This window comes from Nafulsella turpanensis ZLM-10, from assembly GCF_000346615.1.
Classification (GTDB): domain Bacteria; phylum Bacteroidota; class Bacteroidia; order Cytophagales; family Cyclobacteriaceae; genus Nafulsella; species Nafulsella turpanensis.
The window spans coordinates 1-57,671 of the sequence record NZ_ANNU01000037.1; the positions used below are offsets into that span (position 1 = coordinate 1).

At 45.1% G+C, this 57,671-nt stretch carries 55 protein-coding genes, 1 tRNA gene and 2 pseudogenes (1 of these 58 running past the window's edge); 30 read left to right on the plus strand and 28 right to left on the minus strand.

Annotated elements, in window-relative coordinates; translation table 11 throughout:
• The first annotated feature begins 275 nt into the window (after window positions 1–275).
• Both F752_RS0114770 and F752_RS0114775 read left to right on the plus strand, forming a co-directional pair.
• Window positions 276–542, plus strand: a complete 267-nt coding sequence (locus tag F752_RS0114770) for a hypothetical protein (RefSeq protein WP_152425153.1) — start codon at window positions 276–278, stop codon at window positions 540–542.
• Window positions 493–786, plus strand: a complete 294-nt coding sequence (locus F752_RS0114775) for a hypothetical protein (protein ID WP_236614014.1) — start codon at window positions 493–495, stop codon at window positions 784–786. The genes F752_RS0114770 and F752_RS0114775 overlap by 50 nt, the downstream gene beginning before the upstream one ends.
• Window positions 787–894: 108 nt before the next feature.
• Here F752_RS0114775 and F752_RS0114780 read toward each other — a convergent pair whose 3' ends face one another.
• Window positions 895–1,302, minus strand: a complete 408-nt coding sequence (locus F752_RS0114780; protein ID WP_017732520.1) for a response regulator — start codon at window positions 1,300–1,302, stop codon at window positions 895–897.
• 485 nt (window positions 1,303–1,787) lie between these two features.
• Between F752_RS0114780 and F752_RS0114790 the strand changes: the two genes are divergently transcribed.
• Together F752_RS0114790 and F752_RS0114800 are read left to right on the plus strand one after the other, a co-directional pair.
• Complete coding sequence (locus tag F752_RS0114790; protein WP_017732522.1) at window positions 1,788–2,222, plus strand: response regulator; 435 nt, start codon at window positions 1,788–1,790, stop codon at window positions 2,220–2,222.
• A gap of 288 nt (window positions 2,223–2,510) precedes the next feature.
• Window positions 2,511–2,708 (plus strand): response regulator, encoded by a 198-nt coding sequence (locus F752_RS0114800; RefSeq protein ID WP_017732523.1) that lies wholly within the window; start codon window positions 2,511–2,513, stop codon window positions 2,706–2,708.
• Here F752_RS0114800 and F752_RS25965 read toward each other — a convergent pair.
• Window positions 2,697–3,881: pseudogene (locus F752_RS25965) on the minus strand (IS3 family transposase); the annotation flags it as partial. The gene F752_RS0114800 and the pseudogene F752_RS25965 overlap by 12 nt on opposite strands.
• Window positions 3,882–4,173: 292 nt before the next feature.
• On the opposite strand from F752_RS25965, the gene F752_RS0114815 reads away from it, so the two are divergent.
• Complete coding sequence (locus F752_RS0114815; protein WP_017732525.1) at window positions 4,174–5,259, plus strand: sensor histidine kinase; 1,086 nt, start codon at window positions 4,174–4,176, stop codon at window positions 5,257–5,259.
• Between the two features lie 96 nt (window positions 5,260–5,355).
• On the opposite strand, the gene F752_RS0114820 is transcribed toward F752_RS0114815, so the two are convergent.
• On the minus strand, window positions 5,356–5,655 hold the full coding sequence (locus tag F752_RS0114820) for a type I restriction enzyme endonuclease domain-containing protein (RefSeq protein ID WP_407635422.1): 300 nt from the start codon (window positions 5,653–5,655) through the stop codon (window positions 5,356–5,358).
• Between the two features lie 282 nt (window positions 5,656–5,937).
• Here F752_RS0114820 and F752_RS0114825 point away from each other — a divergent pair, with 282 nt between their 5' ends.
• From F752_RS0114825 to F752_RS0114900, 16 genes and pseudogenes are all read left to right on the plus strand, one after another.
• Window positions 5,938–7,164, plus strand: a complete 1,227-nt coding sequence (locus F752_RS0114825) for a site-specific integrase (protein WP_026135762.1) — start codon at window positions 5,938–5,940, stop codon at window positions 7,162–7,164.
• Window positions 7,165–7,202: 38 nt separating this feature from the next.
• Complete coding sequence (locus F752_RS0114830; RefSeq protein ID WP_017732528.1) at window positions 7,203–7,943, plus strand: hypothetical protein; 741 nt, start codon at window positions 7,203–7,205, stop codon at window positions 7,941–7,943.
• Between the two features lie 37 nt (window positions 7,944–7,980).
• The gene (locus tag F752_RS24295; RefSeq protein ID WP_017732529.1) at window positions 7,981–8,337 is read left to right on the plus strand and encodes a helix-turn-helix domain-containing protein; all 357 of its coding nucleotides are present in this window, start codon (window positions 7,981–7,983) and stop codon (window positions 8,335–8,337) included.
• Entirely contained in the window at window positions 8,330–8,566 is a 237-nt protein-coding gene (locus F752_RS0114840; protein ID WP_017732530.1) for a hypothetical protein, read from the plus strand. Before F752_RS24295 ends, F752_RS0114840 begins: the two co-directional genes overlap by 8 nt.
• Entirely contained in the window at window positions 8,547–8,999 is a 453-nt protein-coding gene (locus tag F752_RS0114845; protein WP_017732531.1) for an ArsR/SmtB family transcription factor, read from the plus strand. The genes F752_RS0114840 and F752_RS0114845 overlap by 20 nt, the downstream gene beginning before the upstream one ends.
• A gap of 8 nt (window positions 9,000–9,007) precedes the next feature.
• On the plus strand, window positions 9,008–10,090 hold the full coding sequence (locus tag F752_RS0114850; RefSeq protein ID WP_017732532.1) for an AAA family ATPase: 1,083 nt from the start codon (window positions 9,008–9,010) through the stop codon (window positions 10,088–10,090).
• 73 nt (window positions 10,091–10,163) lie between these two features.
• Window positions 10,164–10,352: pseudogene (locus F752_RS27005) on the plus strand (PG0870-related protein); the annotation flags it as partial.
• Between the two features lie 93 nt (window positions 10,353–10,445).
• On the plus strand, window positions 10,446–11,282 hold the full coding sequence (locus F752_RS24300; protein WP_152425154.1) for a DUF6371 domain-containing protein: 837 nt from the start codon (window positions 10,446–10,448) through the stop codon (window positions 11,280–11,282).
• Between the two features lie 73 nt (window positions 11,283–11,355).
• Window positions 11,356–11,622, plus strand: coding sequence for a hypothetical protein (locus F752_RS24305; RefSeq protein WP_017732534.1), 267 nt, complete (start codon window positions 11,356–11,358; stop codon window positions 11,620–11,622).
• Between the two features lie 204 nt (window positions 11,623–11,826).
• Entirely contained in the window at window positions 11,827–12,456 is a 630-nt protein-coding gene (locus F752_RS0114865) for a hypothetical protein (RefSeq protein WP_017732535.1), read from the plus strand.
• A 109-nt stretch (window positions 12,457–12,565) separates the two neighbouring features.
• Window positions 12,566–13,558, plus strand: coding sequence for an FRG domain-containing protein (locus F752_RS0114870; protein WP_017732536.1), 993 nt, complete (start codon window positions 12,566–12,568; stop codon window positions 13,556–13,558).
• A gap of 192 nt (window positions 13,559–13,750) precedes the next feature.
• Window positions 13,751–15,307, plus strand: coding sequence for a type I restriction-modification system subunit M (locus F752_RS0114875; protein ID WP_017732537.1), 1,557 nt, complete (start codon window positions 13,751–13,753; stop codon window positions 15,305–15,307).
• On the plus strand, window positions 15,304–16,551 hold the full coding sequence (locus tag F752_RS25445; RefSeq protein ID WP_017732538.1) for a restriction endonuclease subunit S: 1,248 nt from the start codon (window positions 15,304–15,306) through the stop codon (window positions 16,549–16,551). Before F752_RS0114875 ends, F752_RS25445 begins: the two co-directional genes overlap by 4 nt.
• Window positions 16,548–18,368: a DUF262 domain-containing protein gene (locus F752_RS0114890; RefSeq protein ID WP_017732539.1), complete on the plus strand. Its 1,821-nt coding sequence runs from the start codon at window positions 16,548–16,550 to the stop codon at window positions 18,366–18,368. The genes F752_RS25445 and F752_RS0114890 overlap by 4 nt, the downstream gene beginning before the upstream one ends.
• 5 nt (window positions 18,369–18,373) lie before the next feature.
• Window positions 18,374–21,556: a type I restriction endonuclease subunit R gene (locus F752_RS0114895; protein ID WP_017732540.1), complete on the plus strand. Its 3,183-nt coding sequence runs from the start codon at window positions 18,374–18,376 to the stop codon at window positions 21,554–21,556.
• Complete coding sequence (locus F752_RS0114900) at window positions 21,549–22,241, plus strand: M48 family metallopeptidase (protein WP_017732541.1); 693 nt, start codon at window positions 21,549–21,551, stop codon at window positions 22,239–22,241. The genes F752_RS0114895 and F752_RS0114900 overlap by 8 nt, the downstream gene beginning before the upstream one ends.
• 55 nt (window positions 22,242–22,296) lie before the next feature.
• Here F752_RS0114900 and F752_RS24320 read toward each other — a convergent pair whose 3' ends face one another.
• Both F752_RS24320 and F752_RS0114910 read right to left on the minus strand, forming a co-directional pair.
• On the minus strand, window positions 22,297–22,776 hold the full coding sequence (locus F752_RS24320; RefSeq protein WP_017732542.1) for an MAG6450 family protein: 480 nt from the start codon (window positions 22,774–22,776) through the stop codon (window positions 22,297–22,299).
• Window positions 22,776–23,267, minus strand: a complete 492-nt coding sequence (locus tag F752_RS0114910) for a Panacea domain-containing protein (RefSeq protein WP_017732543.1) — start codon at window positions 23,265–23,267, stop codon at window positions 22,776–22,778. Before F752_RS0114910 ends, F752_RS24320 begins: the two co-directional genes overlap by 1 nt.
• A 425-nt stretch (window positions 23,268–23,692) precedes the next feature.
• Here F752_RS0114910 and F752_RS0114915 point away from each other — a divergent pair, with 425 nt between their 5' ends.
• The gene (locus F752_RS0114915) at window positions 23,693–23,974 is read left to right on the plus strand and encodes a hypothetical protein (RefSeq protein ID WP_152425155.1); all 282 of its coding nucleotides are present in this window, start codon (window positions 23,693–23,695) and stop codon (window positions 23,972–23,974) included.
• Between the two features lie 42 nt (window positions 23,975–24,016).
• Here the strand turns inward: F752_RS0114915 and F752_RS0114920 are convergent, their stop codons facing one another.
• Together F752_RS0114920 and F752_RS0114925 are read right to left on the minus strand one after the other, a co-directional pair.
• Window positions 24,017–24,316, minus strand: a complete 300-nt coding sequence (locus F752_RS0114920; protein ID WP_017732545.1) for a hypothetical protein — start codon at window positions 24,314–24,316, stop codon at window positions 24,017–24,019.
• Window positions 24,317–24,578: 262 nt separating this feature from the next.
• Window positions 24,579–24,652, minus strand: a tRNA-Ile gene (locus tag F752_RS0114925).
• Between the two features lie 198 nt (window positions 24,653–24,850).
• Here F752_RS0114925 and F752_RS0114930 point away from each other — a divergent pair.
• Window positions 24,851–25,492: an HAD family hydrolase gene (locus F752_RS0114930; protein WP_017732546.1), complete on the plus strand. Its 642-nt coding sequence runs from the start codon at window positions 24,851–24,853 to the stop codon at window positions 25,490–25,492.
• Complete coding sequence (locus F752_RS0114935; RefSeq protein ID WP_017732547.1) at window positions 25,470–26,588, plus strand: site-2 protease family protein; 1,119 nt, start codon at window positions 25,470–25,472, stop codon at window positions 26,586–26,588. Before F752_RS0114930 ends, F752_RS0114935 begins: the two co-directional genes overlap by 23 nt.
• 258 nt (window positions 26,589–26,846) lie before the next feature.
• Here F752_RS0114935 and F752_RS0114940 read toward each other — a convergent pair whose 3' ends face one another.
• The 7 genes from F752_RS0114940 to F752_RS0114970 form a co-directional block, all read right to left on the minus strand.
• Entirely contained in the window at window positions 26,847–27,140 is a 294-nt protein-coding gene (locus tag F752_RS0114940) for a rhodanese-like domain-containing protein (protein ID WP_017732548.1), read from the minus strand.
• 9 nt (window positions 27,141–27,149) lie between these two features.
• Entirely contained in the window at window positions 27,150–29,066 is a 1,917-nt protein-coding gene (locus tag F752_RS0114945; RefSeq protein WP_017732549.1) for a T9SS type A sorting domain-containing protein, read from the minus strand.
• Window positions 29,044–29,859 carry a PASTA domain-containing protein gene (locus tag F752_RS0114950; RefSeq protein WP_017732550.1) on the minus strand — a complete coding sequence of 272 codons (816 nt, stop codon included), beginning with the start codon at window positions 29,857–29,859 and terminating at the stop codon, window positions 29,044–29,046. Before F752_RS0114950 ends, F752_RS0114945 begins: the two co-directional genes overlap by 23 nt.
• Window positions 29,856–32,564 carry a D-alanine--D-alanine ligase family protein gene (locus tag F752_RS0114955; RefSeq protein WP_017732551.1) on the minus strand — a complete coding sequence of 903 codons (2,709 nt, stop codon included), beginning with the start codon at window positions 32,562–32,564 and terminating at the stop codon, window positions 29,856–29,858. Before F752_RS0114955 ends, F752_RS0114950 begins: the two co-directional genes overlap by 4 nt.
• 154 nt (window positions 32,565–32,718) lie before the next feature.
• The gene (locus F752_RS0114960; RefSeq protein WP_152425156.1) at window positions 32,719–35,751 is read right to left on the minus strand and encodes a T9SS-dependent choice-of-anchor J family protein; all 3,033 of its coding nucleotides are present in this window, start codon (window positions 35,749–35,751) and stop codon (window positions 32,719–32,721) included.
• Between the two features lie 84 nt (window positions 35,752–35,835).
• Complete coding sequence (locus F752_RS0114965) at window positions 35,836–36,135, minus strand: NifU family protein (protein ID WP_017732553.1); 300 nt, start codon at window positions 36,133–36,135, stop codon at window positions 35,836–35,838.
• A gap of 6 nt (window positions 36,136–36,141) precedes the next feature.
• A complete protein-coding gene (locus F752_RS0114970; RefSeq protein WP_017732554.1) occupies window positions 36,142–37,233 on the minus strand; it encodes an Mrp/NBP35 family ATP-binding protein in 1,092 nt (363 codons plus the stop codon).
• Between the two features lie 310 nt (window positions 37,234–37,543).
• Between F752_RS0114970 and dnaG the strand changes: the two genes are divergently transcribed.
• The 4 genes from dnaG to surE all read left to right on the plus strand — a co-directional run bounded on the left by dnaG (window position 37,544) and on the right by surE (window position 42,554).
• The gene (gene dnaG / locus F752_RS0114975; protein WP_017732555.1) at window positions 37,544–39,505 is read left to right on the plus strand and encodes a DNA primase; all 1,962 of its coding nucleotides are present in this window, start codon (window positions 37,544–37,546) and stop codon (window positions 39,503–39,505) included.
• 259 nt (window positions 39,506–39,764) lie between these two features.
• Entirely contained in the window at window positions 39,765–40,991 is a 1,227-nt protein-coding gene (locus F752_RS0114985; protein WP_026135764.1) for a bifunctional 3,4-dihydroxy-2-butanone-4-phosphate synthase/GTP cyclohydrolase II, read from the plus strand.
• Between the two features lie 23 nt (window positions 40,992–41,014).
• Window positions 41,015–41,632, plus strand: coding sequence for a hypothetical protein (locus F752_RS0114990; protein ID WP_017732558.1), 618 nt, complete (start codon window positions 41,015–41,017; stop codon window positions 41,630–41,632).
• Window positions 41,633–41,783: 151 nt separating this feature from the next.
• Entirely contained in the window at window positions 41,784–42,554 is a 771-nt protein-coding gene (gene surE, locus F752_RS0114995; protein ID WP_017732559.1) for a 5'/3'-nucleotidase SurE, read from the plus strand.
• A gap of 125 nt (window positions 42,555–42,679) precedes the next feature.
• Here surE and priA read toward each other — a convergent pair whose 3' ends face one another.
• The 7 genes from priA to F752_RS0115030 all read right to left on the minus strand — a co-directional run bounded on the left by priA (window position 42,680) and on the right by F752_RS0115030 (window position 50,723).
• Window positions 42,680–45,196, minus strand: coding sequence for a replication restart helicase PriA (gene priA, locus F752_RS0115000; RefSeq protein WP_017732560.1), 2,517 nt, complete (start codon window positions 45,194–45,196; stop codon window positions 42,680–42,682).
• A gap of 206 nt (window positions 45,197–45,402) precedes the next feature.
• Window positions 45,403–47,436, minus strand: a complete 2,034-nt coding sequence (locus tag F752_RS0115005; protein ID WP_017732561.1) for a thioredoxin domain-containing protein — start codon at window positions 47,434–47,436, stop codon at window positions 45,403–45,405.
• Entirely contained in the window at window positions 47,433–48,404 is a 972-nt protein-coding gene (locus tag F752_RS0115010; RefSeq protein WP_017732562.1) for a GSCFA domain-containing protein, read from the minus strand. The genes F752_RS0115005 and F752_RS0115010 overlap by 4 nt, the downstream gene beginning before the upstream one ends.
• 103 nt (window positions 48,405–48,507) lie before the next feature.
• The gene (gene rplI, locus F752_RS0115015; protein WP_017732563.1) at window positions 48,508–48,951 is read right to left on the minus strand and encodes a 50S ribosomal protein L9; all 444 of its coding nucleotides are present in this window, start codon (window positions 48,949–48,951) and stop codon (window positions 48,508–48,510) included.
• Between the two features lie 91 nt (window positions 48,952–49,042).
• Entirely contained in the window at window positions 49,043–49,294 is a 252-nt protein-coding gene (gene rpsR, locus F752_RS0115020; RefSeq protein WP_017732564.1) for a 30S ribosomal protein S18, read from the minus strand.
• The gene (gene rpsF / locus F752_RS0115025; protein ID WP_017732565.1) at window positions 49,294–49,671 is read right to left on the minus strand and encodes a 30S ribosomal protein S6; all 378 of its coding nucleotides are present in this window, start codon (window positions 49,669–49,671) and stop codon (window positions 49,294–49,296) included. The genes rpsR and rpsF overlap by 1 nt, the downstream gene beginning before the upstream one ends.
• Window positions 49,672–49,793: 122 nt before the next feature.
• The gene (locus F752_RS0115030; protein ID WP_017732566.1) at window positions 49,794–50,723 is read right to left on the minus strand and encodes a hypothetical protein; all 930 of its coding nucleotides are present in this window, start codon (window positions 50,721–50,723) and stop codon (window positions 49,794–49,796) included.
• Window positions 50,724–50,831: 108 nt separating this feature from the next.
• On the opposite strand from F752_RS0115030, the gene F752_RS0115035 reads away from it, so the two are divergent.
• Window positions 50,832–51,416: a methyltransferase domain-containing protein gene (locus F752_RS0115035; RefSeq protein ID WP_026135767.1), complete on the plus strand. Its 585-nt coding sequence runs from the start codon at window positions 50,832–50,834 to the stop codon at window positions 51,414–51,416.
• Between the two features lie 32 nt (window positions 51,417–51,448).
• On the opposite strand, the gene F752_RS25845 is transcribed toward F752_RS0115035, so the two are convergent.
• Window positions 51,449–52,243, minus strand: a complete 795-nt coding sequence (locus F752_RS25845) for an O-methyltransferase (protein WP_160164119.1) — start codon at window positions 52,241–52,243, stop codon at window positions 51,449–51,451.
• 2 nt (window positions 52,244–52,245) lie between these two features.
• Window positions 52,246–52,632, minus strand: a complete 387-nt coding sequence (gene apaG / locus F752_RS0115045; RefSeq protein WP_017732570.1) for a Co2+/Mg2+ efflux protein ApaG — start codon at window positions 52,630–52,632, stop codon at window positions 52,246–52,248.
• 273 nt (window positions 52,633–52,905) lie between these two features.
• Here apaG and ung point away from each other — a divergent pair, with 273 nt between their 5' ends.
• A complete protein-coding gene (ung, locus tag F752_RS0115055; protein ID WP_017732572.1) occupies window positions 52,906–53,568 on the plus strand; it encodes a uracil-DNA glycosylase in 663 nt (220 codons plus the stop codon).
• 128 nt (window positions 53,569–53,696) lie between these two features.
• Here the strand turns inward: ung and lepB are convergent, their stop codons facing one another.
• The 5 genes in view from lepB to F752_RS0115080 are tightly spaced (at most 36 nt apart) and all read right to left on the minus strand, a layout consistent with a single transcriptional unit that may run on beyond the window.
• Window positions 53,697–54,797 (minus strand): signal peptidase I, encoded by a 1,101-nt coding sequence (gene lepB / locus F752_RS0115060; RefSeq protein ID WP_017732573.1) that lies wholly within the window; start codon window positions 54,795–54,797, stop codon window positions 53,697–53,699.
• A gap of 35 nt (window positions 54,798–54,832) precedes the next feature.
• Window positions 54,833–55,549: a 4-hydroxy-tetrahydrodipicolinate reductase gene (gene dapB, locus F752_RS0115065; protein ID WP_017732574.1), complete on the minus strand. Its 717-nt coding sequence runs from the start codon at window positions 55,547–55,549 to the stop codon at window positions 54,833–54,835.
• Window positions 55,546–56,166 (minus strand): DUF5683 domain-containing protein, encoded by a 621-nt coding sequence (locus F752_RS24325; protein WP_017732575.1) that lies wholly within the window; start codon window positions 56,164–56,166, stop codon window positions 55,546–55,548. Before F752_RS24325 ends, dapB begins: the two co-directional genes overlap by 4 nt.
• An 8-nt stretch (window positions 56,167–56,174) precedes the next feature.
• Window positions 56,175–57,101, minus strand: coding sequence for a ParB/RepB/Spo0J family partition protein (locus F752_RS0115075; RefSeq protein ID WP_017732576.1), 927 nt, complete (start codon window positions 57,099–57,101; stop codon window positions 56,175–56,177).
• Between the two features lie 36 nt (window positions 57,102–57,137).
• On the minus strand, window positions 57,138–57,671 hold the 3' portion of the coding sequence (locus F752_RS0115080) for a ParA family protein (protein ID WP_017732577.1). 240 nt of this gene lie beyond the right edge of the window; only the last 534 of its 774 coding nucleotides appear in the window; the start codon falls outside the window, past its right edge; the stop codon is at window positions 57,138–57,140.

The following is a 57,671-nucleotide window of genomic DNA, read 5'->3' on the forward strand; positions in this document are numbered from 1 at the left end:
CATCCATAAAGTGGCTGCTTAATTCAATTAAAATTCAAAGAAAGCTGTCCTAAGCTTGGGGTCCACTAAATTCCCCGCCTGTTACCTTTGTGACTTCCTGCAGGCCAGCCTTTGTTGGTTTGTTACCCTTGAGCTAATGCCATGCAGGTAGATTGGGTGGAGGTAGTGCTGTTAGCATAATAAAAGCGAAAGCTCTCCTGAGCTCCAGAGAAAAATGTTTGTACTTCGGCTCGTCTACATCCTATCTGGCCCTGCCTACCTTTACCACTGTCATTATGCGCAAAAGGGCTTCCATTGAAATGGCTTCCGGCCTGCTGGGCCACCAGAGCGTTGCCACCACCAAAAGCTACCGGGCAGACTTTGAAGATGAGTCGGTTAAGAAGGTCACTGGCAATCTGCTGGATGCGATTAATGTTAACATTAAGGTTAACTTTAGCAATGGTGCAGCCCTAGTTCGAAGGCCAACATTTGCAAAGGACAAAAAAAAAGCAAATGATGTACACAAACGAAAATTTACCCAACCCCTTTCAGCAGCTCTATGACAAGATGTGTAGCCTGGAGCGCAAAGTTGATGTAGGTGAAGCAGCTATAGGCACTGCTAGGGTAATGCTATTGAAGGACCAACTGTTTGACAAGGACCACCGAAAACAACTTCAACAACAAATGAGCCAACTTCTCAAACAGCAAATTCTGATTGCCCAGCAATTGAAAGAAATAAAACGAGAAATGGAAGAGCAGAGGAAATGGAAAGTAGGATCTTTTTGGCCTGAGAAACCACTGATGTAAAACAGCTTCACCAAAGACTAAAAGCTATCTCATAAATGGATTTAGCAAAACTAGGATGCAAGTCAGCAAGATCAGGGATTTATCGTTACTTTATACTCGTAACTGGAGCTACGCATACATAAACTTTCTTAGCTTTTCTGCCTGTAAAGGCTTTGTTATATAGCCAGATACCAGTTCATTGTATTGAGCAACTTCTTCTGCGTCTTTTTTATTGGCTGATGATGTAAGAATAATAATTTTCAACCTGTTTCTGTCAATATCGCCCCACTTACTTAGCTCTTCCAGAAATTCAAATCCATTCATGACAGGCATATTTAAATCAAGGAAAAGTAAATCTGTGTCATAATTAGGATTAGTAGTGCCAATAAATTTTCCTTTAACATATTGAAGAGCCTGCCTTCCGTCATGAACAGCTTCTATCTGGGTAGCAACCTCCATGTTCTCTAACATATTTCTGTTTATAAAACAGGTAATTTCATCATCATCTACTAATAAAATCTTCCCTATCTTCCCCATCTTTATCCATTAATGTAAAAAATGAATTAAATCCTTAAAAGGTACGGTAGTTTCATAAAGATGTTTAAAAAGAAAAATTAGAACAATTTTTTCTGCTAATAATTTTGTTCCTTTTCTTTTATAAAAAGAAAGCTTAGTGGGGAGAAAAAGACAATAAGCATCCTCTCCAGGTGTTAAAAAGCCCAGCAAAACTTTTACATCCTGCTGGGCTTCGAGAGTTTAAAAAGTTCAGTCTAAAAAGTTTTATGGTAGCTTAAAAAATGCTTTTGTAGTCTTACGAAAAGGAGAATTAAGAGTTTCGAAAAATATGTAATAAACTTTCTATTGCTTCATCTGAAAATTTCGGCTCGTCGATTAGGATTAATGCGTTTAATTTTTATACTTAACCCATGACTAAGGCTTGTTTAGGTGACGTAGGATAAAGCTGTCACTTACGGTAGCCTTACATGATACGGTATTTGGTCAGCCATTAACTATTTTAAGCTATGGACAAGTTATCGCAAATACTAATCATAGATGATGACCCCCTGACAGGTTTCCTTCACAAAAAGTTTATCAAAAGGCATGGAGTGCCACATCAGGTGGAAACAGTAAGTAGTGGAGAGCAGGCTCTTCAACTTCTTAATAGTTGTATACAGACTAAAAATGAAGATAAAATTCCTCAGTTGATATTTCTGGAAGTTGATATGCCTTTTGATGATGGCTTTAACTTTTTAAGAGCTTATCAAAAACTGGAGTTTAAAGATAAAGACTCAGTAGTCATTGCAGCTCTCACCTGCTCTGTTTCCAGTAAACTCAAAAACAGGATAAAAGAGTATCCTATCCATGACTATGTAGAAAAACCACTAACAGAAGAGGGGTTGTTCGCCTTGATGAAAAGGCATTTTAGTGGCGATAAAAACAAAGAAATTAAGTCCTGATGGTAAGACTCCATTTTACGGCAGGATTACCATTAGGCACCAATTTTAGCTTATGGTGCATTGTGATAGGAGTGTTTTAAAATATTTCTAACAGCAGCCCTTGTGGTTCTTTATATGGAAAAGCTTGAAAGGAGGTTGCTTGGAAGGCGCCAGTATTACCTAAAGCAGGATTTAAATCTGGCTTTTTTTACTCATCGGTAATGAGTTCTTTTTTTTTATCTTGCTTGCTATTGAGCACCACCATCTGATAGAAAATAGCATTATTTAATAATAAAAGGCTGTGTTGTAATGGGAAAACCTGATTATATTCTCTTAATTGATGATGATGAAATGGCAAACTATCTGGATGTATTGATGCTTCAGAGGGGGAATGCTGCCGAAGAAATATTTGTGGTTGAAAATGCAAATGATGCCTTCTCAATTATCAATCAAATAGAGGAAAAATGGACTTGCAACAAAAAAGCGGACAATAAATTAAGCAACTAAAGCATATTGATTTAAATGTTGCTCCATCTGTGCTGGACTTCGATAGCCCAGGGAGGAATGCAGTCTTTTTCTATTGTACCAGATTTCTATATATTCAAAAACCGTAGCAGAAGCTTCCTGCTGATTTTCAAGTTTATAGTCATAAACACATTCTACTTTCAGGGTTTTAAAGAAGCTTTCAGCCACGGCATTATCCCAGCAATTAGCTTTCCTGCTCATGCTTTGACTTATAAGGAAAAATGCCTTTAATTCTTGCCTGAATTCATCACAGGCATACTGTACACCTCTGTCTGAGTGAAAGATAAGAGGCTGAATCACAGGTCTGTTTTTTACTGCCATCCTGAAAGCTGCTACTTTTGTGTCTTTGGCTTTCATCGTTCTGCTTAGAGCCCAGCCTATAATCTTCCTATCAGCTAAGTCCAGTACCACAGTAAGGTATAGCCAAGCTGTAACAGTTCTGATATACGTTACATCCGATACCCAGGCCTGACCTGTTGCTGTAGCGGTAAAGTTGCGGTTCAACAGGTTCTCACTCACAGGATAATTGTGTTTTGAATCCGTAGTAACTTTAAACCTTTTAATTCGCTTTGCTCTTAGGCCTGCCTGTTTCATTAGTCGGGCAACCCTGGGCATGGATACAGAAATGTTCTTCGCTTTCAAAGATTTACTGATTCCTGGGCTGCCATAGGTTTGTCCCAGCGAGGAACCGCCGCTTTCCTTATGGAGCAGGCTGATCTGCTGAAGTATTTGCTGGTTCTCTATAGCTTGCTTAGATGGCTTACTATTTAGCCATCCATAGTATTATCCACTTCGGCTTATTTTGAAAGCCTTACACATCTTCTCAATGGGGAACACAGAGGTATGATCCTTTATGAATTGGAATATCTCCCATCGTTCTTGGAGAAGATGCTCACCGCCTTTTTTAGAATGCGGGGCCGCCCCATCCCTTTCCATCTCTGCATCCTTTAAAGCCTTTTTTAAACGAGTTATCTCTGCTTCCTCAGGGGTTTGTTTTGGCTTTCCATTACCAGGAAAGCTACCTTCTCCCTTGTCTAAAAGTTCCCTGCGCCAGCGATAAATCAACCCAACTTTTATATCCAATTCTTTGGCCAGATCTACTAAATTCTCTCTGCTTTTGCTGAGTTCAACCGGGCCGCGGCGGCTATCATTAGTTTGAACTCCTTGTCAAATTTTCTTCTTTGTGACATGTGAGTTAAGTTAAGTGTTTTCTCTTAACTTACTGTCCACCCAAATGTAGCAAAGTCACTGGCAGAAATATCAAGTCAAAACTTCTCGTGAGCCAGCATTGTCTGGCTTATTTTCATTATCTGCTTGTCGTGATTAGTTACAGCTTAACAATGGTGGCACCTTACCCGTACCTATTTAGAAGTAAATGAATCTTTACGAATTCAAGACCACATTTTGTAAATAGAACCTATCTCATAACTGTTACAAAAAGTAAAAAATGGGGAAAGTATCAGAAGATAAGCATAAAAACATAAAGAATCTTGTAAAGCTGAATGACGAGTTAGAAAACTATTTTAGAAATACTGTCATTCCGCAGCTATTTGTCGATGCTGATTTAATTCTTCGGAAATTCACCCCACCAGCAATGAAGCACTTCAATCTTTCTTCGGCTGATGTGGGAAGGCACATTGAGGAAATATATAATAATATTCGTTATCCCACCATTATAGAAAACATCAAAGAGGTGATTGAAAGCAAACAGGATTTAGAGAAAGAAATACAGACCACTGACAAAATGTGGTATCAAATGAACATCCTGCCTTATCTTATCCAGAAGGAGAATAAAGCCAATGGAGTAATCATAACCTTTGTTGATATTACTGATCGCATTGAATCTTTAAAAAGATATGAGAAGCTAAACCTAAGATATGAAAATATTATTTATTCAGTTGCTCATGATTTTAAAGGTCCTCTTTCAAATTTAGAAGGGTTGATTAAAATGTTGAAAGATGTTCCTGACCATAAAAAAGAAGATTCTAAGATGATTATAAATATGGTTGGTTTATCTGTGCGGTACCTTAGAAAAGCAATTGAAGAACTCACAGATTTCAATATGGAAAGCAATGATTCTGCAGGAGCAGTAGAGAGAGTCAATTTTGAAGATATAGTAGAGGATGTTCAGCTTGCACTAAAAGACAAAATTTATGAAACTGATGCAAAGGTTATTACTGAATTTAAGGTATCAGACGTAGGGTTTTCCAGAAAGAATATCAGGAGTATTGTTTACAACCTTTTGAGCAATGCTATTAAATATAAAGTGCCAGACCGAGTACCTGAGATATTAATTAAGACCGAAAAGTTAAATGATTACATACTCATGTCCGTTCGGGATAATGGGCGTGGTATTGCTGAAGATAAGCAAGAGATAATCTTCTCTCGCCATACCAGAATAAGTCATGATGTTGAAGGAACAGGAGTAGGGCTGTTCATTGTAAAAAGAATGGTGGAAGATGGCGGTGGTAAAATTGAAGTAGAAAGCTCTTTAGGTGAAGGATCAACTTTTAAGGTTTACTTAAAGAAGTAGAATTTTCTGATTCTAGATAGAACAGGCAGATTTTTGATTGGGAGTGGCCAAGGCTTTGGAAAATAGTATTCAGGTAAAGCTTAGGGAGGAAAAAAACTACGCCAGCCGGTAATCCCATTCCTTATAGTGTGCCTGTTCCATAATTTCGTCCAGGATTTCCTTGAGCTCTGCTTTGGTGCCTTTGCGGCGGAGGGTGTTTTTTACGGACAAGCTTGTCTGCGCCTTTACGCCGTCTTTTTTGTACCAGTCGGACTGGACGGCATTTTTTCGGATAAGGGCCGTAATGTCTTTGACTACTTCTTTGATGAGCTCGAGGTTCTGCACGGCTTTGGGGTGGCGGGCCAGAATCTCCCTTCTCTTCGGTAAGGCCAGCTGCTGGCGGCGAAACTGAAAAATTAGTTACATTTAGCGTTACATAAAATAAAAGAGCCCCTAATCTTATCAATTAGGGGCTTTTATGGGAGTGGGCCCAACAGGGCTCGAACCTGTGACCCTCTGATTATGAGGCACACCTTTTACCTGCCCGTTTATTAATAAATAGTGCTTTATTTTATCTTAAACCCATTTTTTAGGCTTTTGGCTTAATATTTATTTATAGGTAATATAAGTATTTTAAGTGTATTTGTATGTCAAATTGTATGCAAATCCGTAAATTGTACATACACCCATACAAAGAGTATGAATACGACCACATCGATAATTCTGGACACACGCAGGGCGAAGCAGGACGGGACTTTTCCAGTGAAGTTGCGGGTGACCCACCAGCGCAAACAGAAGTATTTTGCTATCGGTATTTCGCTGAGTCAGACTGATTTTGATAAAGCTCAGGGTGAAAAGCCCAGGGGAGAGTACAAAGACCTAAAAATCAAGTTTGGTTCCCTGGAGGCTCGGGCAATAAAGGTTATTGAAAAGCTGCCGGAATTTTCATTCGAAGCCTTTGAAAAGCGCTTTCTCGAAAAGAAGCAGAGCGGGCAGGATGTATACTCCTATTATGACAGATACATAGATAGCTTGAAGCAGGAGGGTCGGGTAGGTACTGCCAGCAGCTACCAAACCAGCCTGAATTCCTTAAAATCTTTTCACCCAAAGAAATTATCCTTTGCCAAGGTAAATGCGGAATTTCTGTTAGCCTACGAGCGCTGGATGCTGAGTAGGGGGAACAGCCAAACCTCAGTAGGAATCTACCTCCGAACTTTACGAGCCCTTTTTAATCTGGCGATAGAAGAAGGGGTACTTGATAAGAAAGACTACCCCTTTGGTAAAAGAAAATACCAGATACCTGCAGGTCGCAACATAAAGAAAGCCCTCACCCTGGAGGATATTCAAAAAATATTTGACTACCAGCCAGTTTCTGAGTCCGAGGCCTGGAGCCGGGATTTATGGCTTTTCAGCTACCTGTGCAACGGGATTAATGTAAAGGACATTGCCCGGTTGAAATATCGAAACATCGAGGGCGATAAAATCACCTTCATACGAGCCAAAACTGAAAGAACCGCTAAGAAGAACCTGAAGCCGGTAGTGGCTATTCTTACTCCTGAAGCAAAAGAAATCTTGGAACGTTGGGGGCTTAAGCCACGGCACGCTGAAACTTATGTTTTTGGTATTCTAACAAATAGCGTTACCCCAGAACGGGAAATGAAGTTAGTGCAGCAGGCAGTAAAAAACATTAATAAGTATATCAAAAGAATAGCAGTTGCGCTTGGTATTGAAAAGGAGGTAACCACCTACACAGCCCGGCACAGCTTTTCAACCATTTTAAAGCGCTCTGGCGCACCTATAGAGTTTATTAGTGAATCCTTAGGGCACCAGGATTTGAAGACAACAGAATACTATTTAGATAGCTTTGAAGATGATGTAAAGAAACAGTATGCTGGACTACTAACGAACTTTAAAAAGTCACACTAGAGTTTAGCTCAATAAAATATAAAACTACATAGAGACAAATGGAAAAACATCCTTATTGTACCTCGGAAGTGTTTAAAAAAGATATTTCGGAACTTTGTGAGTTTTGTCCCTTGGTGGATATCATAGAGAACGCAATACAAAACCAGATTATAGCACAGGCTGATATTCAGAAGGAAATTTTATCAAAACCTGCATTTGAGGGCTATTTGAACCGAGAAATAGAAAGCGCACAGAAAAGAATGGAAAAAGAGTATCTGGAAGAGCTGCGGAATAAAGATTATAAAAAAGACCCTGGCAGACAAAATAGAATTATTCATTTCATTTGGAATAAGGAAAGAATCAAAGCATTGAATAAGTTCTTTGATGAGCATGATTCTTCCGCTAAAAGAGTCAAGAAAAGTAACGTTGATTTAGAAGAGGCTACTCCTAAATCATTAAAGGAACTATTTATTAAGCCTGAATTTGTAGGCAAGTGCATAGATATACTTAAGGAGGTAGTACCAAATCTAATTGATGGAAACAATAATTATTTAAAAGCTCCAAAGGCTGCATTTGTTTTATGGGTTGAGGAGTTGAGACGGAGACCTTTCATAAAGCCCATTAAAGATGAGTTCATAATAGCAAAGCTTTTGAATAGTTATTTTTTGGGCTTAAATATTGACCCTACCTACTTTAGGAAGGCCGATTTAGGAAAAAGAACTGAGAGTAAACGATTAGAAATGCAAATTAAACTCTCACAATTTGCACAGGAAGAGAGAGGAGAAAGTAGAGAGAGTTAAAAGCTGAAATTTTGCCCATATCATAAACTATGCTGATATGGACAAAAAAATTTTAATTTCTTTAGAACCTGAGGAGTTTCGCACAATCCTAATTGATAGTGTAAATTCCTGCTTGAAGTATCACCAACACAATTTTTTACCTTCAGAAAACGAAGAGGGAGATATTGTTCCAGTTCAAGGAGCAGCAGATTTTTTAGATATAAGTATTCCCACCATCTATGGGTATGTTCAGCGAAGAGAAATACCTTTTCACAAGCGTGGTAAACGTCTATATTTTTCAAAAAAAGAGCTTACAGAGTGGATAAAGGCTGGCCGTATAAAGACCGTTTCAGAAATTGAAGAAGAAGCGGTAACCTCTCTAGTATCTAGCCGGAAAGGGGGCAAAAATGCCTAATTACAAACTCATCAAATCCGAGGTTCTTTTGGCACCAGTAGATTTGAACAAACTGGAGGCTTTGCTTCGAGCTTATGAAAAGCCAAACAACTTTTCTTTTGAATTAACCATTGAACCTTTCGGAAGTATGCTTCTGGTGACCTTAAAGGTCCCTTCCTTCGCAATTACTGGCCTGCGCGCCGCATTATATAATCTTAACAAAAGTAGAAATGAAAAATTTATCAAATAAACCAGCAAACCAAAACAAAAAAAATAACCAAGGAGCCGAAATTTTCTGTCCTATGTGCTCCTGTATCAAACCAAAAGAATATAAAGGTTGGGCGGAAGAATCTAAGCTTTGCCTGGATGGGGGAATTAGCAAATCTTATAGGCGGATGGACGGAAAGGAGAATGAAATTAAAAATGGTAAAATAGTTCGACCCGATTGGTTGGAAGTTCATCTCGCCATACAGCAACTTCAGCCAATTTCGCCCCTGAAATTATCAGAGGTAGTGAAAATGAGTATCCGCCAGGTCGTTCGGCATTTGAATGAACTTCAAAAAGCAGGATGGATAAAGGAGGCATTTACAGAAAGGAGTGAAGTGTCTGGTGAAATGGTAAAGTATTACAGTGATGTTAATGGAGTGCCTGAGAAAAAGCCAGAGTGCTGTATTCAATTCTAGTCCCTGGTATGAATAAACCTATTTCTGAACAGGAAAGCAACCCTTTGCATGACCCTAGAAAGCTGAACGCTTATTTCCAGGAGCTACTGCAAAATAACAGCAAAGCAAATGAATGCAAGGGGTTGTTTACTGTTAAACCCGCAAACGCATGGATTGATAGTGCCAGAAAGCGGCCAATTCCGCGCATGTTATTTGGAGAGTTTTGGTTTGAAGGAGAACTATGTATTCTGTTTGCAGACACTAATCTAGGGAAGTCCATTCTGGCAGTACAGATAGCAAACAGCATAAGTCGTGGTCTGGGGATTGGTGGCTTCAAACTGGAGGCACAGAAACAAGCGGTACTTTACTTTGATTTTGAGCTCTCAGATAAGCAGTTTGAAAACCGGTACTCAGTTAACTTCGAGGTGCACTATGTGTGGGACGATAAATTTTTCAGGGTAGAAATAAATCCGGACGCTGAAATTCCGGATAAGCAAAGTTTTGAAGACTACCTGAACAGTTCATTAGAGAGAGCAATAGTAGAAACGGGTGCCAAGGTTCTGGTGATAGACAACCTTACTTACCTGAAGAATGAAACCGAGAGGGCTAAAGATGCACTGCCTTTGATGAAGCACCTGAAGGCTCTAAAAAGCAAGTATGGTTTATCTATTATGGCTTTGGCTCATACCCCCAAGCGAGACTCTTCCAAGCCGTTAACTGGCAACGACTTACAAGGGAGCCGGATGTTACTAAATTTTTGCGATAGTTGTTTTGCTATAGGTGCTAGCCGTCAGGATAGCCACCTAAGGTATATTAAACAGATTAAACAGCGGAATACTGAGCAAATTTATGGTGACGATAATGTCTGTCTCTGTCAAATTGAAAAGCCACATAATTTTCTGCAGTTTTCCTTTATAGGCTGTGTAGCTGAATGGGACCATCTAAAGCAATCAAGCGAAGGAGATAAAGAAAAGCGTAATGCTGAAGTATTGGAGCTGCATAGGCAGGGAATTTCAAACGTTGATATTGCAAAAAGATATGGCGTCTCGGAGGGGGCTGTTCGGAAATGGCTTAAAAAAGCAGAAGCAGTAGAAGACGAGAAAACAAAATAGACTGGTTCGTACCAATCGTACTGGTCGTACCAGATACGATTGGTACGATTGGTACGAGAAAGGAGAAGGTGAGATGACTGAATACCAATATAGGCTTGAGCTATATTCGGGAATGAGCAGCAGGTATCGATGTCCTGAGTGCGGTAAAAACAGAGCCTTTAGCCGGTATGTTGCTGTTGAAACCGGCCAGCATATTTCTGAGGAGGTGGGGAGGTGTAACCGGGAAATAAACTGTGGCTACCATTACACGCCAAACCAATATTTTCAAAAAAAAGGGAAACCAACCTGTAGCAAAAAAATAGTTTTAGATGCTCCAACCTTAAGCAGCAAAGGGTTAACTCAAACAGCTTCTTTTATGTCAACTGATGTTTTTCATAGGAGCCACAAGGGGTACGAGGAAAACCTCTTTGTTCGCTACCTCAGAAGCATTTTTCCTGAGCTAGTAGTTACTGAACTTGTAAGCAGGTATCATATCGGAACGTCCAAGCACTGGCCAGGAGCTACTGTTTTCTGGCAGGTAGATACTAATGGGAGAGTTAGGGCCGGCAAAATAATGCTTTACGACCCTTATTCAGGTACAAGGGTAAAGAAGCCGTTTAACCATGTTTACTGGGCTCATACAGCACTAAATCTATCAGGTTTCAAGCTGGAGCAATGTTTCTTTGGGGAGCATTTATTAGAAGATAATACCAAACCTGTTGCTGTTGTAGAAAGTGAGAAAACGGCCATTATAGCAAGTGCATACATTCCGGATTTCGTGTGGCTTGCATCGGGTGGTGCTTCAAACCTGAATGCCAGGATGTGCAAGGTACTAAAAGGCCGGATGGTCTATTTTTTCCCAGACCTCAATGCTTATGATAAATGGCAGGAAAAGGCTGCAGAGTTCTCCAGGCTAATGCCTGAAACAAGCTTCCAGGTTGATACTCTGCTTGAGATATTTGCTGCTGAAAAAGAGCGGAAGAAAGGGTGCGATTTAGCGGATTACCTTATTAGTTTTAACCACCGTAAATTTCATAGCCAGGAGGAGGTTCAGATTTGCGATAAACCTTCAGTCCAAAAAATAGCTGAGGACAAACTGGTCGCTTTGAAAATAAACCAAGATGCCGCATTTGAACGACTAAAAGAAAAATACCCTAACCTCTGCATTCTTACTGACCGATTGAAACTCGATATTGTTGGTCGAAGAAATTGAATTGTAAATGGGAGTTTAGTAAATTATAGACTGAACGTTAGTTTTTTATCTAAGTAGACGAAAATAGATAACCATGGCCAGAGGAAAGAAAACCGGCGGAAGAAAGAGAGGCACTCCGAATAAAGCTACAGCTGAGGTAAAAGATAAAATAGCCGCTGTGTTCAGCGAATATGGACAGGAGCAGATGCTGGCTGATTTCATGGATTTAAAGCCCCTGGAGCGGCTGCGGCTATTTGCCTCTCTGGCCGAGTACCTGACTCCTAAACAAACACGAGCAAGTGACGAGCAAAAGAATGAGGTTCCTGGTGTAGTGCTATACCTACCGGATAATAGTAGATGAGCTTTGTTCCTTTTAAGGTTCTGGGCAAGGGGAATTACCGTAGGCTCCATATTTATCCAAGGCTAATCCAAAATAAGCTCGACTAATAGGATTTAAAAACCAAAACGATTAGGTTGCGGTGGTAAGGCTTGTGGGTAGGTTTCCAATAAAACCGAGCTTTATAACCTGGTTGCTCTTTAAATCAAGTAGCCCCCTTTTTGATATATGAGCAAAGTAAATTTAACTGAAGAAATAATTGAAACGGCTTATCGTTTGCTTATCCATAAACTAGCTTATGGAGGGTTGACAGCAAAAAACGAGGCAGCATTTCAGCTGGAGTTTGGTCACATTCTGAAGACGTTGGGGCAGTTGTACGAATTTGACCTTGAGGATAAATTTCACCTTGAATTTGAAACTTATATTAACCTGGCAACACAGAGCATAAAGAGTAAATCAGACCGTGCTAGAGTAGATATCTTGATTACTTACCAGGATAAAAAAACAAAAGCTAAAGCGGCAATTGAACTGAAGTTTTATAAAAAAGCTAATCACAGAGAGCCGAATAATAGATATGATGTGTTTAAGGATATTTCGAACCTTGAGCTATACAAAGAACACGGGATAGGCCTCTGCTATTTTATCCTGGCGACCGACCATAGGCATTATGTAAATCAAGAAAGGTATTCTGTAGACACTGAAGATTTTGATTTTAGAAACAACAGTGTATATAAAGCAGGGACCATTTTACAGTACAAAACCACAAACCCCTATGGTCCTGATTTAATGCTAAAACAAAATTATAAGTTTTGCTGGGATAACGTCAAGGACTTGTATTTTCTTAAAATTAAGATATAAACTTCTGGTTGGTAACTATAAGTTTTATTTAATCACGATAACTAGAGTGCCTGCTGGAGGACATGGGATATTTTCTCATCAAGTTTGGCCATGCACAATCCTTTAACTAATGGGACAGCTACCAATTTACAGTTCATTTCTGGAGAAAAATGATAAATTCGTTGTTGATGACCACTTTTTCCGTATTGACACGGTTGAGCAATTTGATAAGTGGTATTCATTTATGACGAGAAGAGTAGATGAGAAGATAGAAAAGTCTAAGACCGAACGAACAAATATAAATAATATGTTCAGAGGAATGGGGGAGGCTAAATATAAGCTTATGACTTCCTCACAAAGGTTTTGGATTACAAACGAACTTGAACAATGGTGGAGGCCAAGAAGATATCTAGAGTTTATTCAGGTATTCGTTCAAAATGCCAGAAAGAAACTGTTGTTCAAAAAAGTTTTTGAATATTATAAGCTTGCTCCGAACCAAAGAGATTTCCCGATACTCAGTATTCTTCAGCATTATGGTGCTCCCACTCCTTTAATGGACTGGACATATAACCTTGATGTTGCGTTATTTTTTGCGTCGGAAAATGCCCGACCGAGTTACTCCACAAATGAAATTGACCATTATTTTTCAATCTACCACATTGAAAAAAACAAGCAGCACTATAAGGAATTTTATAACCTTTTAGATTATAGTGGTGGTAGTTTTCCTCAAATAACCACTTTTTATGGTTGGGAAGATTACCAAAATTCAATCTTCTACATATCTGATTTTGAGGACAAAAGAATTCCAAGTAGGAGCTTTGTGGATGAAAGGCCGATAACAACGTTTTACAACCAAAATATAATTCCACAAGAAGGACTTTTTATATTTAACCCTTTCCCAGATAAGCCCCTAGAAGATTGCTTTAACACCAACCATAGTCAAAGAGGGAACAACTTAGAGCTCTTGCCATTTAGCTGCTTTAATATTCGTAAAGATTTGGGTGAATATGTGAGGAGAAGGATTAAGCGAAATGGAATTGATAGTAAATTTATTTATCCAGAGTTAAAAAAATATTGTAATGATTTAGTGGAAGAATTCCTCGACCAAGCAGTTGAAAGGTAACTAATCATATAAACTTGTTACATGAGAGTTGTTTCGCTTTTATCCTTGGCTAGAAAATAGGTGCTATATAAATGCAGATTATATTTAAAATTAAAGACAACTAATTTCAACAAATCATAAATTCCCCTACAAACTTTTTCTCATTGTATCCGAAGATTCCCTATCTTGATACCCTTTTCAACCAATGTGCAGATGGATAAATTACGATTGGATACCCTGGAGTCCTGGCTTTGGGATTCTGCGAATATATTGCGGGGCAGCATCGACAGCTCCGATTTTAAAAATTATATCTTCGGACTGCTGTTCCTGAAGCGGGCGAATGACGTGTTCGAGGAAGAAGTGGAAGCCATCATGGAACAGGAAGGGATTTCCCGGGAAGACGCCGAGGATGAAACCTATTTTTACATCCCCCAGGAAGCCCGCTGGGATGAAATTAAGAAACATACCGAGAATATAGGCATAGCGCTTGACAAAGCCTTTGCCGCTATTGAACGGGAGAATACCAGCCTTGAGGGCGTACTGACTGCCACCAAGTTCGGAGATACCGAGAAGCTGAGCGACGAGGTGTTACAGCGTCTGCTCCGGCACTTCAACCAGTACTCGCTCCGTAGTGCCGACCTTTACAAGCCCGACATCCTCGGCGATGCCTACGAATACCTTATTCAGCAGTTTGCCGATGATGCCGGTAAAAAAGGCGGGGAATTCTATACCCCACGAGGCGTAGTAAAGCTGATTGTAGAGCTGATAAAACCGCAACCGAAGAACCGGGTGTATGACCCTACCTGCGGCTCTGGTGGTATGCTGATTGAATCTGCCCGCTATGTGGCGGAGCAGCCGGATGGCAAGGTGGGTAAGAACATCAATATATCGCTGTACGGACAGGAAAAGAACCTGGGCACCTGGGCCATCGGGAAGCTGAACATGATTCTGCACAACTTCATGGATGCCGACCTGCGCAAAGGCGATACACTTACCGACCCTAAGCACAAGGACGAGAACGGGGAGCTGCTGCTTTTTGACCGGGTAATAGCCAACCCTCCTTTCTCCCAGGGTGAATGGTGGGGACCAGCGGAATCCAGTATTGAGGTGAAGCTGGACAAGAACGGTAAAGAGAAAAAGCTTACGCCCAAGTACGATAAAGAGGTAGTAGATAAGTGGGGCCGCTTCCAGTTTGGGATTCCGCCCCGGGGCTATGCCGACCTGGCTTTCCTCCAGCACATGATTGCCGTACTCAGGCAGGATGGCCGGGCAGGCGTAGTGCTGCCGCATGGCACGCTCTTCCGCAGCGGGGCCGAAGGCAAGATACGGGAGAAGTTGCTGAAGGCTGACTTGGTGGAAGGCATTGTAGGCTTGCCGGCTGCCCTCTTTTACAATACTGGCATTCCTGCCTCTGTCTGGATTATCAATAAAAATAAGCCTGCGCATTTGAAGAACAAGGTACTGATTGTGGATGCCAGCGGAGAATACAAAGAAGGCAAAAACCAGAACGAGCTGCTGGAAGCCCATATCGAAAAGATAGTAAGCGCCTACGATGCGCAGGGAGATGCCGATAAATTCATGCGGGTAGTGCAGCTAGAGGAGATAAAGGAAAACGACTACAACCTGAATATCTCCCGCTACATCGACACCAGCGAGCCGGAACCGGAAGTGGACCTGGCCCTGGTGCAGGAGAACATCCGGGAACTGGAGGAGCGGGAACAGGAAATTGATGAAAAGTTAGCCACCTTTTTAAATGAGCTGGGGATATGAATGAAGGTTTTAAGAAAACGGTCATAGGTGAGGTTCCCCAAGACTGGAAGGTAATAAGTATTGGTGAAACCGGCAAAATCATTAACGGAGGGACACCTAGCACAACTGAGCCAGCTTATTGGAATGGAGAAACGCCGTGGTGTACCCCGACAGACATTACTGCATTGAAAGGTAAGAAATATATTTCCAAAACAGCAAGAAGCATATCAGATGAAGGAGTTAAGGAATCATCTGCCACAATAATTGGCCCAAATTCTCTGATTGTTTGTACTAGGGCCACCTTAGGTTACTCTGCTATAAACGTGGTGCCATTTACCACTAACCAAGGTTTTAAGAGCATAGTCCCGTATCAAAATATCGAGGTTGAATTTTTATTCTATACTATCAGTAGTATTCGAAGCACAATAGAACGTTTGGCCAGCGGGAGCACCTTTCTTGAAATCTCGAAAAAGGCATTTGAGGCAATAAAAATAGCTGTGCCTCCACTCCAAGAGCAGCAAAAAATAGCTAAAATCCTTTCTACGGTAGATGAGAAGATAGAGGTGATTGGCGAGCAGATTAGCCAGACCCGGGAACTGAAGCGTGGCCTGATGCAGCGCCTGCTCACCAAAGGCATTGGTCATACCCGCTTCAAAGATTCTCCGCTGGGTAAGATTCCGGAAAGCTGGGAGGTAAAAGAATTAAGGAAGGTTGCTTCTTTTAGAAATGGGAAAGCCCATGAGAAAAATGTTGCCGAAGATGGAAACTATATTCTAGTAAACTCTAAGTTCATTTCATCCAATGGGCAGGTACAAAAAACTACTGACAGTAATCTTTGTCCCCTCTTCGCTGGTGAAATTACCATGGTAATGAGCGATGTTCCAAATGGAAAGGCTATTGCCAAATGTTTTCTTGTTGATGAAGATGAAAAATACACTCTGAATCAGAGGATTTGCGCTCTAAAATCTTTGAAGGCAAATACGAAATATCTTTTTTACATTATCAACAGAAATAGGTTTTATTTAGGATTTGATAATGGGGTAGGTCAAACTAATTTAAAAAAAGATGAAGTATTACAATGTCCAATTCCTTATCCTCCTCTAGCCGAACAGCAAAAAATAGGCAGAATTCTCTCCACAGTCGATGAAAAGCTGGAAGTACTGCAAGACAAAAAGCAGCAGTACCAGGAGTTAAAAAAAGGACTGATGCAGCAGTTGCTGACCGGAAAAATTAGAGTAGGCATTGATGAACCACTAACAGCATGATAGCCACAGAAACCTCTATTCCCTCAACAGATACCCCTTTTGAAATAAATGCTCGCTCCTGCACCTTGCTCGGCCCAGACGGTTTGCTTTCACAGGAATACCTGGTGCCTATTTATCAGCGTCCCTACAGCTGGGGAGAGGAGCAAATTAAGCGCTTACTCAACAGCCTATTAAGGGCATATCGGGAGGAGGAGCCTTATTTTTTAGGAACTATGCAGCTGATGCCTGCAAAAAAGAGTGCTGAGGCTGGTAGAATGGAGGTTGTCGATGGGCAGCAAAGGCTTACTACCCTTTTGTTACTGTTTAAGGTTATTCAGCTTAAATATGGTATTGGAACCCTGCCTGAGCCTCTGCAATCCTTCAATTGGCTATCAACAAAAGTAAGCTTAAATGAACAGCAGGAGCGGCTTGATGAAGCCCTTAGCCAGGTCACCATTCCTGCTCCGGAAGAATTGCCTGAAGGTCAAAATACCTACCTTCGAAGTATAGTACACATATCTCAACTGCTCGATGAATTTGTGGTAAATGAAGAACAGGATATAGGGTTTGAAGCAGAAGAGCTTTTTTTTCAATTTTTAGAAAAGAAGGTTTATGTAGTAATAATTGAAACCCGCGCTGGCCTGTCCAAAACACTCGATATCTTCAATACAATTAATACCGCAGGTATGGATTTGAATGGAGGGGATGTTTTCAAAATCCGCCTCTTTGAATATCTTAGAGATTTTCAGGGAAAGCCGGAAGAAGTATTTGAGGATATTTCAGCTCTGTACGCAAAAATTGACTCCTACAAGCGAGGAGATATTAGTATTAACTCGACCCTGTCTATCTATAAGCATACCTTAATTGAAAGGGCTAACATCAGCAGGGTAACGCATGGCTGGGGTACCCACACCTTTTTTGAACGCATGTTTGCCTGCTTGCTACTAAATGAGAACCCTGGCAACTACTTTAATAAGGAAAGAATACATGCAGCCCTGGGAGAAAATCCCTTAAAGGAGCTGAATGAGTTGGTAGATGTGCAATACTGCTGGAAACAAGAAGCTACCATTGAAGATAATACCTGGCATAAGTTGATTTCCTGGTTCAGTCGTTATAAACGATACCATAAACTGCTGTTCATCTATATGCACCGCTTTGCAGAAGAGGGTATTGACAAAGTAAAGTTTAAAGAATGGCGAGAATTGCTTTTTCGCTATTATATGATTAAAACGCTTCAGTATCGCCGGGTAGTAAATCATGCCCACACTTTTACCTATCACGTAATTAAAAAATTGCTTGATACGGAGACAACGCAAGATGAGGCTATTGCCCAAATAAGGCAGGAAATCGGTGCCATAGACTCAAACAGTTTTAAAAAGGACTGTCTGTTAGGCAATGCATATGAAAATGCAAAACAGCGCTATTTAATGGCTTGGCTTTTAGCACTACTGGAAGAGGAAAACTGGGATGATTCGGCAGTACATAAAACTTTCTTTCATCGAGATTACGATGTAGAACATATTCGCCCCAGAAATCCTGAAAATAGAACGGCTGAGGATGATGTTCTTTGGAAGAACCATTTACACAGCTTAGGTAATTTGGTTTTACTTGAAAGGGACCTAAATAGGTCGAAAAAAGTAAAACATTACGACTTTAAGCACAAGTGGAAAGGGTATGGACAAAGTAAACTCAAAAAAGTTATGCGCTTACGCCAGGAAAATTCAGACTTAAATTGGAACGTTGATAAATGTAAAATCCGGACTAAAATTGAAGCGGATAAGCTGAAGGATTTTTTGTTTAAAGAAAATCTTACTCAAACCTATTCTACGGCAAATTAAAACTCATGAGCCAGACCCCCGAATACATCTACTCCGAAGCCCCGGCAATTGAGTTATTCCAAAGCCTGGGCTATCAATATTACAATGCAGCGCAGCAGGATGAGCGGGAGGATATTACAGAAGTCATTTTAAAAGACAGGCTGCTGGATGCAATTAGACGCATCAATCCTTGGATCAACGAATCTAACCTCAACAAAGCATTTGAGAAGCTTACCAATATACAGGGTGCTTCTCTCATGGAAATCAACCAGAAGGTATGGGAGCTACTGCGTGGCCCTGTATACAATGTAAAGCAGGTCATAGAAGGACAGGAAGAGCACCGGCCGGTTTCATTTATTGATTATCAACAGCCCGCCAACAATGATTTTCTGGTCGTGAACCAGATGAAATATAAAGGCCGGTACCAGAACTCCACACCCGATCTGGTGGTATATGTCAATGGCCTGCCCATAGGAGTGATTGAATGCAAATCACCCCAGGCTCAAAGCGCATGGGATAAAGCTTATAACGACCTCGCCTACTATCAGGAGAATTCTGAAAAGCTATTTCACTATAATCAGATATGCGCAGGCATATGGGAAATAGGTGGGCGATACGGTGCCATTGAAGCTTCCCAGGCTTATTATTCAGTGTTTAAGACTAAGGAGAATGATGAGCTGAATAAACTGCTTGGGCGGGAACGTAAAGAGCAGGACAAGCTTATTTACCATCTCTTCCAGCCTGATCGTCTGCTGGATATTATACGCCATTTTATTATTTTCGAGCTGGATGAAGGGAGGATCATTAAGAAGCTACCACGCTACCAGCAAATCCGGGCCACCAACCGCACTATTCAGAAACTCCAGCAGGGCGAAGGCGGTGTAGTCTGGCACACCCAGGGCAGCGGCAAGTCCATTACTATGGCTTATGTGACCCGCAAGCTCCAGGCACCGGAATTCGGCTTCGATAATCCCACTGTTATAGTCATGACTGACCGGAAGGACCTGGACCGGCAAATTACCAACACCTTCCGCAATACCGGCTTTAGGAATGTCAACCAAGCAAGCTCCGTAGCTCACCTCGATAAGCTGCTGCGCAACGACTATGGCGGCATCATTACCACCACCCTCCAGAAGTTCCAGGAAACGGATAAAGAAGCCAGCAACCAGGCCGACCAAACCGAGCAGGAAGAGAACGAGCACCAGCTTATCGAAAAGCATATTCAGGACGGAGTGCTTATAAAAGTGGTAAAGGTACTGGAAGTAGGAAAGTGGGTAGAAAAGGAACGGGAAGAGATTGCCCTGGAAGAGCTCTCCGGTAAAGAAAATCTTTATGTTTTGGTAGATGAAGCCCACCGCAGCCACTACGGCTTCCTGGCCTCCTTCATGCGTACCGTGCTGCCGCATGCCAAATTCATTGCCTTTACCGGTACGCCCATCAGCAAGGAAGATAAATCCACCCTGGGCGAATTCTATGGCGGCGACTATATTGATGTGTATACCATCAAAGAGTCAGTAGCGGATGGGGCCACTGTGGAGCTGCTTTATGACGAAGGCATTGCCAAGCTGGACGTAAAGAAGCAGGAGCTGGATGCCCAGTTTGAAGCCGAGTTCGGCGACCTTTCCGAAGACAAGCAGGACAAGCTCAAGCGAGATGCGCTGAGGAAGTACCAGCTATCTGCTGAGCGTATCGATGCCATTGCCCGCCATATGGTAGACCATTATCGGGACAAGATTTATCCGGATGGGCATAAAGCCATGGTAGTCTGTGATGGCCGGTATGCCGCCATCAAATACAAGCAGGCATTTGAAGCTTTGCGGGAAGAAGGTTATCACAACTTTGACTCCAAAGTGGTCATGAGCCTTGGCACTCCCAAATCAGACGAAATAGCAAAGGAATACTACCAGACGCTGGAATGGAACCGTGAGCACCCGGATGAGCAGAAGCCTGTGTGGGTGGTTCCCTCTGAAGAAGTAAAAGCTGCTGCGGATGATTTTAAGCTTCCATTCGGGGATGAAGGAGAAAAGGAGAAATCCGGTAAGAAGAAGTACGATAACACTGCCTTTCTGATTGTTTCTGACATGCTCCTGACCGGCTACGATGCCCCTGTTGCTTCCTGCCTGTATTTAGATAAGCCACTAAAGGAGCACAACCTTTTGCAGGCCATTGCCCGGGTAAACCGCTCCCGCAAAGGAAAGAACGCAGGCTTTATTGTCGACTATAACGGCATCACCGCTTACCTCATTCAGGCACTGGAAATCTTCTCCGGCGATATCCGCCCCGATGATATCCTGAAGAACCTACGGGAAGAGCTACCGAAGCTGGAGCTGAACCACTCAAAGCTGCTGGACTTTTTCCGACCCCTGAAGGTAGACCGTAACTATGAGCGGGATAAGTTTGTAGACCGTGCCCTTCAGTTTATCGAACCCCAGGATAAGCGGGACCAGTTCAAAGACCTGCTCAAACAGTTCAACAAATCCATCAACATTGTGCTGCCCAACACAAAAGCCATCAAATACCAGCCTGACTTTAAGCTTTTCAATGAAATTAAACTTAAAGCCCGCAATGCCTATCCGGATGATGAGGAGCTGAAGATAAGCAAGGATGAAAGCCGAATGCTCCAGTCGATGATAGATGAACACCTGAAAGCCGGTGGCGTGGAGAACCTGCTGGAGGAGCCGGTAAGCATTATCGACAAGGAGAGGTTCAAGGAGGAAATTATGAATGCCTCCCCGGCCACCAAGGAGCTGAAGATGCGCAACAATTTAAAGCATACCATAAAGGTAGGCATGGACAAAAGCCCCGACTTCTATAAACCCCTGGCCGAGCGCCTGGAGGAACTGCTGAAGCAACGGAAAGAGGAGCGCATTACCCAGACCGAACTACTGAAAGCATTTGCTGATATTCAGGATGAGATCATTGATCAGCAAAAAGAAGGTGAACAGAAAGGGTTCACCACCGAACGGCAGCGGGTAGTATACGACTCTATGAAAGCTATCTTTGACGGAGAAGCAGAGGATGCCACCAGAACCATTTTCGACCTTATCCAGGGTGAGCTGAATATTATTGGCTGGGAGCACAAAGGCCGGGTGAAAAAGGATATGGAGAATAAAATTATGCGCTACCTGAAAGTAAAAATGGAACGGTCAGCAGCTAAGGAGAAAGCAAGGGAATTAGTGGGGCTTATAGAGAAGAATAAGGATGCCTAGCGTACGATACGGCAACAGAACGATAGAATATACAATCCAGGAGAAAGAAGGGCTTAAATCGCATTATATCAGCGTAGAGAAGAAAACAGGCGTAGTGCTGAAGGGTACACCCATTCCTGCGGAAAAAGCCGATGCCCTGGTACTGAAAAAAGCCCGCTGGATACTGGACAAGATGGAGCTGGTCCGGACCGTTGGCGATGAGGATATCGTTACCGGCTCCCGCATCCCCTACCTGGGCAGGAAATACTATGTCGAGGTAATTTACCGGCAGGAGCTGGAGCAGGCAGAGTTAGAGTTCAACCAGTCCAGGTTCCGCATCTATGTAAATCCGGCCATGGAAGTACAGCCAGCCATCAAAGCGGCGGTAAATGCCTGGCTCAGGGAAAAGGCCGTGGAGAAAATTGCGCCCAGGGTAAAGAAACTCTCCCGGCAAACCGGCCTGCCCTACCAGCAGCTGAAGTTTCAGCAAATGGAAAAGCGCTGGGGCAGCTGCACCGAATCCAATAATATTATCCTGAATACGAAGGCCGTAAAGCTCCCCTTTACCCTGATTGACTACATTATCGTTCACGAGCTCTGCCACACCCGGGTAAAGAACCACTCCAAGGAATTCTGGGCCGAACTGGCCCGGCATATTCCGAACTGGAAAGAGCTGGATGAAAAGGTGGCAGGGATGAAGTTGTGAGACTTGGGCAAGGGCTATTTAGAACAAATAGTCTTACAAAGTATAGGGCCTAAAATTATCCACAAATCTTATGGCCCTTGTCTAGCCAACAAACATAAAAAACTGGGCCATTTCTAAAGCCATGAACCCTGCTTTTTTGAGAAACCCTAAGTTCAAATAGTGTTATGTCAGGAGATAGGACGTTCAAAAATTTCGATTTAGGATAGGTTTTTTTTGGTATTGGAGTATAGGCTACTCCATTTTTTTGCTTTTTACGACCTGTTTGGTAGACCTGTTCCCATGTCATGCTAGAAACCAACTCTTGAAATTCCCAAAATAACTTCATTTCGCTTTTACTCCAGTCACTGAAACATTCATATTTATGTTGAATGTAGCGTGTAGAAAGAAAGACATTGGCTTTATCTCCATCATCTTTCCATCCATCCATTTCTGCAAAATTTTTATTGAGAAAGGTCGTTTCTTGTTTAAGAGTAGCTGAACTTTTCGGAATCAGGCTTCGCTGAAGATGCTTGTTTCCTCCTTTAACTTTGGCCATTAATTACCTACAAGCTTCTCAGAATAGAATTCTTTCATTGATTTTAATGAAATTTCCTCTTGACAATTTTCGTAAGGTTTATAGCCTCGACGAGCATTTATCCAAGGGCTTTCAGAGTGGGTTAGTTTCTCTAAGTAACTGCCGGAATGTTCGCCATAAATTTCATTTACTTCTTCAAGAATTTGCTTTGTGTTTTCTTCAAATTCTGGAACATCAATAGCTTCTTCTTGCAGGTTGATAGTTGTGTTTCTGGTGTATTTAGCAAATCTTGCGTAAATCTGAGGGACAACAGGACCATGTACCCAAGCTTGAATAGGTTCTTTAAAAAGGGGTTTATCGAACAGTGTGTAATGCCATGCCTGGGCATAGTATATTAATTTCTGAAGCTTTAAAGGAGATATTGAATCTCCTTGTTCAGTATTAATCCTGCTTAAAAAAAAGTTTGCTATTTGAGAAGCGGTATACTTTCCTTCTTTTCTACGACCGAACATATCTGAAAAATTTACAGGTTAGAAATAGGAAAGAGCAATCATAGTTTTTGATGAAAACTTGAGTCTCTTTTGCTAAACCAATGAATACTGTCTCAAAGGTAACTAAGATTTTTATAAAAAGATTTATAATAAGTGGCATTTCAATTCACAAAGCTCAATTTTTTGAGTTTGGAGGCGATAATAAATAAGGTTGAATAGAAGAAATATTAAATAAAATATCTTTTTAGGATTATAAAATGATGATTAATGTTGTAAAAATTAAACTTTAAAAATCGAAGTTAATCTTTGTTGAGAAATTTAAAAATTTTCCTAGAAACTCCTCTACAGAGTGAGGAAACCACAACTTAAAAGATAGGAGATAGTAGATTTTTTTGAGCTTAATGTTATCTTGGGTAACCATAGAAACTAAAACTTATATATCTTTTATGTCGGAAATGAACAGGCTTCTCTTTGGTGATGAATACGCTGATAAGATGGAAACTTTTAATAAGCAGCTACTTGAAATAGAAAATAAATATCTCGATTATTTCAAAAGCCAGGAATCAGGTAATGATTATGAAGAATATGATAGACTTCATAATCATTACATTATCCATACCGATGGGCCTGCTGGAAGAATTTCTTTTAACATAATGAAAGATTCCACGTTACCAGAGCGAATTAAGCGTGATTGTTACCAAGCCTTTGAAAGGACCTGGGGTAACTAGGGTACCTTAAAAAGCAGGTTGTGCCGGCATTTTAAGGTACCCCTAATGTAAAGGGTTAATTAATATTGGGTGGAAACGTTTTAGGAGGTAGCCTTGCTTCAGTCTCACTTTCTTTGCTTTAAATTGCTCTGCCTGTTCTTTCTTTTCGAAAATGTAAGGTGGTTTTAGCTTTTCCAAAGAATTACTCTTACCAGTGAAGCCGTTAGCATAAACTTGAATAAGGTAATCTGGTAGCTCATAGCCGGTGATTGCAAGAACCCACTTTCCTTGGAGAGTGAATTTATAGAAGGAATTGTTCTTTTTTGTTCCTTCTATATAGGGGGTTGTAGTTTGATTGCCCATAGATTAAAAGTTATTAGAATAAATTGAGTTTATCTATGAAATTGTATTGTAGGCTTTGTGTTTGAGAGAAGTAGAAGTTTTGTTGTGAAAAGCGGCTGATAGGGGAGAGTATTTGGTAGGCTAGTGCACGCAGGATGGAGCTTTTGAAATAAAGCTGCTTGTATGTCAAATTGTATGCAAATAAAAAATCGATAGATTTCGGCGATTGCCAAAAACCATAAAAAAAGCCTCTCTACATATCGTAAAGGGGCTTTTTAGTGAGTGGGCCCAACTGGGCTCGAACCAGTGACCCTCTGATTATGAGTCAGATGCTCTAACCAACTGAGCTATGGGCCCGAAATTCAGTGGCTTCCATTCTGCTCATTCTACAATTCTCCGTGATGAACCAGATGCTCTGGGCAACCGGGACGCGTAATCCGGGACGCGTAGTCTGAGCTATGGGCCCTTCAGAGAAGAGAATTTACTCTTCTCCTTGAAATTGGGAATGCAATGTTACATATTTGCATACAATAACACAAGCAGACCCTTTAAAATTTGATACCAGCAAACGTTAAAAATATAATTTTCGACCTGGGCGGCGTCATCATCCGCCTCGATCAGCCTCGCACCGACAGGGCACTTGCTGAACTGGCTGGCATCAGTCCCGAGGCTTTCCGAAAGCTGGCAGCAGGGAAACAGTCTTTCTTCCAGTCGTTTGAAAGAGGAGAAATAGAGGATAATGCCTTCCTGGAAGAGCTTCGGCAGCTGCTGCAAACAAAAGTCAGTATTTCAACACTTCAACATGCATGGAATGCCATGCTGCTGGAACTGCCTGTAGAGAACGTAAGGATGCTCCGGGAGCTGGGTAGTCAGTACAGGCTGTTTATGCTCAGCAATACCAATGAAATACATACTGCTGAAGTGCATCGCCGTGTAAAAGCGGTGAGCGGGCTGGAGAATTTTAATTCTTTGTTTGAAGAGGTGTTTTACTCTCAAAGGATTGGGGCGCGAAAGCCTGAAGAAAAAGCTTTTCGGCTGATTCTGGAAAAATATCATTTATCAGCCGCTGAAACTTTATTCGTCGATGACAATCTGGAGAACATAAAAGGAGCTGAGGGGTTGGGAATACAGACATGGCATTATCCGCTTAATCAATTACTGGAGCACGCAATTAATGGAGGAAAAAAACAGGAATAATATCTGGCTGCACCTGGGGCTGTTTATATTCACTTTTATTGCTACCACTTTCGCAGGAGCAGAATGGCGTTTTGGCGAATTGGTCTGGATGGAGGACTATGGCTGGCATGACTTCAGGAGTGGCCTGGCTTTTTCTTTTCCTTTGCTTCTTTTCCTGACCGTCCATGAGTTCGGACATTACTTTACGGCGAGAAAACATAAGGTAAAAGCTTCGCTGCCTTACTATATCCCCTTCTGGTTCTTTGGTTTGTTTCCTTCTATTGGCACCATGGGGGCCGTTATTCGTATACGGGAATTTATTAAAAGCAGGAAACAACATTTCGATATCGGAATTGCAGGCCCACTGGCTGGCTTTGTTATCGCGCTGGGGGTTTTGTTTTACGGATTTACCCACTTGCCGCCGCAGGAATATATCTTCAAGGTCCATCCCGAGTACCTGGAAATGGGCGCAGATTATGCCGAAGAGGCTTATCAGGAAGGGTCAGGTCAGTTTTATCTCGGGAAAAACATCCTGTTTGTGCTAATGGAATACCTGCTGGTGGAGGATCCTTCCCGCATGCCCAATGGCTTTGAAATTATTCATTACCCCTGGCTGTTTGCAGGCTTCCTTGGTCTTTTTTTTACGGCGCTTAACCTTTTGCCTATCGGACAGCTGGATGGGGGCCATATCCTGTACGGACTGGTAGGTTATCGGAAGCATAAAATGATTGCCACCGCGCTTTTTGTGTTGCTGGTTTTCTGGGCCGGGCTGGGTTTTTACGACCGAAACGATGCGGATTCCCTGCAAATGTGGGCTCCTTTAAATATCCTGATTGCCTGGCTGCTGTTTGCGCGCTTGCAGATGAGCCGGGCCAATAAGTTTATTCTGGCCCTTTCTGTAGTGCTTGCTCAGCTGTTTGTGGTATACTTTATTCCTGGCCTGCGGGGCTACAGTGGGTGGATTTTATTTGCCTTTCTGATTGGTCGCTTTCTGGGGGTTTATCACCCGCCGGCCCTCTTTGATCAGCCGCTGAGTACCGGCCGAAAAATACTGGGATGGCTGGCCCTGCTTATCTTTATTCTTTGCTTCAGCCCAGAACCTTTTATCGTGGTTTGATAACAGGCAGGAGCCTCTAAATTGCTGTTATTGCGAATGCAGCTTTTGTGGAAAAAGCATTTACGGCCAGACAGCGGGATGTCAAAGAGAAAAATTTGTAGCAGGAATAAGCAGGCTGCTAATTGCTTCCTGCTCTTTTAAGGGCGCTGCTTTTTCTTATGACAGCATCTGCTGACAGGATTTTATACAGGACACTGAATTAGTTAATAAGCAGGTGCTCCTGCAGCCTGCTTATTAACTGTTCGTCCTCTTCCGGTACTACTTCAGGTATCCCTCAATTCCTCCTTCGAGATTGCGGACATGCTTAAAGCCCTGCTGCTGGAGAAACTTTTGGGCATTTGCGCTTCTCCTCCCTGATTTGCAGTGTACAATCACCTCTTCATCCTGCAAACCATCCAGTTCTGATAACTGCTGTGGAAGGCTGTTGAGAGGGATAAGACGGGCACCAATATTCTTTTCTTCATATTCCCACTCTTCCCGCACATCAATAAGGTTGAGTTTTTCGCCTTTTTCCAGTCGGCTTTTAAGTTCTTCGGCTGTAATATTTTCCATCAGAATTTACTATTTAAGGAGTATTTTTTTACTTACGGTGGTATCTTTAAAAATAAGCTTTACAATATAAAATCCAACTGCCTGCCCCTGTATATCTATGGCAGTCCGGTTATTTCCTCTTTCCTGCAGGTAAGCGCGCACTAACTGGCCATGGTTGTTGTATATCTCAATTCGAAGAGCAGTGGACGCAATGGTGAATTTACCATTGCTGGGGTTTGGAAATATACTTACAGGATAATTGATAATTTTGTCTTCGCTGCTAAGCACCAGTGGGTCAACGTTCTGCTCAAAGCGGGGGCGGATCATCAGGGAACCCGTTTCCTCCTGCTCCTGAAACCAGGTACTGCCATCCACACTCACCCACACCTTTTCCCGGCTGTCGGTATTGCGATCGAGGCCGAGGGCAAGAAAGCCTTCTGATTTTTTTGCCAGCCCGATATAGAAGGTGCCGGGCTCCAGCACCTGGGCCTGCCTGAGCTTAAAAGAGCTGAACTCATTCAGGCTGTCGCTGTTGCGCAGCACCACATCTCTTTCTGTATAAATAAGTTCGTCGGGGGTGCCTTCATCAACCCCTAAGGAGCGCCACACTTTCAGGTCAACAAATTGTCCGCTCAGGTTTTCGTTAAAGTAGGGAAGGTAAAAGTTGAGGTGGGTGAGGGTATCCTGTTCTTCCAGTGTAAACTCATAGGCCAGTTGTACATTGCTGCCACCTGTAAGGGCCAGCCCATATTCGGCGGTACCATCATCGTAGGCAAAATAATCGTGTAGTACATTAACAATCAGGGCGGTATCATTGGCCCCGAAAAGAGGGCTTCCTTCTTCGGAAGTAAGCTGGATTCTGCTGAGCAGATAAAGGGAGTCTGCCCCGGCATAGGGAAGCAGCGCTTCTTTGGTGATGCCTGGCGCCTCCAGGGCAAAGTACTGCTGCCCTTCAAGCAGGTTGCCGAACTCATCCTGTATCAGGGCTTTTTCGGCCTGAACAGCCACTGTATCGCCACTAAGCGTAGTGGTGGCAATATTGTATTCAACCGCCTCTTCTTTGCCTGGTTCTTCAAAACTGAACACGGTAAAAGGAAAAACCGGATTGATGTATTCCTCAGGCGCTGCAAAAAACTGGGAGATAGGAATGGCTGTATAAGGGTAAAATAGGGAGGCGGGTAAATCGCTGATGGCCCTGTCCTGGTAATAAAGGTCGGAGAGGCTTCGGTTTTTATTTAAATAAATATAATCGACATGCCAGAGGTCGTACTGGCCTGACTGGCGGTTAAAGGATTCAAACTTAAACTGGAAACCTTCATGGAAAAAGTTTTTTTCCAGCCTTTCCCCTTCCTCCTCCAGACTGATGATTTCCTGTTTGAAGGCGGCAGAGTCAATTTCTTCCCGTCCGCCTTCGCTCCACACCTGGTACCACAGACCGTCCTCCGCCAGGAAGGAAAGTTTAAGGGAATCCTGGTTGTCCGGCCGCTCGCCGAGGCCCTGCAGCTGCCAGTAAAAGCTCAGGTAAACCGACGCCTGCTCTTCAGCTAATACTTCCTCCAAAGCAAGATTGATGGGCTGAGACTTCAGGCTGTCAGACAGGCCGCTCTCCCCCGCATCCTGACTATAGGGGCGACCGCTGGCGGTAAGTCCGTCGAAGGTAACTACATTAAAACTGGGAGGGCGTACGGCAATAGTGTTGGTAACCGCTACATTAGGGCTGGCCAGCCACAGGAGGGTATCGACTACTGAAGTGCTCCTGCTAAAATCGTCCCAGAAAGGGAGTAACAGCGTATCTGCTTCGGCAGGCAGGGAACGCTGCCGGAAATTTGCCTGCTGCTTTTGCAGAGGGAGGGACAGCAGCTGTGCAGCCACCCTAAAGCTGCTGCACAGGCTGATAAAGAAAATTGAAAAGAATAAAAAGTTTTTAATCGATAATGCTTTCGCCATTCCCTGTGGTGATAGTTGTATTTTGCCGAACGTTGTTTTCATCGAATTCCACTACCCACAGGTCTACCACTTCGCCAATACGCGAACGGGCACCGGCAGGAGGGATTTGCCTCAGAATGGTGTTGGGAGTCTTGTCAGGAGCCTTTTCGTAATGGATTTCTCCAATTTTAAGGCCGGTACCTACCGCAACAAACTCAGCTTCTTCTAAATCCATACCCAGCAAGTTAGGGGTTTCGAAGGTTTGCTCACCTTTGCCGTCACCCACTACCAAATCTATCTGAGCGCCTTTAGGAACCTGCGTGCCTTCTTCAATGGGCTTGCCTTTATAATGTTGCTCCAGCACGGCATTGGCAAAAGGGTCCGGCTTGTAGCGGATTTCTCCCAGCTCCAGTCCGTAACTCTGCAGAACCAGTTGTGCATTTTTTACGGAAGAGTCAATGAGCTTTGGCATTTTTACTTTTGGCGGATTCTTCGCATTCAGTGCCAGAAATATTTTGCGATTCTCTTTTACCTGTGCGCCCGGCTTCGGGTGTTGCTTCATTACCGTCAGTGGCGGGTATTCCGTAGAGAAGGTGGAATCGTTTACTTCATAACGTAAATTCCGCTCACTCAGGTATTCATCCAGCTGGTTAAAAGCGATACCCTGCAGGTTAGGTACGGTAATGGTTTCGCCATGGTTGGTTGTTTTCGGCAGATACACATCAAAGAAAACATAACCAATTACCAGGGCCAGTATGCTTATAACGGCCAGGTGAATCAGTACATCCTTAAAGGAATTTATCCGGTAGTTCATAGGGCTTGCTTCAGTTTTTTCTTTTCAATGCCATAGGTAAGGATGGCATCTATAAACTCATAGGGTTTGTAGCCGTTGAGGGCACTCTGGTGGAAAATACAGGTGGCCGGGGTCATGCCTGGCAAAGAGTTAATTTCAATGATAATGGTTTCGACTTTACCATCTTCAAAAACCCGCACAAAGGCATCGATACGGGCATAGCCTTCAATATTGGTAACTCTGGCCACCTTTTCCAGCTCTGCACGAACGGCGGCTGAAATACGCTTGTTTTCTTCCGGACTGCGGGCAAAGCGGGCCGGGGTAATATTTTGTCCTTCACCTGCCAGGAATTTCTCTTCCAGCGAAAGTACTTCGCCGCCTGCCAGGGCTTCCGATGGTTCAAATACTTCATAATGGAGCTTTCCTTCCGCGTCGCGAATGGTCAGTAAACCGCCGGTTACCTCCAGGAAGTGCTTTGCATTGCCCTTGCTAATAAGCTCTTCTACCAGGAAGGCCTGCTTTATCGGGAATTCTTCGCTGGGCTTCAGTTTCAGTTGCTGCATAGGTTCAGGAAGGAGAGGAGCCTGTTCGCGGAAAATCATACGGGCAAATGCTCTCAGCTCCTGCTGATTCTTAATTTTCTTTACCGCCGAGCTACAGCCATCGTCGGCCGGTTTGGCAATAAAGGGATAGCCATATTCCTGTTCAATCTCACGGATAACAGCTTCTTCCTGCTCCTGCCACTGGGCCTTCGAAACCAGGCGATGCCTGGCGACCAAAAAGCCGTTTTGCATGAGCAGCTCATTGGTGTCGTACTTATTAATGGTGAGCTGCGAACTTTCAATGCCGCTGCCGTTATAAGGAATGCCGAAGCTCTCGAGCCGCTGCTGTACGGCTCCATCTTCGCCGGGGCGGCCATGCAGGGCAATAAATACTGCGTCTACCTTTTGGTTAAGGTCCTGATAACTGATAGGCTCGAAATGGAGCATATCGCGCTCTGTATAGCGGCTCACCAGGCTTTTGGCTTCCCCGGCAATTTTTTCCAGTAAGGGGTGGTGCTGCCCCTTCAGGTACACTTCCACCTTTTCCCGTATATCATCGGCATTATCCTTGAGCATAATGTTGATGGGGAGAATGTACAGCTGGTGCTCCTCTTCGCTGCCCGTTAAGAATACAGGGACCGGCAGGTACTTGGTGGAGGAGGACAGCTTTTCGAAAATATTCCGGCCGCTTTCCACGGAAATATGCCTTTCGGAGGAGAAGCCCCCCATGATTACCGCTACTTTTATCTTTTCGCTGCCCTGCTGCTTAAGTGCTCTGACTTTCTCGTCCAGCTGATTGAGCTTAGCGGCCATTAATTTGTTGCGCTTACCACTTCTGATTCTTTCGGCCAGTGAGGTGCGAATGATGTAGGTAAGAAACTGCGAGGGGTTCAGCCCTATTTCCGCTGCCTGGTGGAAGAAGAAGGAGGAAGGAAGCATACCGGAGGTGGTATTTGGGTCGTTGAGGAATACCTCTCCCTGCTCGTTAATAAATCCGTCGATGCGGGCATACACATTGCACTGCAGCGCATCGAAAAGGCGGCAGCATTCCTGCCTGATGTGTTCAATCTGTGTATCGGGCAGGTCGATAGGCGTGATTTTACGGCTGATACCGGGCAGGTATTTTGCGCGGTAATCAAACATATCGGATCCTTTGATAATCTGCGTGGGCGGAAGAGCCAGGGCGGTGCCGGCCTCATCCTGAATAACAATGCAGCTGAATTCTTTTCCCTCAATAAAAGACTCGAACAGCACCTCTTCTTCAGAATTGAGGGAGGTGAGGCTAATACGTTCTTCTCCGGCCCCGGCTGCGGTATCTAAATACTGCAGGAGTTCTGCCGGGTGGTGGAGTAATTCTTCCTGCTGCCTGCTGTTTTCTGCATACACCGGAAGGCCAATTCCTTCACGAATATCGGTGAGCGTAGCCAGGAAGCGTACCTTTTCTTCCTGGCTCCGGGCCTGCCAGTCCTTCAGGTCAATTTTCTCGATGAAAAGGCTTTTGTTGACTGCCTCACTGAAAGCAGCTAAGTTATCCTGTCGAAGAATGGAAACACCAATGGAAGAGCCCTGGTTTGGTGCTTTTACCACCATGGGGAGTCCCACTGTCTCCTTTGCCTCCTCGAATAAAGTTGCTCTTGCCGTTAAATCCTGCCATTGACTGCGGTTAAGAACATACCGTTTCGGGCAGGGAAAACCCTGGCCTTCCATCAGGTCCTTTTGTACAATTTTGTTGATGCCAATAGCAGAAGGAAGAATGCCGCAGCCTGAATAAGGAATGTTGTACCACTCCAGCAGACCCTGAATATTGCCGTCTTCTCCATAGGGGCCATGGAGAGCCAGAAAGGCAAAATCGAGCAGCTGATTAAATTCCTGTGGCTGCACCACCCTGCCCACCGTAGCGGCAATTTCCTGCAGCTTTTCTTCCCCCAGCTGGCTCAGAGATTCCGCATAAATCTGAATGGGCAGCTCGGATTCCGGCAGGTAAGCGGCGGGTGGATAAAAGTCGCGAATAGTGCCTTTGTAGATGTACTGCCAGTCGAGCAGTATAAATTGTCCGAGGCTGTCGATAAAGATGGGTACAGGCTCAAATATAGCCTTGTTTAAGTTATCGTAAACGGTGCGTCCGCCGGCAAATGATATTTCTCTCTCACGGGACTGGCCACCAAAGAATATTCCTATTTTCATTCTTCAAATATAATGAATAAAATGAAGTCACAAACCTTTCAGCACGTCCTGAAACTTACTCTGTAAGGTAACTCTTTTTAGAAGTAAATATTTTATGGGGTAAAATAATTCCAGCTTCTATTTTAAGCGGGTAATAGTGGTTTAAATACGCGCTTTAATTGTAAAATAATACTCTGCTGGTCTTATTGATGCTTTCACTCCTTACCCTCAGGAGATATACGCCTACATGCCAGTTTCGCAGGTCGAGGACATACATCTGGTTGAGCACATTCGGAATCAATTTTTCATAGACGAGGGTGCCCTGTAAATTATATAACTGGAGGAGCACTTCCTCATTTTCCTCAAGGTTAAAGAGTACTTTCAGGTCGTCATTGGTAGGATTCGGGAATACCGTAATGTCGTTAAGGGCAGGCATGTCGACGGTGAGCGGTAGGTTGGACTGAAAAAATTCGATATCGTCCAGGAAAATGTCATTGCCTCCGTCTGATATTGCCACAAAGGCTACCCGCACATCCGGGTAGCCTACGAATTCCCGCAGGTCAATAAAGTTTGTTTCCCAGTCACTAGCCGTTCTGGGTGTCCAGCGGGCATCCACAATTCTGTTGGAGAGCTCAATTCCTTTTTTCTCATACACAATATTGGTCCAGCTCTGGCCGCAATCGGTCGATACTCTTACCTGCAGAATATCGGAGGCATCGAAAATAGGAGCATAGGAAAAGCGGAACTGTACGCCTGCTTCCTCCACCTCCGTAAGGTCCAGGACAGGACTCACCAGCCAGTTTTGTAATCCTTTCTGGCTGTCAAAGAACTCACTTACTGCTGAAAAGTTATCGCCAGGTGAAGGCCCGGGTACTTTCTTGATCTTCCAGCCGTCGAAGGCAGGATTCGGACTCATGCTTACCCAGTCAGATTTAATCAGGGTGGGCTGCTGAAACTGCTGGCGGAGAGGGAAATCCTCCCTTTCCTGGCTGATGACGAAGTTCTTCACCAGGAAATTATTTTCCGGGATCTCATCTTCCACTCCGTTCGGGGAAGCCAGACGTACGGCTATGGTGTGTTTTCCTTCACCTAAAGTGAGGATGGGGAGGCTTAACTGAAGATTGGCTAGTGGGGCCAGGTTTAGTTCATCGAACTGATAGAACCGTTCAGCACCGCCATCTACTGAATACCACACCTCCAGGCTTTTAATTGTTTCTTTTCCGGCATTGCTGATGAGTATGCCCGGTATAGGTTTATTTTCGCAGCTCACAACAGAAGGATCTCTGATGGAGCGAAGCCACAAATTATGATCGAAAGGGAGTTCGTTGATTACCTGTATATCATCAATAAATAAATTATTTCCAAAGTCATTAACTCCTACAAAAATCAGCTGTACCTCTTCTTCGCCTGCAAAAGCAGAAAGATCAAGAAACTCTGTACGCCAGTCTTCGTTGGAGGCGGGTTTAAACGGCCGCTGGGTAGCAGGCGCCGTAGCCAGCTCTTCCCCCTCCTTAGCGTAAATAAGGGTGGCGTTTTCCAGGCTTTCGGAGCAATCGGTCGTAACATAAACCTCCAGCCTGTCGGAACTGCTGCTTGAGTAGATAGCATAGGCCACCTGAAAAGCCAGGAAGGCCTGTGTCTCATTCCGGAGGTCGAAAATAGGAGAAACAAGAAGATCACGTGTACCGATATTGATGCTGTAATTATAGTAATTCATGTAGGCTGCCAGGTTATTTGCACTACCGGTAATGGGGGCTTCCGTTAAATCCCAGGTGTGATTGTAGTCGGGGTTGATGCGGTAAAAGGGGAGAAGGCTGGTTTCAAAATCATGCACAAAGGGAGTCGATACCCGTTCAGGGGCATACAGTTCAGCAAGTAGCTGATCATTAAATTCCTTATTGTCGGCAGTGTTATTGGTAGCCAGGATTACCGCCTCAATGTTGAGCTCTCCTCTGTTCTCCAGCAGGATTGGCTGCATGGCCAGCGTATCGGCTTCCAGATAATCGAGGTTTACGTTAAAATCTTCCTGCTCATAGAGAATCCCGTTAATATACAGGCCAATTCTTACACTATTTACAAAGTTGTTGCCATAATTCCGGACTACTACTGTTGGAATGAAATCCTTAGAACAGGGATCTGTAATTAAGAGAAGAAACTGCCGCAGTCCTGCATCATTGGAAACGATAGTGGGTTCTTCTTTACCTCTGGAGTCATTAAGGGTTACACGGCGGGGGCTGTTTTCAAGAACCACTATCATTCTGGCGGCCTGGCCCTCTGTAAACAGGCTCATACAGCGGTCGGCGGTATAATCCATGTAGTTCTGGTACATGTCGGGTGAGCCGCAGCTAACCACAGGTTCCGTCGGGCAACCGGTATGCTCTTCCTCGGCCAGAGGCGTATCTTCCACATAATCGTCCTGGTCGCAGCCACCATCGCCCCAGATATGGCGCAGGCCGAGGAAGTGCCCCATTTCGTGGGTGAGGGTACGGCCTTCGCTCTGCGGAAGTGCATTCCCTCCTTCGCCAAAATACTCATAATCGATGACTACCCCGTCGGTCTGGGCACTGACTTTTCCCAGATCCAGGCCATCGAGCTCATCTGTTTCCGGAAACTGGGCATATCCGATAACGGTGGCTTCAAGCGGTGCCACATAGATGTTTACATAATCTCTCGGAGACCAGTGGCTGAGCTGCTTGAGCTCCAGGTCGTCTTCCATCGAATAGCTGACCTGGCTTCCCCTCAGGCGAACAATGCCATCGGTGGGCAAACCTTCCGGATCCTGCCGGGCCAGTACGAATTGAATGCGTGTATCTGCGGCTACTACCTGAAACTCTGTGGGAAGCCGGCTAATCTGCTCACTGTTCAGCTTCCGGAAGTCCTCGTTGAGGATGTCTATCTGGCGCAGGATTTGGCTGTCGGGGATATTGGCACCTACCCCTTCGGCTTCCCCGTTATGGATTACATGAACCACAACCGGAAGCTCGTAAATTTCGGCTTTTCGTTGGTTTGTGCCGGCCAGGGAAGCCCTTTGCAGCTGTTTTTGTACTATCCACTGTTCAAATTCTTTTTCTGAAGGCAGTCGGGGGTGCCGCTCCTGCCGGAGTTGCATGATGGTCTCAAGCCCGCACTTATCCTGGGCCAGAACGAAAAAGGGGGTGCAGAGAAAAAATGCCAGAAAAATAAATTGGCGAAAACAGCAGTTTTTCATAAAGAATGAGACAGTCTGCCCGAAATATAAAAAATCCTCCGAAAAAAAGCAGTCCGGAGGATTATTCAATCAATATTGAAACCTTTACCTGTTGCCGGGCAATTTAGCATCAGGGTCATCGGCAGAGGTAATATTAACCGCTTCTATGGATTTTACCATTGGCACTTCCCTCTTAATAGCTTCTTCTATTCCTGCTTTAAAGGTCATGGCCGACATGGGGCAAGACCCGCAGGCGCCTAAAAGCTCCAGCCGGACCAGGCCAGCCTCCGTTACTTCCAGTACTTTTACATTGCCCCCGTCTGCTTCGAGATAAGGGCGGATACTATCCAGTGCCTTTTCGACCTGTTGTATGAGGTCTTCCTGCATTACAGATTGATTATCCATGTTGTATTACTTTACTTCTACTACTTTTGTTTTTTCTGCGGCAGCATTTCTAATAGCCACCTGGCGGGCAAGTGTTTCGGCCAGTACCCGGAAGGCCTCTGCCGTTATACCATCTTTCATTACGGCAGGGTATCCGTTGTCTCCACTCTCCCTGATACTTTGTACCAGCGGAATTTCTCCCAGGAATGGAACGTTGCTTTTTTCTGCCAGCTGCATTCCGCCTTCTCTGCCAAAGAGATAGTATTTATGGTCTGGCAGCTCTTCAGGAGAAAAATACGCCATATTTTCTACTACGCCAAGTACAGGTACATTTATTTGTGGTTGCTGGAACATGGCCAGACCCTTGCGGGCATCGGCTACAGCTACCTTCTGTGGCGTAGTTACAATAACGGCACCGGTAACCGGTACGGTTTGAACAAGGGTGAGGTGAATATCGGAGGTGCCCGGAGGCAGGTCAATCAGTAAATAATCGAGCTCGCCCCACTCGGTATCGGCCAGAAACTGCCGGAGTGCTGAGCCCGCCATAGGTCCGCGCCATACCACGGCACTTTCGGCAGGGGTAAGCAGGCCAATAGAGATAAGTTTAACACCATATTGCTCTATGGGAATAATCAGGTTGCGCCCGTCTTTCTGCACCACACCAGGCTGCTCATGCTCGCAGTTAAACATAACCGGCATGGAAGGTCCGGAAATATCGGCATCTACAATGCCTACTTTAGCCCCTGAACGAGCCAGGGCAACTGCAAGATTTGCGGTAACGGTAGATTTACCCACACCACCCTTGCCGGATGCTACAGCAATAATATTCTTTACCTGCGGAAGAATAGGGGCAGAGCTGCGGGTGGTGGTTACCTGCGAAGTCATGTTAATTTCTACCCGAAGGTCGCTGCCCAGGCTTTCGTGAATGGCAGAAACACATTGTTCGCGTAAATATTCTTTTAGCGGACAAGCCGGGGTAGTAAGGATAACAGTAAAACGGATGGTGTTGCCATCTATGACTATATCGTCAATCATATTAAGCGTTACGAGGTCCTTTTTCAGGTCCGGATCATCTACCTTTCGTAGCGCGTCAAGTACTTGTTCTTTGGTAATTGCCATGGAGTTGCTTTTGTATCAATAAGCACATTTGCTACCTTTTAAACATGGAAAGGGGGCAATTAGTGCAATGGATTGCTAATGGGGCAAAATTAGTAAATCTGCAGGAATTTAGGGTACAATTTCGCAGGTATTAGAAGAGGAGGGCGGCGAGGGAATTTTAAGTGTTTTTTACCTCCTCCTTCCAAGCCTACAGGCCAGCGTCCATAGTGCGGCCTCCATCCTTTAATCTTTCTCTTCCTATCTTCCAGCCGTATCAAGAAATTCGGTGGAATCCTTATCTTTACATTCAGCTTTCATTTCCATACCTCATATGAAGTTAAGCCAGGATACGATACAGGAAATTCAGAACAGGATAGAGATCGAGGAGGTGGTTTCCGATTTTGTGTCATTGAAGCGCAAAGGGCAAAACCTTTGGGCATGTTGTCCCTTCCACCAGGAGAAGTCTCCTTCTTTTTCGGTTTCGCCTGCCAAAGGAATCTTTAAGTGCTTTGGTTGTGGCAAGGCCGGCGATGCCATTACGTTTGTCATGGAAATTGAGGCACTTAATTATGTGGAGGCGCTTAAATTTCTGGCTGGAAAGTACAGCATCGAAATTGAAGAAGAGGAGCAAACCGACGAGCAGCAGGCGGCTCATAACGAAAAAGAAAGTCTGCACATCGTACTGGGTTTTGCCGCCCGCTATTTTCAGGATATCCTGCGAAAACACCCCGAAGGGAAAAGTATTGGTTACAGCTATTTTAAGCAGCGGGGTTTTTCCGATCAGGTAATCGAGAAATTTGGCCTCGGCTATAGTCTCGAGGAGTGGGATGGTTTGATGAAAGCAGCCAAAGCAGAGGGCTTTAGTGAAGAGCTGCTGGAAAAAGCCGGGCTGGTTATCAGGAAAGACGACAAGCAAAATGGCGACCGCTTTTATGATCGCTTCCGGGGCAGGGTCATTTTCCCCATTCATACCGTCTCCGGTAAGCCTATTGCCTTCGGTGCACGAATATTAAAGCAGGAGAAAACAAAGAGCGGTAAGGCCGGGGCACGCCTGCCGGGACCTAAATACCTGAACTCTCCCGAAACAGCTGTCTATCATAAAAGCGATGTGCTGTACGGCATCAGCCAGGCTAAGCAGGCCATCCGGCAGCACGAAAACTGCTATCTGGTAGAAGGATATACCGATGTGATTTCCCTGCACCTCTGCGGGGTGGAGAATGTGGTGGCTTCTTCGGGTACCTCGCTTACCGATGGTCAGATTCAGCTGATTGGCCGCTATGCCAAGCAGATTACGGTACTTTTTGATGGTGATCCGGCCGGTTTAAAAGCATCGCTTCGGGGCATAGACATGATCCTGGCCAGCGGGCTGCATGTAAAGGTAGTCGTGTTTCCGGAAGGAGAAGATCCGGACAGCTACAGTCAGAAGCTGGGCTCGACCGCCTTTCAGGAATACCTTCAAAAAGAGGCACAGGACTTCCTGAAATTCAAGACTGCTCTGTATGCAAAGGAAGCGGCCAACGATCCTATCCGGAAAGCCGAAACGGTGAAAGAGGTGGTGGCCAGCATTGCCAAAATTCCCGATCCTATCGAGCGGGCGGTTTACCTGAAGGAGTGCAGCAGCCTGCTCCAGATCAGTGAAGAGCTCCTGGTAAAGGAGCTGAATCAGCTACACCGGAAAAAGCTGGCAAAAGAGGCAGGGGTAAAACAACTGTCACCCCCGCCGGAAGAGGAAACCCCATCCCGGCCTGTACTGGAAAAGGCCACCACGGTCGACGAATCTCTTCAGCTTCAGGAGCGGGAAAGTATTCGGCTGTTGCTGAATTATGGCTTTAGCCAGATTGAGGAGAACTTTCAGCTGCACGATTACCTGTTACAGGAAATTGAAGAACTTGAGTTTCAAACCCCCATTTATAAGGCCATTCTCCAGCAGTTTAAGGATAGGCTGGCGCAGGGGCAGGTTGTGGATGCACAATTTTTTATTCGCGAAGGTGCTCCCGAACTTCGCGAGGAAGTGGCAGGTTTGATTGTGGAAAAATATGATTTAAGCAATGTCTGGACAGAGCGGCATAATATTCATATTCCGCGGGAAGAGGATGTGCTCGACAAGGCCGTATTCCAGAATGTGGTTCGCCTGAAGTTCCGAACTATTCAGAAGCTGATTGGTCAAAACCTCCAGAAGCTGAAAGAAGCCAGTGAAGAGGAAGATATGCTGGAGTTTATGCAGGTACACCAAAGTCTGAAAAATGCAGAAATGGAACTCGCAAAGCTGTTGGGTATTGTTGTTTCGAAATAAACTTCTTTATTTCAAACCATTCCCGAAATATATCCGTTCCATTTTATAAGGAAAGCATTTATTCTTTTGGTGTTTTGAACTGGTGCTTTTGTTGTGCGAAGAGCCTCCGGCGCAGCAGGGAGTACCCCTTCATATTTTTTGTCCATATCCATAAGAATTGGTATTTACCTCTTAACTTTGTAGGGTTATCCATTACAGCTAATGGAACGAAATGGACAAAAAATGCCCGCTCCAGGCAGGCGAAACGAAAAGGATTTACATGAAGCAGGAAAGACTGCTCGACAGTATAGAAGAAGCTGTTGAGGCCATCAAAAACGGCGAAATTATTATTGTGGTTGATGATGAAGATCGTGAAAATGAAGGAGACTTTATCTGTGCGGCGGAATGTGTAACGCCGCAGATCATCAACTTTATGGCAACCCACGGGCGCGGTCTTATTTGTGCCTCCATTGTGGAAGACCGCTGCGAAGAACTTGGCCTCGACCTGATGGTGGGCCGTAATACGGCTACTTTCGAGACGCCCTTTACCGTTTCTGTCGACCTGATTGGCCATGGGTGTACCACCGGTATATCTGCCAGTGACCGGGCTAAAACCATTAAAGCCCTGGTCGACCCGGCTACCAAACCGGAAGAGCTGGGGAAGCCAGGGCACGTTTTTCCGCTTAAGGCCAAGCGGGGAGGCGTACTCAGGCGTACGGGGCATACCGAGGCTGCCATTGATTTTGCCAGGCTGGCTGGCTTTCGCCCTGCCGGGGTACTGGTAGAGATCATGAACGAAGACGGTACAATGGCCCGCCTGCCCGATCTTCGGAAAGTGGCCGACAGGCACAACCTAAAGCTGGTCTCTATAAAGGATCTGATTGCTTACCGCTTGAGGGAAGAAAGCCTGATTCAGCGTGAGATTATGGTAAATATGCCTACCAACTGGGGCGATTTTGAGCTGGTGGCTTACCGACAGTCTAACACCAATGAAATGCACCTTGCCCTGGTAAAGGGGAGCTGGGAAAAAGATGAACCGGTACTGGTAAGGGTACACTCTTCCTGCGTTACCGGCGATATTTTTGGCTCCTGCCGCTGCGACTGTGGCCCTCAGCTGCACAGTGCCATGGATATGGTAAATAAGGCAGGTAAAGGCGTGGTTTTATATATGAACCAGGAAGGTAGAGGAATTGGACTGTTAAATAAGCTGAAGGCTTACAAATTACAGGAGCAAGGATATGATACGGTACAGGCAAACCTGGAACTTGGCTTTAAAATGGATAACAGGGATTATGGCGTAGGGGCACAAATTCTGCGCGACCTGAATATTTCGAAGATTCGTTTGATTTCGAATAATCCTAAAAAGCGGGCGGGACTTATCGGGTATGGTCTGGAAATAGTAGAAAGTGTGCCGGTGGAAATAGTGCCCAATGTGCATAATGAGAATTATCTCCGCACAAAACGGGATAAAATGGGACACACGATAATGAAGGATGATAAAACCTAACGATTAGTAGCCACTTTTTAAATATGAAAACTTTTTTAACTTTTACCTTTAGCCTGATTTTTACTTTTTATGCTCAGGCACAAATTTTTCCTTCCGAAATCTGGCACCCCGGCGAGGCGGTGCTGATTACTGGCGATACGCTGGAAGGACTGATAAAGTATGATCTGGAAAAAGATGCCATACAGCTGAAGCTGGCCAGTGATAAGGTGCAGGCTTACAGCGCACAAAAGCTTTTCTATTTTAAACTGTACGATGCCGGTATTAAAGGATACCGGCATTTTTATTCTCTACCCCTGCAGGTAAACCGCCATTATTCCGTGCCAATGTTATTTGAGGTGCTGTATGAAGGAAGGCTGACTTTACTGGCACGTGAAAAGATTGTGCAGGCAGAAAATATGGAGAAGGTAACAGATTTGAGCCTTCTGCCCAATGATACCCGCCTGCTGCTTGCTTTTGACTTCTTCTTCCTGGAGAAAGACGGCACCATTCGCTCCTATGAGCCTAAAAGGCGGCGCCTGCTTTCCATTATGGATCGGAAATATAAAGAGGTGAAAAAATACATTCGGCGCAATAAGCTTCGGCACGACGAAATGAGCGATCTGGTACGGATTACCGCCTACTATAATGCACTGGGCGAATAGCACGCATCCTTTTGCTGCCGTTTAGGCGAGCCTCTCTTTCTGCTCTGGCTGGATGCTGCAGTTATTTCTTTCGCAAAGCCTGATATTGATGGTGAAAAAGCTTTGATCCAAAGCTGATATGCCGATATTTGCCATCTGAAAAAAAAGATTTATGGCAAAACCCCTCATACTTGTTTCTAACGACGATGGCATTACCGCCCCGGGCATCCGTACCCTGGTGAACCTGATGAAGCAGATTGGTGAAGTAGTAGTGGTGGCTCCGGATAGCCCGCAATCTGGTATGGGCCATGCGATTACCATTGGCAACACCCTTCGTTTATATAAAGCAGATATTTTTGAAGATGTAGTCGCTTATAAATGCTCAGGCACCCCGGCCGATTGTGTAAAGCTGGCTAAACATTATGTGCTGAAAGACAGGAAACCCGACCTGGTGGTGAGTGGCATTAACCATGGCAGCAATACCTCCATCAGTGTGCTTTATTCCGGTACTATGTCGGCAGCCATTGAAGGCGCCATTGAAGGAATGCCGGCTATCGGTTTTTCTTTGTGCGACTATGATCCGGAGGCTGATTTTTCTCACACCCATGAAATTGTACTGAAGGTTTGTGAGCAGGTGCTGAAAAACGGAATGCCTAAAGGCGTGGCATTAAATGTAAATTTCCCACCTAAAAGAAATGAAAATATAAAGGGAATAAAAGTATGCCGGCAGGCAAGAGCCAAGTGGCAGGAGGATTTCGATGAGCGATTCGACCCCAACGGTCGCCGTTATTTCTGGCTGGCAGGCAACTTCGTTAATTTCGATAAAGGGGAAGATAATGATGAGTGGGCCATTGCCAACAACTACGCTTCTCTCGTTCCGGTGCAGTTTGATATGACGGCCCACCACGCCATCAGCGAAATTAATAAGGACTGGGATTTATAAGAGTGATTGCCTTCTGAGCCTTTAACGGGCGGGAGCCTGTGAAGACACCTTCTTCTGAAGCTGTTGGAGTCAGGTAGGGAGGAGAGAACTCTTCCTGCAGGCCATTATCTTTTCGTACTGCACCCTTAATAAGGGTCTACATCGGCCACTATTTCCGTTTTTTTGAAATCTTTATCGGCGGTGAGTTTCTGGCAGCTTTCTGTCAAAAACTCCTTTACGCCCTGAATGTCGATGTTCTGGCGCTCCAGTTTAATGTGAATGTTCATCAGGTAAAGGCCCCGGATGCGCCCTACCAGTGGTTCTTCCGGCCCCAGTACCCGCTCTTCGCCTAATTTCTTCTTCAGGTAAGCGGTTAAGGCATGGGCTGCCTTTTCTACCATTTCTTTTTCCGGATTCTTTACCACCAGCCTGATCAGGCGGCTGAAAGGAGGATAAAAGAACTGTTCTCTTTCCGCAATCTCTTCCTGGTAAAGCCCCTCAAAGTCTCCTTTAAGAATTTTGTGCAGGATGGGCTGCTCCACATTGCTGGTCTGGATAATGACCTGGCCCGGAATTTCTCCGCGGCCAGCACGACCACTCACCTGCGTAATGAGCTGGAAAGTGCGCTCGTGGGAGCGGAAGTCGGGGAAGTGAATCATCCGGTCGGCATCAAATACCCCCACCAGGCTTACCCGCTCAAAATCCAGACCCTTGCTCACCATTTGAGTACCTACCAGTATATCTATCTTTCCATCTTCAAAATCATCAATTATTGTCTGGTAGCTGTTTTTACGGCGGGTGGTATCGAGGTCCATGCGCTGCACATTGCCTTCCGGCACCAGCAGGCGAATACTTTCTTCGAGCTTTTCGGTGCCGTAGCCAATTGTTTTTATTTTGTGCGAACCACAGGCAGGGCAGGAGGTGGGTACATAGTCTTTATGCCCGCAATAGTGGCAGCGGAGCTCGTTAGAGTACATATGGTAGGTAAGGCTTACGGCACAGCTGTTGCACTTGGGAATCCAGCTGCATTCCTCGCAATTAAGGTAAGGTGCATATCCACGGCGGTTCTGGAATATGATGGCCTGTTCTCCCCGCTTAACCGCGGCCTGCATTTCCTGCACCAGTTGTTCGCTGAACATGGCCTTAAGTGTCTTGTGCTTTTGGGCAATCCGGGTATCGGCCAGCTTTAATTCCGGCAGACGGGCATCGCCAAAGCGCTGATTCAGCTCTACCAGCCCGTATTTGCCCTGGCGGGCCTGGTAGTAGGTCTCAACGGATGGAGTAGCAGATCCAAGCAGTGTTTTGGCTTTATGCAGTCGCGAAAGTACCAGGGCGGTGTCGCGCGCATGGTAGCGGGGAGCCGGATCGTACTGCTTATAAGAAGTCTCATGCTCCTCATCGACAATAATAAGCCCGAGATTGTCAAACGGGAGGAAAACGGAGGAGCGCACCCCTACAATTAAGGGAAATTTTTCGCTGATGACCCCCTGCCATACTTCCACTCTTTCATTATCGGAAAAGCGGCTGTGGTAAACGCCCATTTTATCGCCAAACACCTTCTTCAGGCGGCTTACAATCTGGGTGGTCAGGGCAATTTCGGGTAAAAGGTAGAGGACCTGGCTGCCGCTTTCCAGCGCCTGTTCTATCAGGTGGATGTATATCTCTGTTTTACCACTGCCGGTAATGCCGTGTAGTAAAACAATATCTTTACTTTCGAAATGGTGCAGAATTTCATCTTTGGCCCTTTGTTGCTCACTATTGAGATCAATGGTGGGCTTTTCGTAAGAAGAAGGTAAAATAAAGCGGGGAATGACCTGCTCAAATTCTTCAAAAACTCCATTTTTAATGAGGGTCCGCACCGAAGAGGGAGAGCTTGGCCCCTGTACCAGCTGACTTTTTTCTATCCCTTCTTCATTGCAGTCGGGGTTCTGGTGTACCGGACAAAGACGCAGGAAGTGCAGGAGCGCATCGCTTTGTTTTGGCTGCTTTTCCAACTCGGCAAACAGCGCTTCCAGTTTTTCTTTATTGCCTGCATACTGCGGGTGAAGGCGTATTTTCTTTGCTTTTTTAGGTTTGTACTTGTCCTTTACCTCTTCGAATAATATGATGGCCTCCTTGGCAATGAGCTGCTTAAAGAGGTTGTAGAGGGTTTTCTGTTCCAGAAGCCCCTCTGCTTCGGCATAGGTAAGACTGTCTTTTTCTGCAAGGGCCGCTAAAAGTTTTTCTTCCTTTTCATTAAAGGTATAGGGGGAGCTGCCCGGGTCGAAATCCGGGTGCAGCTGAATCTGGGACTGGCTGTTCAGCTTCAGGCCACTGGGCATGGCAACATTCAGCACCTCGCCGGGGGTGCACATATAATAAGAGGCCATCCATTTAAAAAGCGAAAGCTGTACAGGCTTTACAATGGGCGCATCGTCCATTACCTCCAGCAGGTAACGGGCATCGTAATCAGTAGGTGCCTTGCTGGTTACAGAATCAACTATGCCCGTCAGGATTTTCTTTTTTCCGAACTGAACAATGACCCGGCTGCCGGAAAGTACCTGCCCGTTTAACTGCCGGGGAATCCGGTAGGTAAAGAGCTTAGGAATAGGAACAGGAAGTAACACATTACAGAAGAGTGTTTCAGGTTCGCTATAAGGGCTGTTTTGGAATTCCAGATTCATATTTTTTAAGAAGACGGGAGACGTGAGATTTAAGATAGGAGATGGAGAACAGCTGGCTTGTATAGGGAGAAAAGCTTTTGCCCCCTATTAAGAAGACTTTGTTCCTCTATTAATGATTCATGATATTTTTTTGGTCTATTCCATCTTCTCAAGTCTCTTGTCTCCTGTCTCAAATCCAGTACATGAAGCTTAAAGTTAGTCCATTTCTACAACAATTCAAGAGCCTCTTTAGGGCTGAACACCGGCCGCTGGCAGCTTTGGTTATAGCAGACATAAATGGTGGTGCGCCCCTCCTGTGCCGGGCGGTTTTCGAGCAGGGGAAGACCCCCTTCCTGTTCTGCGGCACAAATTACTTTATTCGGGTGATACTGCTGCTGGTTAATGGCCTGGGCAAAGGCTTTATAATCCGGACCCACGATGGCAATTTCTGCCGTAGGTTTGCTCAGTTGGGTAAGGAGGCTCGCCCAGTAGGTGAAATATTGTGGCTCTGCAATGAGCAGCTTCTCGACGGAAGCCACCATTTCTTTGGCTATCTTCTGGTATTTCTGCACATCGAGCAAAAGACCCAGCCGATAAAGGTTAGTGGCCATGGCCGCATTGGAAGCAGGAATTACATTGTCGAATATTTCCTTCTTTCGGGCAATCAGCTGTTCGCTGCTATCGTCGGTATAGAAGAAGAGTTTTTCATCTTCGTCCCAGAAATGGTGCAGGCAATATTTCACAAGCTTTTTAGCTTTATAAAGCCAGTTTTCGTCAAAACTAACTTCGTATAAACGGATGTACCCCTGAATGATAAAAGCATAATCATCCAGGTAGGCCCGGATGCCGGACTTGCCGTTTTTAAAGTTGCGCATCAGTCCTTCTTCCTGCTGCAGGTGCTGGTCGAGAAATTGTGCGTTTTGAAGGGCTAACTGCAGAAAGCTCTCCTCTCCGAAAGCTGCATAGGCATCGGCCAGTCCTGTTAGCATTAAGCCGTTCCAGCCGGCGAGGATTTTATCGTCAAGGCCAGGGCGAATTCTTTTTTCCCGTGCTTTTAAGAGCTTTCGGCCTGCTTCCTCAATTAACTGTTCCAGCGTATCTTCTTCCAGTTCGTACTTTTGAGCGAAGGACTGCAGGCTCTCGCGCCGGTGGAGTATGTTTTTGCCCGGCTCCCAGTTTCCGCCCTCTTCCAGGTTGTAGAAATCGCTGAACAAATCGGCTTCATCGCCTAAAATCTGTTCAACTTCCTCCATTGTCCAGCAGTAGAACTTACCTTCTTCCCCTTCGCTGTCGGCGTCGAGGGCAGCATAAAAGCCTCCTTCAGGGCTCAGCATTTCCCGTCTGGCCCATCCAATGGTCTGGTAAACCACTTTTTTGAAGAGAGGGTCTTTTGTGGCGGTGTAAGCTTCAGCATAAAGACTCAGGAGCTGGCCGTTGTCGTATAGCATTTTTTCGAAGTGGGGAGCAAACCAGTCGGCATCGACCGAGTAGCGGGCAAAGCCTCCTCCAATTTGGTCATATATGCCGCCCCAGGCCATTTCGGTGAGGGTGAGTTTTGCCTGCTCCAGCGCCTCCTGCTCTCCGGTAGCGGCCCGGTAGCGAAGGAGGAAGAGCCAGTGGCTTGGCATCGGGAATTTGGGTGCACGATTGAGTCCTCCCTTCTTTTTGTCGAAGCTTTTAGAAAACTTCTGGTAAAGCTTTTTGAGTACCTCCTCGCTTACTTCAAACGGATTGCCGGGTACAAGCCCATACTTCTGGCTATCGGACAGCGCCAGGGCCTGGGTGAATTTATGGGCCGATTCTTCCAGGTCGGAACGGTTATTTTTAAAAGCCTGGGCTACATTGCGGAGCAGCTGCATCCAGCTTTCCCGGGGGAAGTAGGTGCCGCCGTAAAAAGGTTTTTGCTGAGGGGTCAGAAAGGCGTTAAGGGGCCAGCCACCCTGCAGGCCCATAGCCTGTATGGCATCCATGTAAATCTGGTCTACATCGGGCCGTTCTTCGCGGTCTACCTTTATACAGATGTAGTGTTCATTCATGAGGCGCGCCACTTCATCATCTTCGAAAGATTCGCGCTCCATTACATGGCACCAATGACAGGCGGAGTAGCCAATGCTGAGGATAATGGGTTTATCTTCCTCCTTCGCCCGATCCAGGGCTTCTTCGCCCCACGGGTACCAGTCTACCGGGTTGTGCTGGTGTTGCAGCAGGTAAGGGCTGCTGGACTGGGCAAGGCGGTTGGTATGTGTATGCTGGCTGCTCATAGAAGTTGACTTTTTAACTGGCTAATTTCCTGACTTACATCTATTTGATAAGGTAAGCGGCTCAGCTTCTCAATTGTTTTCTGTAAGAATTGTTGATGGGCGGCAGAAGAGGGGTTAAAAGGCCGGTGGGAGAGTGCTCGCCGAATTTGCGCCCATTCCTTTATAAAACGGAGGGCATTTTCACTGAAGTAGGTAGCCGTAAATTTCTGCCAGATATATTCCTCTGCTTCTTCGCCGGGGTGTAAAAGGTCGCGGCCGTAAAAGCGGTAGTCGCGAAGGTCGTCGAGCAGAAGTTCGTAGCTGGGGAAGTAGTAAACATCCTGGTGCATTTCCTGGAGCTGGTGGGCGGCAAGTCGTAGAATGGATTTACTGACTGCATTCAGCTCCAGTGTATCTTTCAGATGGCGAACAGGGCTCACCGTAAGAATGATTTTAACAGAAGGGTTAGCTTCTTTTAATAACTGGAATAAGGCATTGAAACTGGTCGTGATTTCTTCTACGCTACCTAGCTGCTTGCGAAATAGCTTTTGTGGCTGTTTATGGCAGTTGGCAACGGCCTGTCCATTGGCCTCTTCAATGTAAAGAAAAGCTGTGCCGGAAGTTAGCATGACCACTTCTGCTTTTTTGAGCTGCTCTTTTACCGCAGGAAAAAGAGTCTGAAGCTTTTCTCCCAGTACTTCGGGGCTTTGGGCATGGAGGCGGGAGTGGAGCAGGTGGCTTACCCACCGGCCCTCCAGTTGTACAAATGTATCGGGAGAGGGACATTGCCCTTCCAGTGCCATTTGCATTAGCTGGCAGGCGATAGCCGGGTGAAAAATAGTGCCAAAAGGATTGACCATTGCCGGGAACTTATATTCCTGCAGGCGCTGGCCGATTAGGTCGGAAAAGCAGGAGCCAATGGTGAGCAGGGGGGCTGCCACCTCTATTCTGAAGTCGGGCGATGCTGGCTGAAGCTCTGTGCGGAACATAAAAAGAAGGGGTTAGGGCTTAAAAGTGAATATCCGGAATCTGCTGGAAATAAAAAAGGCGTTCCGCCGAAACAGAACGCCTTTGAATGGAATAGTTAGCTGATTACTCGGCTACTACTTCGAAAGTAATTTCTTTCTTCACTTCTTTGTGCAGGTCGATTTCAGCAGTATACTCGCCCAGGGTTTTCACATCGCCATTGATGGAAATCTGCTTGCGGTCTACATCATGTCCTTTGGCTTTAAGGGCATCGGAAATCTGGTTAGGCGTTACGGCACCAAAAATTTTACCGCTCTCACCTGCTTTGGCAGGGATGGTCAGTTTAAGGTTGCCGATGGCGTTGGCAAGTGCTTCAGCGTCCTGCTTCTGCTTCTCTGCTTTGTGTGCAACCTGACGAGCTACTTCGTCACGCTGTTTGATATTGGACTCAGTGGCCATCATGGCAAAACCCTGAGGAATCAGGTAGTTTCTGCCATAGCCTGGCTTCACATCTACCAGGTCGTTTTTATAGCCAAGCCCTTTAATATCTGATTTTAATATTACTTGCATGTTTTTAATCGTTAGTAGCTGCTTTTCTGCTTTATAAGCTCCTTAGATAGAAGACTTTTACGGACAGTAGGCAACTAAAGTAACTAAAGAATTATTTTAAAGAATCAGTTACGTAAGGAAGCAGGGCCAGGTGGCGGGCACGTTTTACGGCCTGTCCGACTTTCTTCTGGAACTTCTGGCTGGTGCCTGTAATACGGGCAGGAAGTAATTTACCTTGCTCGTTTACAAACTTCAGCAGAAAGTTTGCGTCTTTATAGTCGATGTATTTGATACCGTTTCTCTTGAAGCGGCAATACTTCTTTTTGTTCTCGTTACGTACGATGGGTTCGTTCTGTAGTGACATTATTTTTGCTCCTCCTTAGCTTCTTTTCTGGAATCTTTTTTGTTGAAATCCCCTCTTTTTCTCTTCTTGTTGTATTCAATGGCGTGTTTGTCAAGCGACACTGTCAAGAAACGCATCACAGTTTCGTCGCGGCGAAACTCTGTTTCGAGGGTTGCAATCAGCTCAGGGGCGGCCTGGTATTCAAAAAGGTTATAGAAGCCAGTGGTTTTGTGGCCAATTGGGTAAGCCAGTTTTTTCAGGCCCCAATTTTCCTCATTGACGATTTCCGCGCCACCCTGGACTAAAACGTTCTTGAACTTTTCAACAGTATCCTTCATCTGAGCCTCAGACAAAACGGGAGTTAAAATGAATACCGTCTCGTAATTTTTCAGTTGCATAATAATTTTATTGAACTTTAAATAGAAGCTGCAAAAGTAATTCTTTGTCCGGACTTTTCAAAGTATCCGGCAAACAAAAGGCTCCGCACTTGCAGAGCCTTTTGTTTTAGTATTTTCAGGGCTTACTTTACTTTAAAAGTATCTTCACCTATCTGGTAGCCATCGGCATAGAGTTCTACATTATAGATTCCTTCTTCGTAATCACTTCCTTTTTCGTACAGGAAGGTGAGTTGCTGGCCGGTGTTGTCGAACAGGATTTCCTGTTTCGCGGTGTAAAACTCTTCCCGTCCGTCTACCATCATAGTGCCGGAACCGGTAGCCACATCAAATAATACATTGCCATTCGGGTCGATAACACGCAGTAAAATATCTTTACTTTCGATAGGTGCTACAGGATTATCGGCCAGGTTAAATTTTACTTTCAGCTGTTCGATCTGGCGATCGCGGTACTCTTCATCTTCCCTTTCCTTGCCACGTCTGTTCACCGCAATAATCTGGATGTTTTCCGCTTTCAGGCGGGAGGCAATGGCCACCTTCTCATTCAGCTCACGGCGCTTCTTGGCTAACTGGCTGATAGAGTCGGAAAGAATATTCTGGGTAGTTTTAAGGTTGGTGTTTTCAGCATAGAGAGAGTCGCTGAGCGCACGTAATTGCACGAGTTCCCGGTCTTTCTGCTTCAGGAGGGTTTCGTAGCCTTCTACTTTCTCACGAATTTCTGCATAGCGGCGTTGTGCAATATCGGACGAACGCCTAAGCTGCTCGCGCTCTGCCTCCAGTTCGGCCTTGGCCTGCTTCAACTCGGCAACATCGCCTCCTAATGCTTCAATTTCCTTTATCTTCGCGTCAAGTTCGGCACTTATTGCATTGAGCTGATCATAGGTTTCGAGTAGCTCGGTATTCTTACTGTTTATTTCTGCCTCTAATTCCTGCTTTTCCCGGTAATCCATATAATAGATTACACCGTTCACAATTAATAGTAAAGCGAGTATGGCAATAAAAAGCGTCTTTTTATTCTTGTTAGCGTCTTTGGTTTCTGGTGTATTTTCTGCCATGTTTGAATGAATTGATTTACAACTTTAAAAGTAAATTTCGGTTTAATATTGTTTGAGTCCGGGGAAAAATTATTTGAAGGATCTAATATCAATAAAAATTACGATTTTATGACAGACTTAGGCAAAAATTACTGGACAAACCGCTACGAACTTGGTCATACACAATGGGATGCCGGCCATATTACAACACCTCTGCAGATTTATTTCGACTCCCTTCCTGATAAGAACACCCGCATCCTTATTCCCGGAGGCGGAAATGGACATGAGGCTGCTTATCTGCATGAAAATGGATTTAAAGAGGTATTCCTGCTTGATTTTTCCCCTGTACCACTGGCAAACTTTCAAAAGCGATATCCTGATTTTCCTGCCGCACATTTGCTGGAACAGGATTTTTTCACCCTAAACGAAAAATTCGACCTGATGGTTGAGCAAACTTTTTTTTGTGCGCTGGAACCGGCTCAACGTCCTGCCTATGCCAGACAGGCAGCAGGTGTATTAAAGCCGGGAGGGAAGCTGGTGGGGCTTCTCTTTGACGCTAAGCTGAACGATGACCAGCCCCCATTCGGGGGTAGCAGAGAAGAGTACAGGGCCTATTTCGAAGCTTACTTCTATTTCGATAAGTTTGAAAGCTGTACCAGTTCCATAAAACCAAGGCTGGGAAAGGAACTGTGGATAGAGCTGGTAAGAAAGTAGCGCACGTACTTCCTGAGCCCGGGGCTCGAGAATCAGAATGCCAGTATATAATGTGCTTTTTGCAGGCCGGGCCGGAAGAAGAGGAGGCCGGCATCATATAAATCGATGCTCAGGCTCACTTTCGGGTGTTGCTGTAGTTGGTGCCAGGCCTGTTGCATGCCTTTCGACCAGTAAATATCATCGATAATAAGAAAAGAGTTTTCGTGCAGGAGGGGGAGGAGCAACTCCACATAGCGCAGACTTGCTTCATAGGTATGGTTGGCATCAAGATAGGCCGCATCTACCGGAGGAATGTTCTTTAGCAGGGATGGCAGGCTTTCATCAATATTCCCTTCTTTTAAATGAATGTTTTTTAGCGGCCACTGCTCAAAAACCGTACGGGCAGTTGCGGCCGTTTGAGGGCAGCCCTCAAGTGTATGAATATTCCCTTCTTTTACAGCCGCAGAAAGATAAAGGCTGTTAATGCCCAAAGAGGTGCCAAGTTCAATGATATGTTGAGCTTTCAGGTGTCGGATAAGCCTGAACAGCAAACGGCTGAAACGGGGAGTGGTAAGGCTGTGTCGCGCAATATGGGATATCGGGCGCTGGTTTTTTTTGCTGATGCCGGAGCCGGCTCCAAGTTCTGTCAGCTGAAGGAGCTGGTGGTTGTGCAAAAGCTGCTGTCGGAGCCCTTCTATCTCCCGGAAAACTTTCTCCTGCTTATCAGGCTTAACTACTTTTGTATAGAGCTCAAAGGTAAATGGCGGGTGGAGGGCATGTTCATTCACCGCAAGGAGCCAGTATTTAAGAAAACCACCGGCCTGATAAATCTTTTGCTGGATGTCCAAGGCTAGTTCAAACGAAAAGGGGCCACCATGGTAAATTCGGGTATCTTCACCTTAAACTTTTTGCCATCCATAATACGCTCCATCAGGAAAGTGCCGTACATTCTACCAATGCCAGATTTTAAATTACAGCCGCTCACGTACTGGTGCGACTCCCCGGCTTCTAACACCGGCTGCTGCCCCACTACGCCTTCTCCCTCTACTTCCCTTACAATATTACTGGCATCGTGGATGTGCCAGTGGCGGCGAAGGAGCTGAACGGTAAACTGGCTGTTATTTTCAATCGAAATCCGGTAGGTAAAAACATAGTGCATCTGGCCTGGACTGGAATACTCAGACTGGTACTCCGTTTCCACACTTACCTTTACACCCTGGGTTACTTCTGATACCATCGGAAAAGCGATTTTTTGAAAAACAGTTAAATATAATGAATGCAGGGAAAATACAAATCTCTTTTTAAAAAGAGGGATATCTTTTATAACGAGGAAAATTTCATTTCTGTTAAAAGCGCGGCAAAGATTCCTTCGAAAACAGGAAAAAAAATAATTACTATTCGTTTTTCTTCCTCCGGCAGGCGAAAGAAAAACATTCAATAAATAGCGGGGTTGGATTTGTAAAATGATTTTCCCTGTTTAGCTGCAGTCGGATCAACCAAAATTTAAGTCATGGATATAAAACTTGAGTCTTCCTGGAAAGAAAAGTTAGCCCCCGAATTTGAGAAGCCTTATTTTAAGGACCTGGTCGATTTTATCAAAAAAGAGTATAACAGCCATACGGTTTATCCGCCGGGGAAGCTGATTTTTAATGCCTTTGAACATTGCCCTTTCGATGAAGTAAAAGTCGTAATTATCGGGCAGGATCCGTACCACAATCCCGGGCAGGCGAATGGGATGGCCTTTTCTGTAGCCGATGGTGTGCGCGTGCCACCTTCTTTACAGAATATTTACAAAGAAGTAAGCGATGAGCTGGGGAAACCAATTCCTGCCTCAGGAAACCTGGAGCGCTGGGCCGACCAGGGGGTATTGCTGCTCAACGCCACCCTAACCGTAAGGGCGAATACTCCGGGTTCTCACCAGAAGAAAGGCTGGGAGGAGTTTACAGATGCAGTGATTAAGCTGGTTTCGGACGAAAAGGAAAATATCGTCTTTATTCTTTGGGGAGCCTATGCACAAAAGAAAGGCGCTGTCATCGATGACAAAAAACACCTGGTGCTGAAATCGGCTCATCCCTCACCATTTGCGGCAAACAGAGGCTTTTTTGGAAATAACCATTTTATTAAAGCCAATGATTACCTGAAATCGAAAGGAAAGAAACCAATTGACTGGTAAGTTTAGTCATGGGTTTTTAGTCGGGAGCCCTGCATAAAAGTAAAGCAGCTGCCTTAGGAGAAGCAGCTGCTTTTGTATCTTAACAGAGATATCCCTTACCTGTTCTGAAAGTTTCTCAGGATTAATTTCTAGTCAATCCCATTAAATATCCTGTTCCAGCGAATTTTGTCGACAAAGCCTTTAAAGTGGTCCACTGACATCCAGATGAATAAGGCCTTTCCAACAATATGGTCTTCCGGAACAAAACCCCAGAACCGGCTATCGTAGGAGTCGTGGCGGTTGTCGCCCATCATAAAGTAATAATCCTGCAGAAAGGTATATTCTTCCAGTGGTTCTCCTTCAATGAGTACCTTCCCGTCAACAAGGGCGACCTCTTCATGGCCTTCGTAGTATTTAATGGTATTGTAATATTTGGCAATATTTTCTGGCGTCAGCGGAATGGTCATGCCCTCGGCAGGAATGGTAAGGGGCCCGAAATTATCGATGTTCCAGGCGAACTCCTGCGCGCTTACCGGCATTACACCCGGTTCTTTAAAGCCTTCTTCGCGTAACAGGGGCTCCACACTGGTTACAAAAGGAAGGGTGGCAATTTCTTTGGCCATTTCTTCGGTAAGGTTGGCGATAATTCCTTCGGGAGAACCTTTGGCATCGTAGAGCTCATAACGCATAAAGAAACGATCATTCGGAATGTCTTTCGTACGAATCAGGTAGCTGAACTGCAGGCTCTCCGGGTAAGACTGCGCTTCGCCGTTTACATATACCTGCTGGTCGCGGATTTCGATGACATCGCCCGGGATGGCAACAGCCCTTTTAATGTAGTTGGTGCGGAGATCGACGGGGTGCTCCAGCTCAATGGGCACATTAAAAACCACCACATCATTTCGCTCTACGTCCTGCAATCCGGGCAGGCGATACTGTGGCAGCTCAATCCAGTCGACATAAGAGGGAATGTCGGTGCCCCATATTTTCTGGTGAGTGAGCGGGACCTGTAGCGGGGTTTTGGGCGTACGGGCGCCATAATGCATTTTGCTGACAAACAAAAAGTCGCCTACCAGCAGGGAGCGTTCCATAGAACCGGTCGGGATGGTATAAGCCTCCAGGAAGAGCCAGCGGATAAGGGTGGCGGCTATAACCGCGAACAAAATGGCATCAGCCCATTCACGCGATTTGGACTTCTTCGGCTTCTGGCCTTTTTTGTCCGTGTATTTCTTTTTTAACTTTGTAATCATTTCTGTTTTTTATCTCTCTTAAAAGCGGAAGCAGGCTACAATCTAAGAAAATCGCGCATATTCTTCACCCCTTTTTGTGATGGAAGCCATTCGGCCACCTTTACAGCCCCCAGCGCAAAGCCTTGCCTGTTATGAGCGGTATGTTTGATTTCTATGTCATCAACGGCTGACCGATAGGTTACAGTATGTGTGCCGGGAACCTCTCCTTCTCTTTTTGAGTGAATGGTAACCGCCTCCTCATTTTCTTTCTTATCCAGTTCCCAGCTATTTTTCCGCTGGAGGTGGCGGATAATTCCTTCGGCAAGGGTTAAGGCCGTGCCGCTGGGGGCGTCCTTTTTATGGATGTGGTGGATTTCTTCTATATCCACTTCAAACTCGGGGAAGCGATCCATCATTTCAGCTAATAATTCGTTGAGGCGAAAGAAAACATTCACTCCGAGGCTAAAGTTGGAAGCATAGAAAAATGCCCCGTTTTGCTCCTGGCAATAAGCTTCCACGGTTGCTTTTTTGTCGAGCCAGCCGGTAGTGCCACATACCACAGGCACCCCATTTTCGAGGCAGTGCATAATATTCCTGAAGGCAGCGCCCGGCTCACTAAATTCGATGGCTACATCGGTAGTGGCAGCGGTTACCTGCTCCAGGTCATTCGCATTATCTTTATGTATGGCATGGGAGATGGTGTGGCCTCTTTTGATGGCTATCTGCTCGATGATATGACCCATTTTGCCATATCCTAATAATGCTATTTTCATTTTACTCGTAAAGTTAAAGCGATGCCGGCGCCGGTTTGTCCTGCCGGTACCGCAAAAATAGAGGGCTTCAGGCGGAGGGCGAGATCTTCACTCAGGTTAAAATCCTGGAGATGAGCATCGACATAGGCTTCGACAATGTTGAGGGTATATAAGAGGGTGCCGAGGATGATGATATAGTCGCGCTGCCGGCGTGCGGCACTGGCCACCCGGTTATAAAAGTCGGCATCCCGCCCATTTACCTCCGTTACTCCTGGCTGAAACTGTATATACTGCAGGTTACGCAGAGCCACACTGTACTGCCGGTTGTAGAAATTGACTGTATAGACTACAAACGCTCCTCCGGCATAAATAATAGGTATCTTCCAGTGGGCATTATTATATGCCTGCCCCAGGCCGGGCAGTACGGCTGAATAAAAAGCTGCCTTCCCAGGCTTTATAAGCGATACGGAGTCAACAATTGCCACTGGGTCTTCTACCAGCTCCTTTGGAGTGTCGAGCAGGGGAGGTTCATTGTCGTACAAAGTAGAGTCTAAAGGATCGGGAACCTGTGCCTGCAAGAGGAGAGGTAAAAGAACGATAAATCCGCTAAGCCAAAGACGTAAAGCTGCTTTTCTCATGCCAGGGCTTACATATTCAGGAGTTCCAGAATGCGGTTCAGGTCTTCGGTCGATACAAAAGGTATTTTAATTTCTCCTCTATCCTGCTCGTCCGTCCGCACATTTACTTTTGTGCCAAAGTGGGAGGAGAGTTTGTACTGCAGTTGCTTGTACTCTCTTTCTTTGTCAGGGTTAAGCCGTGGAGCTTCTTTTTTGGTTTGATTCTGGCCGGTGGTGAGGTCGCGTACGAGCTTTTCGACATTACGTACCGAGAGGCCTTCCTGCATAATCTTGTTGAAGATATACAGCTGGCGGGCCGGATCGTCGATGTTAATAATGGCGCGGGCATGGCCCATGCTTATTTTATTATCGCGCAGGGCTACCTGAATATCTGGCGGAAGCTTTAAGAGGCGAAGGTAGTTGTTAACGGTAGTTCGTTTTTTTCCTACCCGCTCGCCCAGCTGTTCCTGCTTGAGTTCACATTCACTTAAGAGCCGCTGATAGCTGAGCGCGATTTCGATGGCATTCAGGTTTTCGCGCTGAATGTTTTCGATCAGGGCCATTTCCAGCATTTGCTGGTCATTGGCTGTTCGTACATAGGCAGGCACTTTGCGCAAACCGGCCAGCTTACTGGCCTGGAGGCGGCGCTCCCCGGAAATGAGCTGGTATTTGCCCTCGCTAAGCTTACGAACGGTAATGGGTTGAATAATGCCCTGTATCTTGATAGACTCCGCCAGCTCTTCCAGTGCTTCCTGGTCGAAGTGGGTGCGGGGCTGGTAAGGGTTGGTTTCTATATCGGTGAGCAGGATTTCGTCCATGGCACCGGCAGAGGCAATTTTGCGGAAATTATTTTCGGCAGAACCGGCAGAACGCTGGGAGTCCGTTAATAATGCACCTAATCCTCTACCAAGAGCTTTTTTTTTAGGTGCAGGGTTTTTATCTTCTTTATCGCTCATGCTTTCTTCCTCTTTTTCTTTTACGCTTTTTGCCGCTTAGGACGACAACTGGTTGTTGGTAAGAATTTCTTTTGCCAGGTTCAGGTAGCTTAATGCACCTTTGCTTTCGGCATCGTGGGCAATGACAGGTACGCCAAAGCTGGGAGCCTCGCTCAGCTTAATGTTTCGGGGTATAAGCGTCTGGAAAACCATCTGCTTAAAGTGAGTCTGCACATCTTCCACTACCTGGTTGCTCAGGCGCAGGCGCACATCATACATCGTTAAGAGTATACCTTCTATTTCCAGCTCAGGATTTAAACGGGACTGGATGATTTTAATTGTGTTCAGGAGCTTGCCAAGACCTTCCAGGGCAAAGTATTCGCACTGCACAGGAATAATTACTGAATTGGCTGCCGTAAGGGCATTTATGGTAATAAGGCCCAGAGAAGGAGAGCAGTCAATAATTATAAAATCGTAATCGTCGCTGATTTGTGCCAGTGCAGCACGCATCCGCTCTTCACGATTACTTACATTTACCATTTCCACTTCGGCCCCCACCAGGTCGATATGCGAAGGCATCAGGTGCAGAAA

Coding starts and splice junctions, on each gene's coding strand:
- F752_RS24305 (WP_017732534.1), top strand. CDS start 11,356: ATGGCCAGAGGAAAGAAAACCGGCGGAAGAAAGAGAGGCACTCCGAAT.
- F752_RS0114920 (WP_017732545.1), bottom strand. CDS start 24,316: ATGGGCAATCAAACTACAACCCCCTATATAGAAGGAACAAAAAAGAAC.
- F752_RS0115075 (WP_017732576.1), bottom strand. CDS start 57,101: ATGAGCGATAAAGAAGATAAAAACCCTGCACCTAAAAAAAAAGCTCTT.
- F752_RS0114945 (WP_017732549.1), bottom strand. CDS start 29,066: ATGGCGAAAGCATTATCGATTAAAAACTTTTTATTCTTTTCAATTTTC.
- F752_RS0114790 (WP_017732522.1), top strand. CDS start 1,788: ATGGACAAGTTATCGCAAATACTAATCATAGATGATGACCCCCTGACA.
- F752_RS25445 (WP_017732538.1), top strand. CDS start 15,304: ATGAATGAAGGTTTTAAGAAAACGGTCATAGGTGAGGTTCCCCAAGAC.
- F752_RS0114910 (WP_017732543.1), bottom strand. CDS start 23,267: ATGTTCGGTCGTAGAAAAGAAGGAAAGTATACCGCTTCTCAAATAGCA.
- F752_RS0114840 (WP_017732530.1), top strand. CDS start 8,330: ATGCCTAATTACAAACTCATCAAATCCGAGGTTCTTTTGGCACCAGTA.
- F752_RS0114900 (WP_017732541.1), top strand. CDS start 21,549: ATGCCTAGCGTACGATACGGCAACAGAACGATAGAATATACAATCCAG.
- F752_RS0114955 (WP_017732551.1), bottom strand. CDS start 32,564: ATGAAAATAGGAATATTCTTTGGTGGCCAGTCCCGTGAGAGAGAAATA.
- F752_RS0114950 (WP_017732550.1), bottom strand. CDS start 29,859: ATGAACTACCGGATAAATTCCTTTAAGGATGTACTGATTCACCTGGCC.
- F752_RS0114780 (WP_017732520.1), bottom strand. CDS start 1,302: ATGGGGAAGATAGGGAAGATTTTATTAGTAGATGATGATGAAATTACC.
- F752_RS0114940 (WP_017732548.1), bottom strand. CDS start 27,140: ATGGAAAATATTACAGCCGAAGAACTTAAAAGCCGACTGGAAAAAGGC.
- F752_RS0114965 (WP_017732553.1), bottom strand. CDS start 36,135: ATGGATAATCAATCTGTAATGCAGGAAGACCTCATACAACAGGTCGAA.
- F752_RS0114865 (WP_017732535.1), top strand. CDS start 11,827: ATGAGCAAAGTAAATTTAACTGAAGAAATAATTGAAACGGCTTATCGT.
- F752_RS0114815 (WP_017732525.1), top strand. CDS start 4,174: ATGGGGAAAGTATCAGAAGATAAGCATAAAAACATAAAGAATCTTGTA.
- F752_RS0115035 (WP_026135767.1), top strand. CDS start 50,832: ATGACAGACTTAGGCAAAAATTACTGGACAAACCGCTACGAACTTGGT.
- F752_RS0114800 (WP_017732523.1), top strand. CDS start 2,511: ATGGGAAAACCTGATTATATTCTCTTAATTGATGATGATGAAATGGCA.
- F752_RS0114875 (WP_017732537.1), top strand. CDS start 13,751: ATGGATAAATTACGATTGGATACCCTGGAGTCCTGGCTTTGGGATTCT.
- F752_RS0114895 (WP_017732540.1), top strand. CDS start 18,374: ATGAGCCAGACCCCCGAATACATCTACTCCGAAGCCCCGGCAATTGAG.
- F752_RS24300 (WP_152425154.1), top strand. CDS start 10,446: ATGTCAACTGATGTTTTTCATAGGAGCCACAAGGGGTACGAGGAAAAC.
- F752_RS24295 (WP_017732529.1), top strand. CDS start 7,981: ATGGACAAAAAAATTTTAATTTCTTTAGAACCTGAGGAGTTTCGCACA.
- F752_RS0114970 (WP_017732554.1), bottom strand. CDS start 37,233: ATGGCAATTACCAAAGAACAAGTACTTGACGCGCTACGAAAGGTAGAT.
- F752_RS24325 (WP_017732575.1), bottom strand. CDS start 56,166: ATGAGAAAAGCAGCTTTACGTCTTTGGCTTAGCGGATTTATCGTTCTT.
- rpsF (WP_017732565.1), bottom strand. CDS start 49,671: ATGCAACTGAAAAATTACGAGACGGTATTCATTTTAACTCCCGTTTTG.
- F752_RS0114960 (WP_152425156.1), bottom strand. CDS start 35,751: ATGAAAAACTGCTGTTTTCGCCAATTTATTTTTCTGGCATTTTTTCTC.
- lepB (WP_017732573.1), bottom strand. CDS start 54,797: ATGATTACAAAGTTAAAAAAGAAATACACGGACAAAAAAGGCCAGAAG.
- F752_RS0115010 (WP_017732562.1), bottom strand. CDS start 48,404: ATGTTCCGCACAGAGCTTCAGCCAGCATCGCCCGACTTCAGAATAGAG.
- surE (WP_017732559.1), top strand. CDS start 41,784: ATGGCAAAACCCCTCATACTTGTTTCTAACGACGATGGCATTACCGCC.
- F752_RS0114775 (WP_236614014.1), top strand. CDS start 493: ATGATGTACACAAACGAAAATTTACCCAACCCCTTTCAGCAGCTCTAT.
- F752_RS0114915 (WP_152425155.1), top strand. CDS start 23,693: ATGTCGGAAATGAACAGGCTTCTCTTTGGTGATGAATACGCTGATAAG.
- F752_RS0115030 (WP_017732566.1), bottom strand. CDS start 50,723: ATGGCAGAAAATACACCAGAAACCAAAGACGCTAACAAGAATAAAAAG.
- F752_RS0115005 (WP_017732561.1), bottom strand. CDS start 47,436: ATGAGCAGCCAGCATACACATACCAACCGCCTTGCCCAGTCCAGCAGC.
- F752_RS0114830 (WP_017732528.1), top strand. CDS start 7,203: ATGGAAAAACATCCTTATTGTACCTCGGAAGTGTTTAAAAAAGATATT.
- F752_RS0114770 (WP_152425153.1), top strand. CDS start 276: ATGCGCAAAAGGGCTTCCATTGAAATGGCTTCCGGCCTGCTGGGCCAC.
- F752_RS0114985 (WP_026135764.1), top strand. CDS start 39,765: ATGAAGCAGGAAAGACTGCTCGACAGTATAGAAGAAGCTGTTGAGGCC.
- rplI (WP_017732563.1), bottom strand. CDS start 48,951: ATGCAAGTAATATTAAAATCAGATATTAAAGGGCTTGGCTATAAAAAC.
- F752_RS0114990 (WP_017732558.1), top strand. CDS start 41,015: ATGAAAACTTTTTTAACTTTTACCTTTAGCCTGATTTTTACTTTTTAT.
- F752_RS0114825 (WP_026135762.1), top strand. CDS start 5,938: ATGAATACGACCACATCGATAATTCTGGACACACGCAGGGCGAAGCAG.
- F752_RS0114935 (WP_017732547.1), top strand. CDS start 25,470: ATGGAGGAAAAAAACAGGAATAATATCTGGCTGCACCTGGGGCTGTTT.
- F752_RS24320 (WP_017732542.1), bottom strand. CDS start 22,776: ATGGCCAAAGTTAAAGGAGGAAACAAGCATCTTCAGCGAAGCCTGATT.
- rpsR (WP_017732564.1), bottom strand. CDS start 49,294: ATGTCACTACAGAACGAACCCATCGTACGTAACGAGAACAAAAAGAAG.
- F752_RS0114845 (WP_017732531.1), top strand. CDS start 8,547: ATGAAAAATTTATCAAATAAACCAGCAAACCAAAACAAAAAAAATAAC.
- ung (WP_017732572.1), top strand. CDS start 52,906: ATGGATATAAAACTTGAGTCTTCCTGGAAAGAAAAGTTAGCCCCCGAA.
- apaG (WP_017732570.1), bottom strand. CDS start 52,632: ATGGTATCAGAAGTAACCCAGGGTGTAAAGGTAAGTGTGGAAACGGAG.
- F752_RS0114890 (WP_017732539.1), top strand. CDS start 16,548: ATGATAGCCACAGAAACCTCTATTCCCTCAACAGATACCCCTTTTGAA.
- F752_RS0114870 (WP_017732536.1), top strand. CDS start 12,566: ATGGGACAGCTACCAATTTACAGTTCATTTCTGGAGAAAAATGATAAA.
- F752_RS0114850 (WP_017732532.1), top strand. CDS start 9,008: ATGAATAAACCTATTTCTGAACAGGAAAGCAACCCTTTGCATGACCCT.
- dnaG (WP_017732555.1), top strand. CDS start 37,544: ATGAAGTTAAGCCAGGATACGATACAGGAAATTCAGAACAGGATAGAG.
- priA (WP_017732560.1), bottom strand. CDS start 45,196: ATGAATCTGGAATTCCAAAACAGCCCTTATAGCGAACCTGAAACACTC.
- dapB (WP_017732574.1), bottom strand. CDS start 55,549: ATGAAAATAGCATTATTAGGATATGGCAAAATGGGTCATATCATCGAG.